This window comes from Parvibaculum sp. (assembly GCF_045863935.1).
Lineage (GTDB): Bacteria > Pseudomonadota > Alphaproteobacteria > Parvibaculales > Parvibaculaceae > Parvibaculum.
In genome coordinates, this window is sequence record NZ_BTVP01000006.1 from 53756 (window position 1) to 108592 (window position 54837).

Sequence of the window (54837 nt, forward strand, 5' to 3'; positions counted from 1 at the left end):
TCGTCGGCGCCGAAGGAGATGGACGCATCGATGCCGATTTCAACTTCCGAACCGACGCCTCCGGGACCGCCTGCCTTGTTGTTCGCCTTATCATTCTTCGCGAATGCCGCACCGGCAGGCACGACGAGCGCCAGCGAGACAACCGTGGCGATGAAATACCGGCGCATTCCTTCCTCCCTTGGACGTGAGCACTGGCCAAGAGAGCACCACCTATATGGCAGCAATGGGGCCCTTCAACCGGCGCCAACGACATTGGCAAACTCCGCATTTTCCCCCTATCGCCCAAAATAAGTGGCAGAAATCCGCCATTTCCGCTCGAAAAGACTTATATTGCAGTGCAAAATACCCTTGCGTCCGCGGCGTCAAATGCCAATGATCCGCGCCGGACGGGCAGTCTCCGGAGAACGGCGAGCGAGGTGAGTTATGACGCATACGGACAAAAAGGATCTCTATGAGGTCGGCGAGATCCCGCCGCTGGGTCATGTACCGAAAAACATGTATGCCTGGACGATCCGCCGCGATCGCGAGGGACCGCCGCGGCAGGCGATGCAGGTCGAGGTCGTGCCCACATGGGAGATCGACTCGAATGAGGTGCTCGTCCTCGTGATGGCGGCGGGCGTCAACTACAACGGCGTGTGGGCCGGCCTCGGCACGCCGGTCTCCGTCTTCGACGTTCACAAGCTGCCCTATCACATCGCAGGATCGGACGCGTCCGGCATCGTCTACGCCGTCGGCTCCAAGGTAAAGCGCTGGAAAGCCGGCGACGAAGTCGTCATTCACTGCAACCAGGATGACGGCGACGACGAGGAATGCAATGGCGGCGATCCGATGTTCTCGCCGAGCCAGCGCATCTGGGGCTACGAAACGCCGGACGGTTCCTTCGCGCAGTTCTGCCGCGTGCAATCGCAGCAGTTGATGCCGCGCCCGAAGCATCTGACATGGGAAGAGAGTGCCTGCTACACACTCACTCTCGCGACGGCATACCGCATGCTGTTCGGCCATCGGCCGCACATCCTTTCGCCCGGACAGAACGTGCTGGTGTGGGGCGCGAGCGGAGGCCTCGGCTCCTTCGCCGTTCAGCTCTGCGCAACGGCGGGCGCCCACGCCATCGGCGTTATTTCCGACGACAGCAAACATGATTTCGTCATGTCGATGGGTGCGAAGGGCGTCATCAACAGAAAGAGTTTCAACTGCTGGGGGCAGTTGCCGAAGGTGAATTCGGAAGAGTTCAACGACTTCATGAAAGAGGCGCGGAAGTTCGGCAAGGCGATCTGGGACATCACCGGCAAGGGCATCGATCCCGACATCGTCTTCGAGCATCCCGGCGAAGCGACCTTTCCCGTTTCCTGCATGGTCGCCAAGCGCGGTGGCATGGTTGTCTTCTGCGCCGGCACGTCAGGCTTCAACCTCACCTTCGACGCACGCTTCGTGTGGATGCGCCAGAAGCGCATCCAGGGCTCGCATTTCGCGCATCTGAAACAGGCCTCGGCCGCGAACCAGCTCGTCATCGAACGCCGCATCGACCCCGGCATGTCGGAAGTTCTTCCGTGGACGGACATTCCGCTGGCGCATGACAAGATGTGGAAAAACGAACATCTGCCGGGCAACATGGCGGTGCTCGTTTCGGCCGCGCGGCCGGGCCTCCGCACCATCGAGGACGCCATCGAAGCGGGGACAAAACCCGCGTAAAACGGCCGCCTGTCATCGAACTGTCATCGAAACGTCACAAACCGCAAATGCGGGGATAAAATGAACGAGGGCCGGGGATAACCCGGCCCTTTTCCATGTCCGCCGTCATGCCTGCCGGGACGGCTTGAAAAACTTGTCCCCGGTTTCGCCCTCGCAGGCGCGGTAGGGTGGATGAAAAATAACAATCCCCGCTTTTCCGCACCCCTCAGGCGGCGGTCTTTTCCGGCTCGGCCGATTCGGCGGCAGGCTCGGGCGCGGGCACCTCGCAGGCAACCGCCGCCTCCTCCGCCGCCGGCCCGGCTGCCGGCTCTTCGGCCGCCACTTCCACTTGCGATTCGAAGGGCGGCTCGGCAGGCGCTTCGGCGGTCCCGGAAGCAGGCTCGGGGTCTCCGGCGGGTTCGGACGGCGCGGCCGCAGCCGACGCTTCGGCGGCAGGTGCCACTCCGTCCGTGGACGGCACATCGTCCACAGCAGCCACTGCCGCAACCGTCGCCGGTGCGCGCCGCATGAAGAGACGGTCGAGCGCGAAACGGTCGTCGCCGAGGAAGAGGAGCGGCATCAAAACGGAAACGGCAAGCACCGCGAGAAGAAGGAAAGTGCCCGGACCGCCCGCCACGAGATCGAGCGGCGCGGCGGGAAAGGGCCATGCCGAAACGGCGGCAGCAAAAAAACCGAGGACGAGCAACGGATAGGCGGCGAGGCGGAAGAACCCCGTCAGCGCCAGAAGGGCGAGAAGAACGCCAAGCCCGCCGAGAAGCCGGACGGAGAGCGCATCGGGCTGCATTTCGGGAAGCCAGACAACGAAGAGCGGAATACCGCCCTCGGGCGACACGATCCGCGCCGCCGCCCAGACGGCAACGAGAAGCGAAAAACCAGAACGCAGCAGCAGAAGACCGAGCGCCTTCATCCGTACTCTCCCTATTCCGAGACGGGACGCAGTTTGGCGGCAAGGACGCCTCCGCGCCAAGCATAATTTTATGACGATGCCGCAAGAGCGGGTGGCAATAGACGCGCGGTCAGTTCGGGAGGTTCAGCGCCTTGCCTTGCGATAGACGTCCTTCCTGTCGCCGATCCGCAGGACGAGGACACGCAGCACACTGTCCTCGATGTCGCAGATCACGCGCCAATCGCCGACGTGGTATCGCCAGAGCCCGCCCAAGCGGGCCCGCAAGCGGCTTGCCGTATGAGCGCGGATCGGAAGCGGGCGCGATCCGCTCGTCCATGTAATCGAGAAGGCGCCGAGCCGCCTGCCTGTCCATCTTGCGAAGCTGGGTGCGGGCTGTATCCGAATATTCAATCGTCCAGGCCAAGTTCTTTTCTCACCTTGGCCGCCGAGTGAGTCTTTTCCTGTCCCTTGCGAACGCGCTCCAGCACGCCCGCCGCAAGGTAATAGTCCTCCATCTCGGCAATACCGCGTTCGATGATCTCGCGCAGGTAATAGGCCTTGGTGCGCCCCGTCTTCTTCGCGAGAAGGTCGAGACGTTTTTCGAGTTTTGCGTCGAGGCGGACGGATGTGGGCATGAGGCGCTCCGCACTTTGACTACTTGTATTCAAGATATTTTTTGTATTCAAATCGCGCAAGAAGAAAGCTCCTACGCGTCCCGTGCCGGCCGGACGCCGCCAGGCGCCTCACCGCTCCCAGTAGTCCTTCGAGAACATGACGAGGATGGTCAGCAGTTCGAGGCGGCCGAGCAGCATGGCGAAGGAGAGGATGAGTTTCGGGCCGTCGGGGAGCGAGGCGAAATTGCCGGCGGGACCGACGATAGGGCCGAGGCCGGGGCCGACATTGGCGAAGGCCTGCGCCGAGGAGGAAATCGCGGTGACGAAATCGACGCCGAAAGCCGCGATCGCCAGCGCGGCGACGAGGATCGACCCCATGAAGACGAAAACGAAGAGCGCGACGGAAAAGACGATCTCGCGGTTCACCGTACGGTCGGCATAGCGCATGGTCTGCGCGACATGCGGATAGAGCGTCTGGCGCACCTGGCTCTTGAAGAGAAGGGCAAGGATCTGCAGGCGGAACATCTTGAGGCCGCCCGAGGTCGACCCCGTGCAGCCGCCGAGAAAGGTGAGGATGAAGAAGGCCATGATCGCGAAGGGCCCCCAGAGCGTGTAATCCGTGCTGGCGAAGCCCGTGGTGGTGACGACCGAGGTGACGTTGAAGGTTGTGAGCGTCAGCGCTTCGAAGAAACCGTAGTCGCCGCGGGCGGCAAGCCAGAGCGCCATCACCACCGAGACGCCTACCAGCATCGCGATGAAGCCCTTCACCTGCTGGTCGTTCCAGAGCGTCTCGCCCGTGCCCCTGAGCGTCTGCACGTAGAGCGCGAGCGGCAAAGCGCCGGAAATCATGAAGATGATGGATGCCCAGTGGATGAAGGGATTGGAGAAATAGCCGAAGGACGCATCATGGGTGGAATAGCCGCCTGTCGAGATCGTGCTCATGGCGTGGTTGAGCGCATCGAAAGCGGTCATGCCGCCGAGAATATAGGCAAGCGCGCAGAGCAGCGTGAGCAGCAGGTAGACCTCGCCGATGGCGACCGCGATCTGCCCCGGACGCGGCAGCACCTTTTCCGAGCGATCCGAACTCTCGGTACGGAAAAGCTGCATGCCGCCGACGCGCAGGAAGGGCAGAATGGCCACCGCCGTCAGAATGATGCCGACACCGCCGATCCACTGGATGAGCGAACGCCAGAGCAGGATGCCGGGCGGCGTCCGGTCGAGCCCCGTCATCACCGTGGAACCGGTGGTGGTGATGCCGGACATGGCCTCGAAAAAGGCGTCGGTATAGTTCATGTCCACTTCGGAGAAGGCGAAGGGCAGCGCCGAAAAGGCGCTGACCGAGAGCCAGCCGAGCGAAGTGACGATGAAGGTGGCGCGGTGGGTGAGGTCGCGCTCTTCCGTCTGGTTCGCCAGCATCAGCGCGCCGCCGACGAAGCCGGTCACGACGGCGGACGACAGGAAGGCCTGCCAGTCGTTGCTGCGCGCGACGATTTCGGCGAGCACCGGCACCAGCATGACGACCGAAAGGGCGACCAGCAGCGCGCCGATCACCAGACCGACCACCTTGGTGCTGTCGGTTGCTATCCTTGCCCCGGCGCTGTCCATGAAATGCCCCTGTCAGATCCGTCTTGCCCGCATCCACCGAATCGCGGCCCCCGCTGGCCGGAGCCGGAGGTTCGAGATATATAGACATTGAAGGGTCCATGCCATTCCCTCAGGGGCCCCGCCGAACATCCGGCTTCCCGATCCGAGGCCCGGTTCCGGCGCCTTTTCCGTCACGCCTGCCACGAGCGAGTCCCGTCCATGAGCCAGTCTCCCGCCGCCAACTCTTCGAACGCTTCGGAGAGCAAAGTCCTTCTCGACGACCTCCTGCCCCTGACGGCGGGCGCCGTGGACGCGGCGGATGCCCTTTTTGTCAAGGCGAAGGCCTCGGTTTTCGCGAAGGTCGCGAAGGACGGAAAGGTTTCCGCGGCGGCGATCGAGCGCGAGCAGTTCGCGGTGCATGGCCTTGCCTGGCTCGCGACCTATGTGGAGGCGCTGCGCCAGCTTGCCGCCTATGCCGCGCGGATGAAGGAGGAAGGCCGGTTCGGCGAATTCGAGGCGCTGATCGTTCAGGCCGCCTTCGGCGAATATCTCTCGCAGATGGCGGGCGGCATTCCGATGAGCCAGGGCGAGACGGTGCGCATGCGCGATCTGGGCGTGACGCATGAGGAAACGCAGGTGCTCTTCAACGATGCCGTGCGCAAGCTGGTGACGGGCGGCAATACCGCCCCCGTCCGCGCGCGGCTCGCCGAACTCATTGCCGCGAATGCCGGCGCGGCGACCTTCGGCGATACCGGGCTCGAGGAAACCTATGACGCGATCCGCGACCAGATGCGCAAATTCGCCGATGCCGAAGTCGTGCCTCACGCGCATGACTGGCATCTGAAGGACGACTACATTCCGATGGAGGTCGTCGCGCAGATGTCGGAACTCGGCGTCTTCGGGCTGACGATCCCGGAAGAATTCGGCGGGCTCGGCCTCGGCAAGGAATCGATGTGCGTCGTCTCCGAGGAACTGAGCCGCGGCTATATCGGCGTCGGCTCGCTCGGCACACGCTCCGAAATCGCGGCCGAACTCATTCTCGGCGGCGGCACGGACGAGCAGAAGAACAAGTGGCTGCCGAAGATCGCGAGCGGCGAAACGCTGCCCACCGCCGTGTTCACGGAACCCAATACCGGCTCCGACCTTGCAAGCCTGCGCACGCGGGGGCGGCGCGACGGCGACGTCTACAAGGTGAACGGCAACAAGACATGGATCACGCATGCGGCACGCGCGGACGTGATGACGCTGCTCTGCCGCACCAATGACGAGCCGGGCTACAAGGGCCTTTCGATGCTGCTCGCCGAAAAGCCCCGTGGCGGCGACAACGAACCCTTCCCGGCAAAGGGCATGTCGGGCGGCGAGATCGAGGTGCTCGGTTATCGCGGCATGAAGGAATTCGAGATCGGTTTCGACGATTTCGAGGTGAAGGCGGAAAACCTGCTCGGCGGCGAGGAAGGCCAGGGCTTCAAGCAGCTCATGCAGACCTTCGAGAGCGCGCGCATCCAGACGGCGGCGCGCGCCGTCGGCGTCGCGCAATGCGCGCTGGAACTGGGCCTGCGTTACGCACAGGAGCGCGTGCAGTTCGGCAAGCCGATCTACACATTCCCGCGCGTCTTCGGAAAGCTCGTCATGATGGCGGTCGAGATCATGGTGGCGCGCCAGATCACTTATTTCGCCGCGCGCGAAAAGGATGGCGGCCGGCGCTGCGACCTCGAGGCAGGCATGGCGAAGCTGCTGGCCGCGCGCGTCGCCTGGGCAGCGGCGGACAACGCGCTGCAGATCCATGGCGGCAACGGCTTCGCGCTCGAATATCCGGTGAGCCGCGTGCTCTGCGATGCGCGCATCCTCAATATTTTCGAAGGCGCGGCGGAAATCCAGGCGCAGGTGATCGCCCGCCGCCTGCTCGAAGGCGGCAATTGATGAAAATGCACCTGCTCGAAGGAGGGAACTGAGAGATGACGGAATTTTTCGCCTGGGCCGGCCCCCTCGCGATGGTGGCGGTCCTGATCGTCCTGATGCTCGGCCTGTGGAACATGATGCGGGGCGGTTCTGCGAGCCGTTCGCAAACCTTGATGCGCTGGCGCGTGGCGCTCCAGTTCGTCGCCATTGCCGTCATCATGACGGGGCTCTATCTGAGCACCATGTGAACCCGATCCGGACCCGGGCGTTCACCAACGGAACTGTTATCGCAAAATTGAGAAACCCTCTGTAAAGTATGGACAACATCTGGAAAGATTTCGAGCAAGGGGGATCCATCGTGTTTCTGAAGCGTTTTGCACTCACCACTCTCGCGGCGGCACCGTTTTTTTGTACCTCGATGCCGGCCAGTGCCGAGGGGATGCTGACCGAGCTGCGCATCGGCGTGCTCGACCATGACAGCGACCTTCTTCGCGAGCGTCATGAGACGAGCGACCCGGACATCAATCTGGAAGCCCGCTTCGCATCGCCGGACTTCCTGTCCTGGGCCTACTCGCCGAACCCGCTGATCGGCGCCAACATCAACACCGGCGACGGCACAAGCCTCGCCTATGCGGGCCTTGGCTGGACGTTCTTCCTGACCGACGGGATTTTCACCGATTTCACCTTTGGCGGCGCGATCCATGACGGCGAGACGAACGGGCCCAGCGCCGACAGCCGCCAGTATGGCTGCCGCCTCGCTTTCCATGAAAGCTTCTCGCTCGGCTACAGCTTCGACGGCCACAACGCCATCATGCTGGGCATCGACCATATGTCCAATGCCTCGCTTTGCGACAAGAATGACGGGTTGACGAATCTCGGCATCCGCTACGCCTACAGGTTCTGAAATCCCGGAAATCCGGGCCTTGAGAAGCGGGCGCCGCAACCATGCGGCGCCCGTTTTTGTTGTTCTTGCGGGAAGGGCGGGCCTTATGATGCCACCTGCCCTATATCCCCGCGCATGGGCCCTCGAACAGGGCCGGCGCCGACAGGAGGCCGCCCATGACCGGACAGGAAATTTCCGCCGCCGAACTCCCGAAGGACCATGTCACCATTTCGGGCCGCGGCATGACCTTCAGCGAGATGGGCGAGGGCGATCCGATCGTCTTCCTGCATGGCAACCCGACCTCCTCCTATCTCTGGCGGAACGTCATGCCTCATCTGAAAGACCAGGGGCGCTGCATCGCGCCGGACCTGATCGGCATGGGCGACAGCGACAAGCTCGAGCCTTCGGGACCGGCGCGCTACACCTTCCGCGAACACCGCCGTTTTCTCGATGCCTTTCTGGAAGCGGTCGGCGCGACGAAGAACGTGACGCTCGTCATCCATGACTGGGGTTCGGCACTCGGCTTCGACTGGGCGAACCGGAACCGGCAGTCGGTGGAAGGCATCGCCTATATGGAGGGGATCGTGCGCCCCCTCGAATGGGACGAGTGGAACGAGGATGCGCGCGGCATCTTCGAAGGGCTGCGCTCCGAGGCGGGCGAGGAGATGATCCTCGAGAAGAACCTTTTCATCGAGGCGATATTGCCGGGCTCGATCCTCAGGAAGCTCACCGAGGAGGAGATGGCGGTCTATCGCCGCCCCTTCATCGACGAGGGCGAGGACCGGCGGCCGACCCTGACCTGGCCGCGCCAGATCCCGCTCGGCGGCGAGCCGGAAGACGTGGTGGACATCGTCCGGTCCTATGCGGACTGGATGGCCGCGAACGATCTGCCGAAGCTCTTCGTCAATGCCGACCCTGGCGCCATCCTGACGGGCGCGCAGCGCGAATTCTGCCGGAGCTGGAAGAACCAGACGGAGGTGACGGTGAAGGGCAGCCACTTCATCCAGGAGGACAGCCCCCACGAGATCGGCGAGGCGATCGCCAAATGGCGCCGGTCCTGGAGGAAATAGCGCTTCCTCTCGTGTCATCTCACCGTAATGTTGTCCTGACAGCGTGATCCGCCCAACTTGATTCACACAGCGCGACGGGCGACTCTCGCACGATGCACACCCACAGAGAGACCAGCACATGAAAGAGACCGCTTCCGTCAATTCGGGCTTCGGCACGCGGCTGAAGACCCTGCACTGGGCCATTACCGTGCTCGTGCTCATCATGCTTTACGGCGGCTTCACATTGAGCCGCGAGACGGCAACGCTGCATTTCGGCACCGGCCTCGTGGTCCTCGTGCTCATGGTGATCTGGCTTGCCGTGCGGCGCGGAAGCGCCCGGCCCGCCTACACGCCGATGCCGCGCTGGCAGGAAATTGCCGCGAAGGCGACGCATCATGGTCTCTATGCGACGGTGACGTTGCAGCCGATATTCGGCCTGCTGCTGGTCACGACGTCGAAGAACGAACCCGTGGCCTATGGCGTGATCCCGCTCAAGATCGCGCGCAACGACATGCTGCACGAGATCGGCGAGTGGCTGCACGCCGTCAACGCCTACGCGATTGTCGCGCTCGTCTCGCTTCATATTCTTGCCGTTCTCTATCATCAGATTATTCTGAAGGATAATCTTGTGAAGCGGATGCTGCCTTTCGCGAAGGTCTGACGGAGTCCCGATGGTCACCCTCAACAAGATCTACACAAAGAGCGGCGACAAGGGCACGACGGCGCTTGCGACCGGCGAGCGCGTGGCGAAACACGCGCTCCGCATCGAAAGCTACGGCACGGTGGACGAGACCAATTCCGTCATCGGCATCGTGCGGCTCCATACGGGGAGCATGCTGAAACTCGACGCCATGCTTGCCCGCATCCAGAACGAGCTTTTCGACCTCGGCGCCGATCTCGCGACGCCCGAAAAGGACGAAAAGCTCGACTGGGAGCCGCTCCGCATCCTCGAGGCGCAGGTGACCCGCCTCGAGAGCGAGATCGACGAGATGAATGCGGCGCTCGAGCCGCTCCGCTCCTTCGTGCTGCCGGGCGGAACCCCGTCCGCGGCCTATCTGCACCTTGCCCGCACCGTCTGCCGCCGTGCCGAGCGGCAGGTGACGGCGCTCATGGAGGGGCCGCATGAGCGGGTGAACGAGGCGGCGCTGCGTTATCTGAACCGCCTCTCCGACTTCCTTTTCGTTGCCGCCCGCTACGCCAATCTGGGCGAGGACGGGAACGGCCCCGGCGACGTGATGTGGGTGCCGGGCGCGACGCGCTAGGCCCCTCCCCTATTCGTTGACAGGGGCGGACGGGGCCTCTAGGTTCCCGCACCGCAACAGCAGCTTTGTGGCACCGGGCGCGTTTGGCCTCGTTTTGCGCGAGAAACAGCCGTTTTCAAGGCAACCAGCCGCCCAGACCTACACCAAGACCGGCGCCGAGGTTTCCGAGAGGCCGGGGGCAGTTTCACCCCGTTTCTCGCCGCCAAGGCAAGCGCTCAGGAGTCCGCCTCGATGAAAGTCCTCGTACCGATCAAGCGAGTGGTCGACTACAACGTGAAAATCCGAGTGAAGTCGGATGGCAGCGGCGTCGATCTCGCCAACGTCAAGATGTCCATGAACCCCTTCGACGAAATCGCCGTCGAAGAAGCGGTTCGCCTGAAGGAAGCGGGTACGGCGACCGAAGTCGTCGTCGTCTCCATCGGCGTCCAGCAGACCAGCGAAACGATCCGCACCGCGCTCGCCATGGGCGCCGACCGCGGCATTCTCGTGAAGACCGATGAGACGGTCGAACCGCTCAACGTCGCCAAGATCCTGAAGGGCGTGGCGGAAGCCGAGAAGCCCGACCTCATCATCCTCGGCAAGCAGGCGATCGACGACGATTGCAACCAGACGGGCCAGATGCTTTCGGCGCTGCTCGGCTGGTCGCAGGGCACCTTCGCCTCGAAGGTCGAGATCGCCGGCGACACGCTGAACCTGAAGCGCGAGGTCGATGGCGGCCTGCAGACGCTGAAGCTGAAGATGCCGGCCGTGATCACGACCGACCTCCGCCTCAACGAGCCGCGCTACGCCTCGCTCCCGAACATCATGAAGGCGAAGAAGAAGCCGATCGACGAAAAGACGCCGGGCGATTTCGGCGTCGACGTCAAGGCCCGCCTCGAAGTCGTGAAGGTGACCGAGCCGCCGCAGCGCTCCGCCGGTATCAAGGTTGAATCGGCTGCCGAACTCGTGTCGAAGCTCAAGGAAGCGGGAGTGATCGGATGACCACGCTTGTTATTGCAGACCATAACAACAAGGCGCTGAACGACGCGACCGCGAAGACGGTAACCGCCGCTGCGAAGCTCGGCGGCGATGTCCACGTTCTCGTGATCGGCCAGGGCTGCGACGCAGTGGCCGAAGCCGCCGCGAAGCTCGACGGCGTGAAGAAGGTTCTGGTGGCCGACGATGCGCTCTACGCGCATCCGGTTGCCGAGCCGCTCTCCGCGCTCGTCGTGAGCCTGGCGGGCAGCTATGACGCGATCGTGACGGCCGCGACCACCGTGGGCAAGAACTTCATGCCGCGCGTCGCCGCCCTTCTCGACGTGGCGCAGGTTTCGGAAATCACCGCCGTTCACGGCGCCGACACGTTCGAGCGTCCGATCTATGCCGGCAACGCCATCCAGACCGTGAAGTCGACCGACGCGAAGAAGGTCATCACGGTCCGCACCACCGCCTTCCCGGCGGCAGGTCAGGGCGGTTCGGCCACGATCGAGAAGATCGGTGCGGCCGAAAACCCCGGTCTCTCCGAATTCGTCAGCGAAGAGCTGACGAAGTCCGACCGTCCGGAACTCGCCTCCGCCAAGATCATCATCTCCGGTGGCCGCGGCATGCAGAACGGCGAGAACTTCGCCATGCTCGAAAAGATCGCCGACAAGCTCGGCGCCGGCGTCGGCGCCTCGCGCGCCGCGGTCGATGCGGGCTTCGTGCCGAACGACTACCAGGTCGGCCAGACCGGCAAGGTGGTCGCGCCCGAGCTTTACATCGCGGTCGGCATTTCCGGCGCGATCCAGCATCTGGCGGGCATGAAGGACAGCAAGGTCATCGTCGCGATCAACAAGGACGAAGAGGCGCCGATCTTCCAGGTCGCCGACTACGGCCTCGTGGCCGACCTCTTCAAGGCGGTGCCGGAGCTCGAAGAAGAGCTCGGCAAGGCCGGTCTCTGATCGAAGCCGCCACAATGGCCGAAAATCGAAGCGCTGCCGGGCAACCGGCGGCGCTTTTTCTTTACGCTGCAAGCCTTCCGCGCCATTCTTGGCACCATTCAGCAACCGCCTGTTTCGCGGGCGAAGGGGTTCCCCACGGGAGCCGGAAAGCCACGGGTTTCGAGTTATGAAGTTTCGCAAGGTAGGCGTGATCGGCGCTGGCCAGATGGGCAACGGTATCGCGCATGTCTGCGCGCTGGCAGGCTACGAGGTCGCGCTTTACGACGTTTCGCACGACCGCATCGAAGCCGGGCTCGCGACCATCGACGGCAACATGTCCCGGCAGGTCTCGAGCGAACGCATCACCGTCGAGCAGCGCGATGCGGCACTCGAACGGCTCAATGGCGCGCAAAGCATGGAAAGCTTCGACGACGCCGACATCGTGATCGAGTCGGCGACCGAGAACGAAGAAGTGAAGCGCAAGATCTTCGCCGAACTTTGCCCTCACCTGCGCGAGGACGCGCTGATCGCGACCAACACCTCCTCGATCTCGATTACGCGGCTTGCCGCCTCGACCGACCGGCCCGAACGCTTCATGGGCATGCACTTCATGAATCCGGTACCGGTGATGGAACTCGTCGAGCTGGTGCGCGGCATCGCGACCGACGACACGACCTTCAACCTGATCCAGGGCTTCGCCGGATCGCTGGGCAAGAAGGTGGCGAATGCCGAAGACTTCCCGGCCTTCATCGTGAACCGCATCCTGCTGCCGATGATCAACGAAGCGGTCTATACGCTTTACGAGGGCGTGGGCTCGGTCGAAAGCATCGACAAGGCGATGAAGCTCGGCGCGAACCATCCGATGGGGCCGCTGCAGCTTGCCGACTTCATCGGCCTCGATACCTGTCTGTCGATCATGCAGGTGCTCTATGACGGGCTCGCGGATTCCAAATACCGGCCCTGCCCGCTGCTCGTGAAATATGTCGAGGCGGGCTGGCTCGGCCGCAAGACGCAGCGCGGCTTCTACGACTATCGCGGCGAGAAGCCCGTTCCCACCCGCTAGGGCCCACGCGCCAAGCCCCGGCGGCAGACCGGAAGCGTTTCGCCCCAGAAACGAGTTGCTGGCGAAACATTAACCCCGGCCATGCAAGATGCCTTTCAAATGCACCTTGAAGTGCATGCGAAGGGACGGAAATGGGCAACAGTTTCGAGCGCGGCGAACGCGCACGGAAGATCACCAACGAACCGGAATTCATCGACGCGCCCGATCACCCCTCGGTGCGCGAACTCGCGGCCTATTTCGAGCGCAAGCGCGGCAGCCGCGAATTGATGGACCGCGCGGATATCGACCCGGTCGAGATCGCGCGCTTCATGCCGAACATGATCATTACCGAGGCTGTCGACGGCGGCAGGGATTTCCGCACGCGGCTCTTCGGCACGGCGCTTGTCGAGCTTCTGGGCGAGGAACGGACGGGCAAGCTTCTCTCGGAATTCGCGGAGGAGAGCGCCGCCTATTCCAGCCGCAACCCGGGTTCGGTGCAGCAGCGCTGGACCTACATCACGCAGAAAGCGTTTTTCGGCCGCAAGCCCGTCTTCGTGAAAGTGCCCTTCGCGGCCTCGGAGCGCCTGTATCTCATCGGGCACTGCCTCTCGGTCCCGATGACGGCGGGCGGCAGCGAACCCGTCCAGGTCATCGGCGCCATGTTCGTGGCAAGGGCGGATCAGTCCGGCGGATAATTGACGGGCGTCCCGAGAGGCGTATCCTGCCCGGCTTCGCGACAAGCGAAGCGCCTGGGGAGGAGCTTCGCCATGTCCGCAACACCATCGAACGATCCCATTACCGCAAATCTCGCACGCTGGGAGGAGCAGGTCGGCATTCATGTCGGCTCGGACTTCTACCGCGTGAAGGAATTCCTTGCGGGCGAGACGAGCCTCGATCCGCTGATCCTCGACGAACTGGGCGACGTGGCGGGGAAGCGGCTGCTTCACCTGCAATGCCATTTCGGCCTCGACACGCTGTCGCTCGCACGCAAGGGGGCGGCCGTGACAGGGCTCGATTTTTCACCGAAGGCCATTGCGGCGGCGGAGGCGCTCGCGGCACAAGCGAAGCTGCCGGCGCGCTTCATCTGCGCGAGGGTGGACGAAGCGGCGCAGAGAGCCGGCACCGGCTACGACATGGTCTTTGCGAGCTGGGGCGTTCTCATGTGGCTGCCGGACTTGCGCATCTGGGCGAAAAACATCGCCGACTGCCTCAAACCCGGCGGCACCTTCTATCTCGCGGAAGGCCATCCGATGCTTTGGATTTTCGACGACGAGGCGGAGACGGCGGACGGCAACTACCATGCGGTGCGCCCCTATTTTCTCGAGGGGCCACAGCGATGGGAGAACGCGCATGATTATGCCGAGCCGTCGGTTTCACTCACACATCTCGAAAGCCACGAATGGCAGCACACGCTGGGCGAGGTGGTGACGGCGCTGGCCGAGGCCGGGCTTCGGATCGACTTTCTCCACGAACATGACCGGCTCGTCTGGCAGGGGCTTCCCTGCCTCGTGAGAGAGGGCCGTTATTTTGTGGCCCCGGAAGGAGGCCCGCGCCTGCCGCTCAGCTATTCGGTGCGGGCGCGTAAAGCCTGAGGGCCTCCTCGATGAAGGCCTTGGCATCCTCGCTCGCCCAGGGCGCGGGGCCGACCATGCGGCCGATTTCCTCGCCCTGCGGAGAGATGAGGAGCGTCGTGGGCAGCCCGAAGGCGCCGAGCGTGAAATTGGCCCTGGCCGCCGGGTCGATATAGAAGCCGAGGCTCTTTGCCCCGACTTTTTCGAGGAAATCGCGGGCGAGAGCCTGCCCCTCCCGGTCTACGCTGATCGCGACGACCTCGAAACGGTCGCTGCCGAGCTCTGCCTGAAGCCGGTCGAGCTCGGGCATTTCCTCGCGGCAGGGGCCGCACCAGGTGGCCCAAAGGTTGAGAAGGACGAGCTTCCCCCGGAAATGGCCGAGGTCGAGCTTCTCACCGGAAGCGCCCTCGAAGGCGAAATCCGGCACCGGCACGGGCGTGGGTCTGGGCTTGAAATTGGCGACCTCGCCGCGCGCCGCGGCATCGAGGGCGGCCGAGGCCGCGCTGGCAGGCGCCCCGTCCGGGTTGCCGCCCCCCTGTCCGATCAAGTATACCGCCCCGGCGATCAAAAACGCCAAGGCGGCCAGAACGGCAATTGTCTTCGGCTTCAGCACATCCATTCGATACTCTTCTACCGTTTCAGTTTCGGGCCGGACGCCGCACCGGAAGATGGCCCCGGAGAACAACATGAGCAACAAGATGTGGGGCGGCCGCTTCGGCGAGGGCCCCGACCGGATCATGGAGGAGATCAACGCCTCCATCGGCTTCGACCAGCGCTTCTTCGCCCAGGACATCGAGGGCTCGAAGGCGCATGCGGCCATGTTGGCGGAAACGGGAATTATCTCAAAGGCGGATGCCGATCAAATTATCGCGGGTCTCGACGCGGTGCTGGCCGAAATCGAGGGGGACAAGTTCGAATTCCGCCGCGACCTCGAAGACATCCACATGAATGTGGAAGCGCGGCTTGCCGACCTCATCGGCGCGGCGGCGGGAAGGCTCCACACCGCCCGCTCGCGCAACGACCAGGTGGCGACCGACTTCAAGCTCTATATCCGCGATACGATCGATCATCTCGACGGCCAGCTCCGCGACTTGCAGGAAGCGCTGCTGACGCGCGCCGAAGAGCACGCCGCCACCATCATGCCGGGTTTCACCCATCTCCAGACGGCGCAGCCCGTGACCTTCGGGCATCATTGCCTGGCTTACGTCGAGATGGCGGCGCGGGACCGGGGACGGCTTGCCGATGCGAGGAAGCGCCTCAACGAATGTCCGCTGGGCGCGGCAGCGCTCGCCGGCACCTCGTTTCCCATCGACCGCAAGAAGACGGCGAAGGCGCTGCGCTTCGACGCGCCCACGCGCAATTCGCTCGACAGCGTATCCGACCGCGACTTCGTGCTCGAAACGCTCGCCGCCGCCTCGATCGCGGCAACGCATCTGACACGGCTCGCCGAGGAGATCGTGATCTGGTCGACGCCGGGCTTCGACTTCGTGCGCCTGCCGGACAGCTTCACCACCGGCTCCTCGATCATGCCGCAGAAACGCAACCCCGACGCCGCCGAACTCGTGCGTGCGAAGGCGGGCCGCGTGATCGGCGCACTGACCTCGCTCCTCATCGTGATGAAGGGCCTGCCGCTCGCCTATTCGAAGGACATGCAGGAAGACAAGGAGGCGGCTTTCGATGCGCTCGACGCGCTGTCGCTGTCGCTTGCCGCGATGACCGGCATGGTGAGGACGCTCACCGTCAACGAAAAGGCGATGCGGGCGGCGGCATCGCGCGGCTTCTCGACGGCGACGGATCTGGCCGACTGGCTGGTGCGGACCTTGAACCTCCCCTTCCGGCAGGCCCATCACGTGACGGGCGCGCTGGTGGCAAAGGCCGAGAAGAAGGGCGTCGACCTCGACGGGCTTTCGCTCGACGACATGCACGAGGTGGAGCCGGGCATCACGGATGAGGTATATTCCGTGCTCGGCGTCGACAATTCGGTGGCGAGCCGGACGAGCTTCGGCGGCACATCGCCGGAGAATGTGCGCGCCGCAGCCAAATGGTGGCGCGAGGAACTCGGTCGCGAAAGCAGCCGGCAAGCGGGGAAAAGCGAATGAACCAACGCACGATCATGACGGCGCTGCTCGGCCTCGCGCTTGCCGCGACGCTGTCGGCCTGCGGGCGCAAGGGCGACCTCGAGCTGCCCGAAGGCGCCAAACCGCAGCCGCAGGCCGCAAGCCGCGGGCCCTCGCTCGAGGAAGTGCTGGGCAACAACCCGCCTGTCGACGCCGAACCGCTCGACGAGGAAATGGACGATATCGCACCGCGCCGCCGCGCCTCCGACTACTGACGCGAGCCTCGCAAAGCGCGCGCACCGGAAACCGACATGCACCACTTCGATTATCGCGGCGGCGTTCTCCACGCCGAGGACGTCGCGATCCCCGACATTGCCGCGGCGATCGGCACGCCCTTCTATTGCTATTCGAGCGCGACGCTGGAGCGGCATTACCGCGTTTTCGCGGATGCCTTCACGGGCCAGCCCGCACGCGTCTGCTATTCGGTGAAGGCAAATTCGAACCTCGCCGTCGTGGCGACGCTGGCGCGGCAGGGCGCGGGCGCGGACGTCGTTTCGGAAGGCGAACTCCGCCGCGCGCTCGCGGCCGGCATTCCCGCGGCGAAGATCGTCTTTTCGGGTGTCGGCAAGACGGAAAGCGAAATGAGCTTCGCGCTCGAAACGGGGATCGACCAGTTCAACGTCGAATCCGAACCCGAACTCGAACTCCTCTCGCAGCTTGCATCGGCCCGCGGCCTGACCGCGCGCGTCGCGATCCGCGTGAACCCCGATGTCGACGCAAAGACGCATGAAAAGATCGCGACCGGCAAGGCCGAGAACAAGTTCGGCATCTCCTGGCAGCGCGCACCATCCGTCTATGATCGTGCACGGGAGCTGCCCGGCATCGAGGCGAGCGGCATCGACGTTCATATCGGCAGCCAGTTGACCGACCTCGCACCTTTCGGAGCAGCCTTCAGCCGCGTCGCGGCAATGGTCGAGGAACTGCGCGCGCGCGGCCACGACATCCGTCACATCGATCTCGGCGGCGGCCTCGGCATTCCCTATCGCGGCGACAACGACGTGCCGCCGCACCCGGACGAATACGCCGCCATGGTGAAGCGGACGATGGGCCATCTCGGCTGCTCGCTCACCTTCGAGCCGGGCCGCCTCATCGCGGGCAATGCGGGCATTCTCGTCTCGCGCGTGATCTATGAAAAGCGCGGCGACGGCCGCAACTTCCTCATCCTCGACGCGGCGATGAACGATCTCATTCGCCCGACGCTCTACGACGCCTGGCACGAGATCAAGGCGGTCGCCGAGCCCCGCGACGGCGCCGAGACCACGCTCTACGACGTGGTGGGACCGGTCTGCGAAACGGGCGATTTCTTCGCCAAGGGCCGAGAGCTTCCGCGGCTGAAGAGCGGCGACCTCGTTGCCATCATGTCGGCCGGCGCCTATGGCGCCGTGCAGGCCTCGACCTACAACACGAGGCCCCTCGTCCCCGAAGTCATGGTGCGGGGCGATGTTTTCGCCGAAGTCCGCGCGCGCCCCAGTTATGACGCAATGCTGAAACAGGATATCATCCCGTCCTGGCTTGATTAGGCACGGCCCCAGAGCCCGGAGCAGCGTGCAGCAATTGAGGGCAGAAGGCTTGACCGGCCCGGGAGACGATACACCGGCAGGAAGACGGGAGAACCCGCGCGGCACGAAACTGCCGCCGCGCGTCGAACGGCGCGTGCGCATCTCGCGCGCGCTTCTCTTCTGGGAAGAACTCCTGCCCGCGATCTGGCCTGCCGCCGCCATTGCCGGGCTCTTCGCGGCGCTCGCTCTTTTCGGCCTCTTTGCGAACCTGCCGCTGCCGCTCCACTGGGCGCTGCTTGCGGGCACGGGCGCGCTCATCGTCTGGCTGCTGTGGCAGGGCTTTCGCGGCTTCAGCTGGCCGGGCCGCGACGAGGCGCTGCGCCATCTCGAAAGATCCTCCGGCCTCGCCCATGCGCCGCTGTCGGCCTATGAGGATGTGGCAGCCGAGAACACCGGCGATCCGGCGCTCTGGGCGGCGCATCGCCGCTGGGTATCGGAACGGATGGCGAGGCTGCGGATCGGCCTGCCCCTGTCCGTCCTTGCGCTGCGCGATCCCTATGCGTTGCGGGCGGCCGTGGCGCTCCTTCTGGTCGTCGGCATCGCGGGAACGGGCGCGGGCCGCCTCGACCGGCTGAGCGATGCGCTGCTTCCGGGCGCGGCAGGTGCGCGCATGGCCAACATCGAAGCCTGGATCACGCCGCCCGGCTATACCGGAAAGCCGCCGCTCTATCTCGAGCGCAAGACCGAGGGAACGGCCGAACACGCGAATGTCGAAGCGCCTGAAGGAAGCAGGCTGTCGATCCGCGTCCACGGTTTGAAGAACCCGCCCGTTCTCGAGAGCCATGGAGGCGGGCGCAAGCCGCCGCAACCGCTCGAAACCGTGAGCGCCGACAATTATTCGATCGATGCAACGCTCGAAGAGACGGCGGAGATGGCACTGACGGAAGGCGGGCGCATGATCCGCGCCTGGACCATCGGCGTGACGCCGGACGAGAACCCCGAGATCGCATTGACGAAGCCGATTTCGCGCGCCGCCTCCGGTGCGCTCCGTTTCAACTACCGCGTGAAGGACGATTACGGTGTTGCCGGCGCCGAAGCGCTGATCGCGCTCGACCGGACGGGCCTGCCGGCGCAGGACCCTGCCATCGATGTGCCGCAGCCCCGCGTGACGGCACCCGATGTGCGCCTCAGCCTTCCGGGCAGCCGACCCCGCGATGGCGAGGGAGAAACCTTCGCCGAACTCACCGCGCATCCATGGGCGGGGCTTGCCGTGACGATCACGCTGGTTGCGGCCGACGACCTGAAGCAGCAGGGGGAAGCCGAACCCGTCTCGATGATCCTGCCCGCGCGCGAGTTCACAGACCCGCTCGCCCGCGCCATCGTCGAACAGCGCCGCCGCCTCGCGCTCGATCCGCGTTCGGGGGCAAGCGTTGCGCGCTTCATCGACAATTTCACCCAGGACGCCGACCGCTATATCGAGGACAAGGTGGTCTATCTCTCGCTCCGCGCGGCCTATTGGCGCTTGACGGAGGCGACACGCGACACCGACCTCACGGGCATTTTCGATCTGCTCTGGTCCGTTGCGCTGCGCATCGAGGACGGCGACCTCTCGCTTGCCGAGGGCGATCTGCGCGACGCGCGCAAGGCGCTCGCCGACGCCTTGGCCAAGGGCGCCGGCAATGAAGAAATCGACCGGCTGATGGAGGCGCTGAAGGACGCCTTCAGCCGCTACATGGAAGCGGTCGCCAAGTTGCAGCCCGCCGAGGATACGCTGCTGCTGAGCGAGTTTCCCGACAGCGAAGCGCAGACCATCGAACGCGGCGAACTCGAAGCCATGATGGAGGCGATCGGCGAACTTGCGCAGAGCGGCGCGCGCGAACAGGCGCAGGCGATGCTCGACCGGCTCCAGTCGATCCTGGAGAACCTGCAGATGCCGGGCGAACACGGCCCGACGCCCCCCGGCGACAAGGCAATGGCGCAGGCCATCGACGATCTCGGCCAGATGATCGGCAAGCAGCGCGACCTGATGGACCGCACCTTCCGCGAACTTGAACTTCTGCGTCTCGACCCGGAGGCCGGCAAGAAGCTCGGCCTCGACACCGGCGAAGACCCGCTTGAAGAGCTTTCCGAAGAACAGGAGAAGCTCAAGGAGGAGTTCGACAAGATCCTCAGCCTGCTGAAGGAAAAAGGAGCCGAACCGCCCGAGGCGCTTCTCGAAGCCGGCCAGGCAATGGAGGATGCGAAGGACCGGCTCCTTGCCGGCCGCGCGGATCGCGCCACCGGTTCGCAGGGGCAAGCGATCCAGAGCATGCAGAAGGGTGCACAGGCGCTCGCCGACAAGCTGATGCAGAACGGCACCGCAAAGGGCTCGGCGCAAAGCTCGTCGGGAAAGGATCCCTTCGGACGGCCCACGCGTGGAAGCCCGTCAGACAGGAACAGCACAGCCGTTCCCGACCAGATCGACACGCAGCGCGCGCAGCGGATTTTGAAGGAGTTGCGGGAGCGTGCGATGGAACTCGGCCGCCCGCAGATCGAGCTCGACTATCTCGACCGGCTGCTGAAACGGTTTTAGGAACCTGTCTGCAGGCCCTTGAGTCCCGAACCGTTATGGCCTGCTTTATGCGGGTCATGACGGCCTTTTAGATACCTCGACGGAAAATCTACTCATCGAAAAAATACTTCATGCACCTTCGAGCACGGCCTGAATGCGCGTGACGAGTTCGTCGAGCGTGAAAGGCTTGAGCAGAATATCGTGGATGATGGCGTCGAGCCCATGCGCGCGTTCGCGCTGGTCGGAGTAACCCGTCATCAGCATGATCCGGAGCGAGGGCGCATCGCGCGCGGCAAGAAGCGCGAGAGATACACCGTCCATCACCGGCATCAGAATATCCGTCAGCAGAAGATCGTGCGGCCGCCCCGCCTGCCGCGCTTGCGCCAGCGCTTCGAGCGCCTCGCTGCCATCGCCCACGCTTCCGACCTCGTGGCCGGCGCCCTGAAGGGCCCGCGTTATGAAGCTGCGAACGGAGGGTTCGTCTTCGGCGACGAGAATGCGTGCCATGCCATCACCGCTCGATATAGCCGACGAAAGGAAGCTGCCTGTAGGCATGGGCGACATCCATGCCATAGCCGACGACGAAACGGTCCGGGCATTCGAAGCCCACGAAATCCGCCTTCGCATCGACGGCAAGCTTGCCCGGCTTGTCGAGGAGCACGCAGGTCATGACCCGCTGCGCGCCGCGCGCGGCCATGAGGTCTTTCGCGAAGGCGAGCGTGCGCCCCGATTCGAGAATGTCGTCGACGATGAGGACGTCGCGGCCGGCAATCGCGGCTTCCGTGTCGCGCACGATGGTGACTTCGCCGAGCGAGCGCGTGCCCTTGCCGTAGCTCGACAGCGTGATGAAATCCATATCGGGTTCCGCGCCCGCCTCGTGCAGCGCGCGCAGAAGATCGGCGGCGAAAATGAAACTGCCCTTGAGGATCGGCACGATGAGCGGCTCTGGCCCGATGGCGCGCACGATATCGGCGGCGAGTGCGCGGACGCGCACCTCGATCTCTTTTGCCGAGTAGAGCACCGAAATCTGGGCGCCCCTCGGCGCGAGCCTGCTCATTTCTATTCCGCAGCCGCAGCGGGCGGCGCATCCGGCAGGTCGACCGGCACGTCGCCGGACGGGGTATCGGGCAAAGGTTCTGCCTCCTCTTCCGGCGCGTCCACAGGCTCGGCGGAAGCGAGATCGGCCCCTTGCGCGAAACGGATTTCGATGTCGCGCGCCTCGGGCGGCGGGCTCGACAGCCGCGTGACGAAGGAAGCCGCCTCATCCGGCGGCAGGACACGTTCGGAAAGCGCGAAGGTCCAGTGATAGAGTTCCTTCTGCGTCTCATCGAGAAGACCAACGCGAAGCCGCGGCAGCGCAACGCTCTTGCCCGCGACATTCACCACCTCGCCTTTCACGGCGAGCACAGGCAGACCGCCTTCGGTCTGCCGTTCATAGGCGACGTTGCGGAATTCGAGACCGCGCAGATTGATCTCCTCGCCCGCCGCCGCGTAGAGCTTCGTCGTTGCCGGCCAGTAGGCCGCAACCTCGTTTCGATAGATCCAGCCGCCGGCAAGCGTCCCGGCAAGGAAAAGACAGAGAACCGCCCATCCCGCCGCACTCAGCATCCGGCCACGGCGCATGTTCGCCGCGCGGCGAACCTCCGCCCGGAAGCGGTTGCCGATATCGGCAACCTTCCCCGTCTTCGCCGCTGGAGCGGCGGGCGCCGGCGTTTCGGCATCGGCGAAGACGACATCGTCCTCTTCGGCGGGCGTGGCGGCGGGTTTTGCCGGTTCCGCCGGAGCGGACGGCTTTTCGCCGAAGATCTTCTTGCGGATGGGCGTGATCGTCGCGGCGGCGGGCTCTTCCCCGGAAGGCGGCGGCATGTCGCCCGCGCTCTCGGAGGGCGGCGACTGATGCCAGCTATGACCGCATTTCGCGCAGCGGACCTTGCGGCCCGACGGCGCGAAGGACGCGGCATCGACCGGGTAGCGCGCGGAGCAGGACGGACAGTGAATGATCATCCGGGGCAAAAGTCTCAAACGGGACGCGAAAAAAGCTCCTCTCCCGAGGCCCCTGGAAAGGGGTGCGCGGGCGAAGCTCCGACTGAGCCTATTGAAAGATCGCGCATGGTTAAAGGCGCGTTAAGATATCGCGGTCATCCGCCCTTTTTTCGCGGAAAAGTGCGGGTTCCGCAAGGCAGCGCCTGCATCGGACGGGGCGTTCCATGATACCGTCGAGCCATGATTCGCTTTGAGAATGTGGGCATGCGCTACGGCATGGGACCGGAGGTGCTGCGCGATGTGAGTTTCCACCTCGCGCCGGCCTCCTTCCACTTTCTGACGGGCCCTTCGGGCGCGGGCAAAACCTCGCTGCTGAAGCTCATGTTTCTCGCGACAAGACCCTCGCGCGGCCTCATCACCATGTTCGGCCAGGACATCGCAACTCTGCCGCGCGCGGAGCTGCCGCCGCTCAGGCGGCGGATCGGCGTCGTCTTCCAGGAATTCCGCCTGCTCGACCACCTGACGACCTATGAGAACGTGGCGCTGCCGCTGAAAATTCAGGGAAAGCGCGAAAAGGACTACCGCGCCGATGTGGAAGAGCTTCTCGCCTGGGTGGGGCTCGGCGACCGCATGAATGCGACGCCGCCGACGCTTTCGGGCGGCGAGAAGCAGCGCGCCGCGATCGCGCGCGCCGTGGTCGCGCAGCCCGAAGTGCTGCTCGCCGACGAGCCGACCGGCAATGTGGACCCCGAGATGGGCCAGCGCCTGCTCCGGCTTTTCGTGGAACTGAACCGGCTCGGCACCAGCGTGCTGATCGCGACGCATGACCGCGCGCTGGTCGAGAGCGCGGGGGCGCCCGAACTCGTGCTCAGGGACGGGAGGCTCACCATCCGTGGCTGATCCGCTCAGAAGCGCCGACAAGGCGCCCACCTTTCACGACGAGGAGCGCGGGCCCGCAGGCGCGCTCGCGGCCATGCTCGTCGAGACGCGCAGCGTGATGCCGGCAGCGGGCGCGACCGGCATGTCGCTCATGCTCGCCATCGCCGCCATGTGCTTCCTTGCGAGCCTCGCGCTCGGCGCCGCGCTTTCGGTCGGCGGCAAGGCGCGCGAATGGACGAACGATCTCTCGGGCTCGCTCACCGTGGAAATCAAACCTTCGCGCGAGATGGAGCCGGAGGAACAGGTGGACGCCGTGATGACCGTGCTGGCCAGGACACCCGGCATCGCGACGGCAACGCCGCTCACCTTTGACGATACGGCCGCCCTGCTCGAACCCTGGCTCGGCGGCGAAGTGCTGGCGGGCGACCTGCCGCTGCCACGGCTGATCGACATCACCGTCGACCGCGCATCGCCGCCCGACATGGCGGCGCTCGCCATCGACATCGCCGCGGCTGCACCCGGCGCCGCACTCGACACGCACCGGCAGTGGCGAAGCGAGATCGTCAACGCCGCCCGCTCCGCCGAATGGCTTTCCTATGGCGTGCTTGCACTGGTCGCGGCGACGACCATCGCCATCGTCGTCTTCGCCACACGCGCCGGTCTTTCCGCCAACCGCGATGTCGTGGAAGTGCTGCATTTGATCGGCGCGCGCGACGGCTTCATCGCCTCGGAAGTGCAGCGCCACTTCCTGCATCTGGGCTTTCGCGGCGGGCTGATCGGCGCGGGCGCGGGCGCCGCCGCCTTTCTCGCTCTCGGCCTCGCGGGCGCGGCGGGAAATCTCTATCTCGTCTCCGCATCGGGCATCGGGCCGGAATACCTCCCCGCCCTCATCCTCATTCCCTTCGCAGCCGCACTCGTTGCCGTCGCGACGGCGCGGATAACCGTCTTCCAGACACTCGAACGCATGCTCTGAGGCCGATTGCCGCGCTTTACCTGGACCCTTCGAACCATATCATGTGCGCCCGCTCCGCATGTTAGGATGCGGGCAGACGATTTCGCGCGGCGGAGACCGGCTCCGCCCGAACCCGGAGACGGACATGGCGGCTGGCGGCACGCGGGGGCAGAGAACGGGATGGCGCCTCCTGCGCGTCGCCGTGGGCCTCGCCGCGCTCATCGCCGCCGCCTATGTCGGAGGCTTCTTCCTTTTCACCGCCGAACTCGACCGCACGCCGCCCACCGACATGCAGGCCGCGGATGGCATCGTCGCGCTAACGGGTGGACCCGACCGCATCACTGCCGCCTATCGGCTCCTCGAAGAGGGCAAGGGCGCGCGGCTTCTCATTACCGGCGTTCACCCCGATGTCGATGCAAGGTCGCTGAAGGGAATCGTGCCCGGCGAGGCCTCGAAGTTCGACTGCTGCGTCGATGTCGGTCACAGGGCGGAAAACACGATCGGCAATGCCGACGAGGCGGCGGAATGGGTGCGGCAGAGGGACTACCGCTCGATCATTCTGGTGACGAGCACCTATCACCTGCCGCGCGCGACGCTCGAACTCGGCCGCGCCATGCCCGATGTCGAGATCAGGCCTTACCCCGTCTTCCAGGACACGCTTCATCTCGACGGCTGGTGGGCCTATCCCGGCACGACCCGCCTGCTCATCTCCGAATACACGAAATATCTGCTGACGCTGAGCTTCGGCGGTCAGTCGTCGATGTCGTCCTGACCGGCGCAGGAAGGAAACACCGCCTTGCTCTTTCTCCGCTCCACCGCCTTCAACCTGACCTTCTATGCCCTCTCCGTGGTGATCGTCATTGCCGCGACGCCCTGCTTCCTGCTGCCGCGCCGCTGCACGCTCGCCGCGATGACGGGCTGGTCGCACATGACGCTCTGGCTGCTGCGCGTCCTTGCGGGCACGACCTATGAAGTGCGGGGCAAGCTGCCGCAAGGCGGCGTGCTCGTCGCCTCGAAACACCAGTCCATGTGGGACACGATCGTGATGACCGCGATCCTGAAGGACCCGGCCATGGTGCTGAAGCGCGAGCTGCTCTGGATCCCCTTCTATGGCTGGTACGCGATGAAAACGCGGATGATCGCCATCGACCGCGGCTCGGGCTCCAAGGCGATCCGCCGCCTCGTCTCGCAGGGCAAGACCGCCATCGCCGGCGGCCGTCCCATCGTGATCTTTCCGGAAGGCACGCGCGCGGCGCCGGGCTCGAAACTCGACTACAAGCCGGGCGTGGCCGCGCTCTACCGCCAGCTCGGCGTCGACTGCGTGCCCGCGGCCGTCAATTCGGGCGTTTTCTGGGGCCGGCGCGGCTTCACGCGGAAACCCGGCACCATCGTGATCGAGTTCCTGGAGCCCATTCCCGCCGGCCTCGACCGCAAGAGCTTCATGGAAACGCTCGAAACGCGGATCGAATCCGCCGCCTCCCGCCTCGTCGCAGAGGCGCGCGGCGCCTGAGCCCTGTGGAAAACACCGGCGCCTGCCCCTGTGAAAAGCGGGGAAATCTGGAATCTTTTAATCAAAACAACCATATAGTTTGGGCCAGACAGGGAACTCTTTGTAGACAAAACATGAACTTGCTTGTCGCCCGAACCCCGCTAGGCTCCACCTCATGAAAGCCATCGCCGAACAGATCTGGGATATGAAATACCGCCTCCACGGGGAGGACGGGACGCCGCTCGACCTGACGGTGGAGGACACCTGGGACCGGGTAGCTAAGGCGCTGGCCGAGGCCGAGACGCCCGAAACGCGCGAGGCATGGGAAGCGCGCTTCCGCGAGGCGATGGAAGGCTACCGCTTCCTCCCCGCCGGCCGCATTCTCGCGGGCGCGGGCACGGGCCGCGACGTGACGCTCTTCAACTGCTTCGTGATGGGCAATGTTCCCGACACGATGGAAGGCATTTTCGAGAACCTGAAGGAAGCCGCGCTGACCATGCAGCAGGGCGGCGGCATCGGCTACGACTTCTCGACGCTGCGCCCGAAAGGCGCGCCGGTGATGGGCGTGGGCGCGGATGCCTCCGGTCCGCTCTCCTTCATGGATGTGTGGGACGCGATGTGCCGCACCATCATGTCGGCGGGCTCGCGGCGCGGCGCCATGATGGCGACGATGCGCTGCGACCACCCCGACATCGAGGCCTTTATCGAGGCGAAGCAGGAGCCCGGCCGCCTCACCATGTTCAACCTCTCGGTGCTCGCGACCGATCCCTTCATGGAAGCGGTGAAGCGCGACGGCGACTGGGAACTGACCTTCGGCGGCAGAGTCTACAAGACGCTCAAGGCACGCGCGCTCTGGGACCGCATCATCGCGGCGACCTATGCCTATGCGGAGCCGGGCGTCATCTTCATCGACCGCATCAACAAGCGGAACAATCTCTATTACGCCGAAGAAATCCACGCGACGAACCCCTGCGGCGAGCAGCCGCTGCCGCCTTACGGCGCCTGCCTTCTCGGTTCGATCAATCTCGCCGCGCTGGTGAAGGAGCCTTTCACGGGCGATGCGCATGTCGACGAGAAGGAACTCGCCGAGCTCGTCCGTGTGGCCGTGCGGGCGATGGACAATGTGATCGATGTGTCGCGCTTTCCGCTTGCCGAACAGCGCCACGAGGCACAGGCGAAACGGCGCATCGGCCTCGGCGTGACGGGGCTCGCCGACGCGCTCATCATGTGCCGCGCGCGCTATGGTTCCGACGCCTCGATCAAACTGATCCGCACATGGATGAAGGCGCTGTCGCGGGCGGCCTATCTCGCTTCCGTCGATATCGCGAAGGAGAAGGGCCCCTTCCCGCTTTTCGTGGCCGACGCCTATCTCGCGGGCGAAACGGTGGCCGGGCTCGACAGGGACGTTCGCGAGGCGATCGCCGAACACGGCATCCGCAACGCGCTCGTCACCTCCATCGCACCGACCGGCACGATCTCGCTCTTTGCGGGCAATGTCTCGTCGGGCATCGAGCCTGTCTTCGCCTATGCCTATACGCGGAAGGTCCTGATGCCGGATGGCACGCGGCGCGAGGAGAAAGTGCGCGACTTCGCGGTCGAGCGCTACCGCGAGACATTCGGCACGGAAGCGGCGCTGCCCGACTATTTCGTCAACGCGCAGGAACTGACGCCGTCTGAGCACATCGCCGTGCAGGCGGCGGTGCAGGACTTCATCGACAGCTCGATCTCGAAGACGATCAACGTGCCCGCCGAAATTTCCTTCGAGGATTTCAAGAGCGTCTACATGGACGCCTATGAAAAGGGCCTCAAGGGCTGCACGACCTACCGCCCGAGCGAGGTGCGCGGTTCCGTTCTCTCGCTGGAGGAAGCGCCGGTCGTGGCGCAACCGGCGGAACAGCCCGCGCTGCCGCTTGCCGCGCCGGAAGCGCATCACGAGCGCTTCGAGAGGGACGGCGTCGTCTACATGTCGAAGCCGCTGGAGCGCGAAACCGTGCTACCGGGCTTCACCTACAAGCTGCAATGGCCCGAAAGCGATCACGCGATCTACATCACCATCAACGACATCGTTCAAGACGGGCGGCGGCGGCCCTTCGAGATCTTCATCAACTCGAAGAACATGGAGCACTACGCCTGGACCGTGGCGCTGACGCGGATGATCTCCGCCGTCTTCCGGCGCGGCGGCGACGTGACCTTCGTGGTGGAAGAACTGAAGGCCGTGTTCGATCCGCGCGGCGGCTCCTGGATGAAGGGCCGCTACGTGCCGAGCCTCCTTGCCGCCATCGGCGAGGTGATCGAGCAGCACATGATCGACACCGGCTTCATCGCGGGCAAGAACGAGAAGCCACTGACGGAAGCGCTGCGCGCGGTCGCGGGCGATCCTCCCTCGCAGGGAAACCCCGCCGTGACCTCGCTCAAGGGCTGCCCGCGCTGCGGCGAGCGCGGCATGGTCAAGCAGGAGGGCTGCGAAACCTGCGCCTCCTGCGGCTATTCGAAGTGCAGTTGAGTTCGGCCCGATCATGCGCGGCTTCATCCATCATATCGACCTGACGGTGACGGACCCCTGGGCATCGGCGCCCTTCTACGATGCGGTGCTCGGCCATATGGGCTATCGCCGCTGGTCGGAAGACGCGCACGGCATAGACTGGGAGCATGCCTCTTCGAAGGACCGCCTACCGAGCATCGGCATCTTCAAGGCGCGAGGGCCGAACGCAGGCCGCGGCCATGACCGCTATTCGCCGGGGCTCCACCACATCGCCTGGATCGCGGAAAGTCGCGAGGATGTCGACCGGCTGCACGCGCTCCTGATCGAAATCGGTGCGGCGGTCCTCGATCCGCCCGCCGACTATCCTGAATATGGCGAGGGCTACTACGCCGTCATGTTCGCCGATCCGGACGGACTGAAACTCGAATTCGTCTACGAACCGCGAAAATGACGTCCGCCCCCGGCGAGCGGAGAGGCGGCGACTCGTCTATTCTCCTCTTATGAAGAAATTCGAAATCCGCAACGCCGAGGCGCGCCGCCTTTTCCTCGACAGCCATGCGTTGAGCCTCGACAGGACAGAGGCACATGGCGAAAGCGAAACGCTCGGCCTCGTGCGGAAACTCGGCTTCGTCCAGCTCGATTCGATCAACACGGTCGAGCGCGCCCACCACATGATCCTTTTCTCCCGCGCGCCGGGCTACCGGCGCGAGCATCTGGGCGCACTCCATCACGATCACGGGGCGCTTTTCGAGCACTGGACGCATGACGCGTCTCTCATCCCGATCGAATTCTATCCGCATTGGCGTCACCGCTTTCGTGCCGCGAAGGCGAGGATCGCGGCAAACCCGCGCTGGCAGGAACGCATCGGCGGAGAGGGCGAAAAGGTGCTGCGCAATGTGCGGGCGCGGCTGCGGCGCGAGGGAGCGCTGATGGCGCGCGACTTCGAGGACAAGGGGGCCGGCGGCTGGTGGGGATGGGGACCGTCGAAGACCGCACTCGAAACGCTGTGGCGGACAGGCGAAGTCGCCATCGCCAGACGCGAAGGCTTCGAGAAGGTCTACGACCTCGCATCGCGCGTGATCCCCGATGAGATGCGCAATGCGCGTCCGAGCGAGGCGGCATCGACCGACTGGGCTTGCCGCGAAGCCCTCGACCGGCTGGGGATCGCGACGCCGCAGGAGATCGCGGGGTTCTGGGGCCTCGTCTCCATCGCGCAAGCGAAGGCCTGGGCCCTGCGCGCGCTGAAGCGAAAGGAAATCGTCGAGGTGACGGTGGAAGGCGTGGACGGCGACTGGCGCCCCGCCCTCGCGCCCGCCGATATCGAGGAGCGCCTTTCCGCTGCCGCACCGGCGCCCGGCGAAATGCGTTTCCTCTCGCCTTTCGACCCCGCGATCCGCGACCGCAAGCGCGCCATGCGCCTTTTCGGTTTCGACTATCGCATCGAGGTCTTCGTGCCGGAGAAGAAGAGGCAATACGGCTATTACGTTCTGCCGCTGATCGCGGGCGACCGCTTCGTGGGCCGCGCCGATGTGAAGGCGCATCGCGCCGAGGGCCGTATCGAAATGAAGGGGCTCTGGCTCGAACCCGGCGTGAAGCAGACGAAAGCCCGGGAGAAGGACATCCGCACGGCGCTCGAAGAACTCGGCCGCTTCACCGGGACGCCCGCTATCGACGCAGACGCTGCTCTACAGCGCGCCAGAGCCGGGTGAGTCCTTCGTCGGAAAGCCCCGCCTCGTCGAGATGACGCACCGTGCTCTCGAGATAGTCCGGATTCTTTCCCGAACGCCCCTCCCCTTCTGCGATAAGGCGCACCTGGGTTTCGAAATCGATGCGGCCCGCATATTGCTCATGCGCACGGTCGACGACGAAGCAGAGCGCCTCGACGCGGGAACCGTCATCGACGAGCTCCACCGGTTTCATAATATCGCGATAGACGAGCGTGACCTGCTCGCGCGCCTGCAGATAGCGCCGCACGTCCTCGGCGCGGCGGGCCTCGACACGGAAGGCGACGCCACGGCAGGCGCCGCCCGCATCGAGCCCGAAAACAAGGCCCGGTTTTTCCGGTGTGCCACGATGGACATGGCTGTAGACGCAGAAGGCGCGGTGATAGCCGCGCAGGCGCGCGGGGCGCCGCTCCTCATACTCGAAACCCGGCCGCCACATGAGCGACCCATATCCAAAAACCCACAAATCCTGCATGCTGACAACTCCGCTCGCGCGGGCAACTATAGGCACGCGTCGCGCGGACGCAAAAGCGGCAGCACGACGGCACGGAAATCGAGGCAATGAACGAAGCGGCGGCGACGGGAAGAACAGGCATACGCTGGGGTATCGTGGGACCCTCGCTCGCCCTTGCGGGCGTCGTCGCGCTCTACACGGTCTACTGGATCGGCGTATCCGGCGAAGTGAGGAAGGCCGTCGAGAATTTCGCGGCAAGCGAAACGAGAATAGCAACCTCGTGGAACGATTTTTCCGTCGGCGGCTATCCCTTCCGTATCGAAGCAAACTTCACCTCCCCCGCCGCCGGCGCGCCCGAAGCACCGGAGGAATGGCAATGGCAAGGCAAAGGGGCGTCGCTATCGCTGCTGCCCTACAATCTTCGCCATGCCATCCTGACGCTTGAGGGCGAGCAGCGCCTCAGTTACCGCGACCTTCGGACGAGGGAGCGGGCGCGGAACGAAGCGCGCTTCACGGCCGGTTCGGCAAGGGCAAGCTATGTCGCCCTCGCCGCGCGTCCTTTCGGCCGCCTCGCCATCGACATCGAAGCGCTCGATGGCGAACACCGGCTGGGTGCGAGCGGCGAGATCAAGCACATGACCGCGACACGCCTGCAGCTTCATGCACGGCCAGCGGAAACGCCGGAAGGCGGCGAGGTGCCGGACAGTTACGACCTCGCGCTGCAGGCCGAAGACATCGATATCGGCGGCGCGGAGACGATCCCCGCGCTTGGACAGAACATGACGCTCTTCCTTGCGCAGACACGCCTGCGCGGTGTCCCGCCGACGAGCCATGCGAGCCTCGTCGAACTGATGCAGGAGTGGCAGGCGGCGGGCGGCACGCTCGCCATTTCATATCTCGTCGTGAAATGGGGTCCGCTCGATCTCTATGCGAGCGGCGAACTCGGCCTCGACGCAGCGCATCGTCCCGAGGGACAGCTCGACGCGCGCATCACCGATTTCGAAGGGCTGCTCGATGCGATGGTGGAGGATGGGCTCGTGGAAGAACGCGAGGCGCGCGTGGCGCTTGCGGGCCTCGTCCTCGTCTCGCAATTCCAGGGCCAGAAATCGAACGAGGTGCGGGTGCCCGTCATCATGCGCGAAGGACGGCTCTATCTCGGCCCCCTCGCCGTCGCAAAGCTCGAACCTCTCTACTGATCGTCCTTGCCGCCGGGCTTCGGATGCGTCGGATTGCGCCCGAAATTCGGCGCCGCGATGTCCTGTCCCGCATCGACGATGGAGCGGCGGATCGCACGGGTGCGCGTGAAGAGGTCGAAAAGCTTGTCGCCATCGCCCCAACGGATCGCGCGCTGAAGCGCCGTCAGATCCTCCGAGAAACGCGCCAGCATCTCGAGGATCGGTTCCTTGTTGTTGAGGCAGACGTCGCGCCACATCGTTGGGTCGGATGCGGCAAGGCGCGTGAAGTCGCGGAAGCCCGAGGCGGAATATTTGATGACTTCCGATTGCGTCACCGTTTCGAGATCGCTCGCCGTGCCGACGATATTGTAGGCGATGATGTGCGGCAGATGGCTCACGATGGCGAGAACGAGATCGTGATGCTTCGGCTCCATCACATCGACCTTCGACCCGCAGGCGCTCCAGAAGGCGCTGAGCTTCTCGACCGCCTCGTGGTCGGTGCCGGGCACCGGCGTGAGAATGCACCAGCGATTGTCGAAGAGCTCCGGAAAACCTGAATCGGGGCCGGACTCTTCGGTACCGGCGATCGGATGGCCGGGGATGAAGTGAACGCCCTCGGGCACATGGGGTCCCATGTCGCGGATGACGGCGAGCTTCACCGACCCGACATCGGTGAGGATCGCGCCTTTCTTGAGATGAGGCTCGATCTCGGCGGCAATGGCGCCGAGCGCGCCGACCGGCGTGCAGAGGATGACGAGGTCGGCATCCTTTACCGCATCGGCCGCGCTGCCATGAACACTGTCGACGAAACCAATTTCGAGCGCGCGCTTTCGCGTCTCTTCGGAGCGCGCATGTCCCGCGATATGTTTCGCAAGCCCGGCGCGTTTCATCGCATGGCCGAGCGACGAGCCGATGAGGCCGAGGCCGATCAGCGCGACCCTGTCGAAATGGGGGGCGCTCACGACGCGCCTGCCTTCCGGCCCACGAAATCGGCAAGGGCCTTCACGACGAGCCTGTTCGCCTCTTCCGAACCCACAGTGAGCCGCAGGCAATCCGGCAGTCCGTAGCTCCCGACAGCGCGCAGGATAAGCCCGCGCTTCATCAGAAACTCGTCCGCGTCCTTCGCCGTCCGCCCCTGCTCATGCGGAAAACGGATCAGCAGGAAATTCGCAACGCTCGGCTCGACGGTGAGGCCAAGACCGGCGATTTCTTCCGTGAGCCATTTGAGCCATTGCTCATTATGGCGGCGGGCGGCATCGACATGATCCGTGTCGCGGATCGCGGCAACACCTGCCTTGAGCGCGGGGACCGACACGTTGAAGGGTCCGCGAATGCGGTTCACCACGTCGCAGACATGCGCAGGCGCATACATCCAGCCGAGGCGGAGCGCGGCAAGCCCGTAAATCTTCGAGAAGGTTCGCGTCATCACGACATTTTCCGACGTCGCGACGAGCTCGATCCCCGCCTCGTAATCGTTGCGGTTCACATATTCGCTATAGGCGGCGTCGAGCACGACGAGAATATCGGAGCGAAGTCCCGCGTGAAGGCGGCGCACTTCGTCGGCCGGAATATAGCTCCCGGTCGGATTGTTCGGATTGGCGATGAAGATCATCTTCGTCTTCGGCGTGACGGCGGCGAGGATCGCATCGACATCGGTGCGAAGCTCCTTCTCCTTCACGATGATGGACGTCGCGCCCGCCGCCTTCGTGACGATCGGATAGACGAGAAATCCATGCTCGGTCGAAATCGCCTCGTCGCCCTCGCCGAGATAGGCCTGGGCAAGAAGATGCAGCAACTCGTCCGAACCCGCGCCGCAAACGATCCGGTCCTGCGCGAGACCGTACCGCGCGGCAATCGCCTCGCGCAGTTCGCTCGCGCCGCCATCGGGATAGAGCTCAAGGCCTTCCGCCGCCGCCGCAAAGGCTTGCCTCGCGCGCGGGCTCGGCCCCAGCGGCGTTTCGTTCGCCGAGAGCTTGTAGACTTTGCCGGCGCCTTCCGCATGGGCACGGCCGCCGACATAGGCTTCGATTTCCAGAATGCCCTTCTGGGGCTCGGGACGTTTCATCTTGCCCTCACTCACCGTCGCTCTCGCGCAGCAGCGGGTTGGCATAGCCGCCGAGCAGCCGGACCTCAACGATGGGTTCCACGGCAAGCGCGGTGAAACGTTCGTCGTCTTCGGCCAGATGATGGGGAACGGAGACAAGATAGACGTGTTTTGCGACGCCATTGTCGATCCGGGCGCTTGCGATCCGCCTGCCGTCGATGCCGGCATCCTTCACCAGCGCCACAACGCGCGCATCGCTCAGGCTTTCGGCCGTGGAAAGGGCGAGGAGGCTCGTGTCGTCTCCCGTGCTCTCGAAGGTGCTGTGGGCGAGAACGAGCGCCCGCGCACCGTCATTGTCCCCGGCGACATCGACGAAAGGCAGCCGCGCCACGATGCGCATTTCGCTCGTGCCGCCGGTTGCAAAGCCGACCCACCAGTCATCATCGGCTGCAACGCCAGGCTGCGGCAGGAGACCGATGGCCGAGCGGTCATGGCCCACACGGCGCAACACGTCGCGCGCATTGCTGTGCAGTTCCATCGGCGTCGTGGAACCGTAATAGTTGCGCGCAAGGTCCCAGAAGCCGAGCACATCGCCCTGCGGACCGAAGACATCGACCCGGAAGGGCCCTTGAATCCGCGTCATCGAAGCCATGATCTCGCGCCAGAGCCGGACCAGAACGCGAAGCGGCAGCCGGCCCTTGTGGCGTCCAGCGACACGCCGGAGCACCTCGGCCTCGCGGGCCGGACGGAAAGCGACAAAGCTGCCCTTGCCGGCGGCGCTCGCTGCCCGGGCCTTGGCCTCGGCGACCTCGACCACGAGCTCGGTGCGCTTCAGCAGGAGGTCCTGGATGGCGTCGTCGATCGCATCGATCTCCTTGCGGACATCGGCGAGGGCCTTTTCGGGCGTTGCTGTCTCGGTCGTCATTCGGCGGCATCCGGCGGGGGATTTCGGCTCGCGGGCAGGCCCCCTACCCGGCCCGCAAGAGCGGTATTCATACGGGGACAACCTGCTAAAATCAAAGAAAACATTGACATTTTGGGGGGTGCATCCCTAGCTATGCACCCTGTTTGGCGGGGGTCCCGAAAGCCCGCCGCGGAGCCATTCAAGCCGGAAAAAGGCGGCGCAGAGGCGCTATGAACACCATCGAAAAGGCCGCGGACCCCTCGGGCGCCGCAGGTCCGGACAGCGCGGAATTCGAGGAAGGCGGGATCAGGGTGCACCGTGCATCCATGACCTTCGGCCCCGAGCAGCCGCTTGCCCTCGATTCCGGCGTCAATCTGAGCCCGTTTACCATCGCCTACGAGACCTATGGCACGCTGAACGCGGACAAGTCGAACGCGGTCCTGATCTGCCATGCGCTGACAGGCGACCAGTATGCCGCAAGTTCGCACCCGCTGACCGGCAAGCCCGGCTGGTGGCCGCACATGGTGGGGCCGGGGCGGCCCATCGACACGAACCGCTTCTTTGTCGTCTGCCAGAACGTGATCGGCGGCTGCCAGGGGACGACCGGCCCGAAGGACATCGACCCGGCAACCGGGCGGCCCTATGGGCTGAGCTTCCCCGTCATCACCATCGGCGACATGGTCCGCGCGCAAGCCATGCTGCTCGACCGTCTCGGCATCGGCGACCTTTTCTGCGTCATCGGCGGCTCGATGGGCGGCATGCAGGCGCTGCAATGGGCGGCGGCCTATCCCGAGCGTGTCTTCTCGGCAATCCCGATTGCGACCGCCGCACGCCATTCCGCGCAGAACATCGCCTTCCACGAGGTCGGCCGCCAGGCCATCATGGCCGACCCCGAATGGAAGCAAGGCGCCTATCTCTCGCACGGCACGACCCCCGGCAAGGGGCTCGCGGTCGCGCGCATGGCCGCGCATATCACCTATCTGTCGGAAGCGGCGCTTCATCGCAAGTTCGGCCGTAACCTGCAGGACCGCGACAGCATCACCTACGGCTTCGATGCCGACTTCCAGATCGAAAGCTATCTGCGCCATCAGGGCTCGACCTTCGTCGACCGCTTCGACGCGAATTCCTATCTCTACATCACGCGCGCGATGGACTATTTCGATCTCGCCGACGATTACGGCGGCGTGCTCGCCAACGCGTTCCGGGGTACGACGTCACGCTTCTGCGTGGTTTCCTTCACCAGCGACTGGCTCTTTCCGACGTCGGACAATCGCCAGATCGTGCATGCGCTGAACGCAGTTGCGGCCAAGGTGAGTTTCGTCGAGATCAAGACAGACAAGGGTCACGACGCCTTCCTGCTGGAGGAGCCGGAAATGTTCGCGACGCTGCGCGGCTTCATCGACAGCGCAGCGCGCACGCGGGGCATCGCCGGATGAGCAACGGACATGGCCCCAGTGCGGGCCGCGTAGACCTCGATCTCATCGCCCAGATGATCGCGCCGGAGAGCCGCGTGCTCGATGTCGGCTGCGGCGACGGCGACTTGCTGGCCCTGTTGCGCTCGCAGAAGAACATCGACGGACGCGGCGTGGAATTGAGCCAGGAAGGCGTGAACGCAAGCGTGGCGCGCGGCCTTGCCGTGGTGCAGGGCGACGCCGACACCGACCTCTCGGACTATCCGGACGACGCCTTCGATTATGTGATCCTCAGCCAGACGATCCAGGCGACGCGGAACCCGAAGGCGGTTTTGCGCCAGATGAAGCGCATCGGGCGGCGGGTCATTGTCTCGTTTCCGAATTTCGGCAATTGGCGCGTGCGCCTGCAGCTGCTTTTCAACGGCCGCATGCCGGAAACACGCTCGCTCGGCTATTCCTGGTACGACACGCCCAACATCCATCTTTGCACGGTGCGGGACTTCGCCTTGCTCTGCCAAGACCTCGGACTGGGGATAGAGGATGCGCTCATCCTGACGGGCGAGAAGGCGTGGCGCATTTCCGATCCCGGCATGCTGGCAAATCTGTTCGCGGTCGACGCCGTCTTCCTTCTCTCGCGCCGCGACTGAACCCTATTCATCGTCCATCGGCATGACAGCACGTGCCGGCGTGGGTGCGGGCAACGGCGCAATCGCCCGCACGCGGGACGCAACCTTGCGCGCGGCGGGAAGAGCCGTCGCGGCATAGATCTGCTTCGTCGCTTCAACCACGATGACGCCGGAAAAACGCGGCCAGAGCATATGGCCCGCGCGCTCCCATGCGGGAGCTGAACGCAACAGCGGACGCCAGTCGAAGGGGGGGACGAAAAGCGCGGCCTCCCAGCACGACGGAGAGAACATGGATTCGCGCAGGAGCTGCGTGATCTGGCTGCGCGAGAAGGGTTGCCCATGGCCGAAAGGCGTCGCCTCGCGCCGCGCCCACAATCCCCGCCGGTTCGGCACGACGATCATGACGCGCCCGCCCGGCGCCAGTACGCGCCATATCTGCCGGAGCAGCACGCGCATGGACTCGCTCGCTTCGAGCCCATGCACAAGCAGCACGCGGTCCATGCTCTCGTCGGGCAAGGGCAGTTCGCGCTCGTCGACAAGGCCGGTGAGGCAGCGCGCGTCCGCCGGCCATTGCATGACACCCTGCCGCGCGGGCATGAGGCCGATGACGCGCTGCGCCGTTCCCAGGAAAGGCGCGAGATAGGGCGTCGCAAAACCGAGGCCGAGCATGTTGAGCCCGCGCACATCCGGCCATATCTCCTCGATGCGCCCCGCAATATGGTGCTGCGCAACACGCCCCAGGGGACGGCCGTAGAAGTCGCGCAGATCGATCACATCCATATGCATGGAGTTCACTCTAGCAAATCCGGCGAGGCCGGGTTCACGCGGGCGCCCGGGATCACTACCTTAGGGGCGAAGCCTATACCGGATGAGACTAACGGAGGGCAAACGGCCCCGAAAAGCCGGTATTCCCGGAGGAGACGAGATGGCAAAGCTTGAAATTCACCAGTTTCCCTGTCTGAACGACAATTACGGCTATCTCGTCCACGAGCCCTCATCCGGCGCGACGGCGGCAGTCGACACACCGGAGGTGACGCCGATCCTCGCCGCCCTCAAGGAAAAGGGATGGACGCTCACCCACATCCTGAACACGCATCACCATTTCGACCATGCGGGCGGGAACGCCGAGCTCAAGGAGAAGACGGGTTGCGTGGTGATCGGGCCCAAAGGCGAGAAGGACCTTATTCCCGGCATCGACCGCGCGGTCGGCGAAGGCGACATCGTGGAACTTGGCGCCGCCCGTGCCCGCGTCATCGACGTGCCGGGTCACACGCGTGGCCACATCGCCTACAGCTTCGACGAGGAGCACATCGCCTTCGTGGGCGACACGCTGTTCGCGCTGGGCTGCGGGCGTCTCTTCGAGGGCACGGCACAGCAGATGTGGACCTCGCTCGGCAAGCTGATGGAGCTGCCGGACGATACCGTCGTCTACTGCGCGCACGAATACACGCAGTCGAATGCCCGCTTCGCCCTTTCCGTCGAGCCGGACAATGCCGCACTCGCGGCCCGCGCAAAGGAAATCGACGAAAAGCGCGCGCGCGGCGAATGGACCGTGCCGACGACGATCGGCCTCGAGAAGAGAACCAATCCGTTCCTGCGGGCGGCGAGCCCGGATCTACGCCGCACCATCGGCCTCGAAGCGGCCGCGGATGTCGATGTTTTCGCCGAGACACGCAAGAGAAAGGACAATTTCTGACATGGCTTCATTCGATGCCGGCATGGACGCCGACGCCATCATCGAACTCCTCGGCATGGAGCCGCACCCCGAAGGCGGCTACTTCGCGGAGACGTTCCGCGATCCGGCAGGGGACCGCGCCCATTCGACCGCCATCTATTACCTGCTGAAGGAAGGCGAGCGTTCGCACTGGCACCGCGTCGATGCAGCCGAAATCTGGCACTGGTATGCGGGCGGACCGCTCGCGCTGTCGCGCTACGAGGAAGGCCGGGCGCCGGAAACGTTGTTGCTCGGCCAGAACCTCGATGCCGGAGAGCGCCCGCAGCTCGTCATTCCGGCAAGAGTTTGGCAGGCGGCAGAACCGCTTGGCCTCTGGACGCTGGTCGGCTGCACGGTGGCGCCCGGATTCGAGTTCGCCGGCTTTGAAATGGCCGAGCCCGGCTGGCATCCGGCGGGTTAACTTTCGTCGCTTTTCGGTGGCTCTGTTGCCACCTTGCGCTGGCCGGACGCCGCAACCCCGCTAGACTGCGCATTCGTGACGATTGCCGGTCCGTGGGGGGCTAAAGGTGAAATCCGTTTTTGCTGCATTGGGCATTCTTGCCGCGCTTTTCTGCGCGAGCCTGCCTGCGCGCGCGCAAACGGCCTGCCCGACCAAAACATCCGTGGTTGCGGTTCCGACGAAAGGCGGCCCTGCCTATGGCGGCATGCAATATGCCCGCTCAGCCGGGCTCGGACCGAAGGAGGTCGCGCTCACCTTCGACGACGGCCCGAACCCCGAAACGACACCCGTCATTCTCGACATTCTGGACCGGCACTGCGTGAAGGCGACCTTCTTCATGGTCGGCATCTATGCGCAGAAGTATCCCGACATCGTGCGCGAGGTGGCGGCGCGCGGCCACACCATCGGCACGCACACCTGGTCGCATCCGAACAATCTCCGCCATTTCTCGCTCGAAGGCGCCCGGCGCCAGATCCGGCAAGGCTTCGCCGCCGTTGAAATGGCCCTCGCCGCTGCACCGGAGGAAGACCGCGAAAGGCTCGCGCCTTTTTTTCGCTTTCCCGGCCTCAATGACAGCAAACCCCTGATCGGCTGGCTCGGAGAGCGCAACATCGCGACCCTTTCCTGCGAGTTCGGCGCCGACGACTGGAAATCGATCAGCGCCGCGCAGGTGCGCGCCCGGGCCATTCGGAATATCGACTATGTTGGCCGCGGCATCCTGATCCTACACGACACCAAACCGCGCACGGCGGAGATGCTTTCCTCGCTGATCGTCGCGCTCCGGGCGGAGGGATACAGTTTCGTTCAGCTTGTGCCAGAGGAAGGGGCGCATGAACTGGCCGCCGCCTCGCGCGATCCGCTGATCGGTGCCGTCCGCCGCGTGGACATACAGGACGACGAACCGGAAACCGCCGTCTTGAAGCCGTCTCTTGAGCCCGCAACCGCCCTTCAGTAGTCTCTTGCCATGACAGTAACATCCGCATCGGGACGATTTTTGCCGACACGCCGCAAGGCGCTGGCGCTCGGTCTCGGCGCTGCCGGCCTCCTCGCGGCGCCCGCGATTGTCCGCGCGGAAGCTCCCTACAAGCGGGCGCTACGTCTCCAGAGCCTCAATTCCGGCGAGAAACTCACCGTCACCTATTGGACGGACGAGGGCTACGCGGACGACGCGCTGAAGCGCGTTTCCTGGTTCATGCGCGACCTGCGCACCAATGGAGTTCACGACGTCCATCCGGGTCTTCTCGATCTGCTCTGGGAGATCGACGCGAACACGCGCTCGAAGAACCCGATCTACGCCATGTCGGGCTATCGTTCACCCGAGACGAACGACTGGCTCTTCCGGCGCGGCAATGGCGTCGATCCCGGCAGCTTCCACATGCGCGGCATGGCCATGGACATCACGCAGGATTTCCTCGATCCCGAAGAGGTCTACCGCGTGGCGAAAAAACTCGGCAAGGGCGGTGCGGGCTTCTATCCGACGAAGACGCCTTATGCCCATGTCGATATCGGACCGCCTGACAGCTGGCGCTATCCCGGTATGCCGCGCCCGGGCCGCGACGAGGAATACGACCGCGAGCAGGCGCAAGCAGAGAAAGAGGCGGGCTGAACGAAAACGCCCCGGACAAGGTCCGGGGCGTCTCTGCATTCGCCTGCGGCTTGCTTATCCCGCGATATACTGAGCGCCATTCGCCGTGATCGTTGCGCCCGTAACGAAGCTCGCCTTCTCGTCGGCGAGGAAAACGACGCAATGCGCGATCTCTTCCGCCTTGCCGAGGCGGCCGACCGGGATCGTCGCGATAATTCCCTCAAGCACCTTCTCCGGCACCGCCGACACCATATCGGTGTCGATATAGCCCGGCGCGATGCAGTTCACCGTGACGCCTTTTCGTGCCACTTCCTGCGCCAGTGCCTTGGTGAAGCCGATGACGCCGGCCTTCGCCGCGGAATAATTCGTCTGCCCCATCTGGCCCTTCTGGCCGTTGATCGAGGAGATGTTGACGATGCGCCCGAAACCGCGCTCGCGCATGCCGTTGATGAGCGGCTGGCACATGTTGAACATGGAATCGAGATCGACCGCCATGACTTCGCGCCACTGCGCCGGCGTCATCTTGTGCAGCATGCCATCGCGCGTAATGCCCGCATTGTTCACAAGCACGTCGACGGGACCGAGTTCCGCTTCGACGGCGGCGATACCCTTCACACAGGAATCGTAGTCGCCCACATTCCACTTGTAGACGTTGACGCCGTGCTCCTTCGAAAAGGCGGCGGCCGCCTCGTCATTGCCGGCATAATTCGCGGCCACCTTGTAACCCGCCGCCTTGAGCGCCACCGAAATCGCGACGCCGATGCCGCGTGTGCCGCCCGTTACGAGCGCAACTTTAGTCATTGGATATCCTCGTCCTGAAACGTCTTAACCTGCGGAAACCTTCAGCGTTCGACACAGAGCGCGATGCCCATGCCGCCGCCGATGCAAAGTGTGGCCAGTCCCTTCTTCGCATCGCGCTTCTCCATCTCGTGAAGCAGCGTCACGAAGACGCGTGCGCCAGACGCACCGATCGGATGGCCGATGGAAATGGCGCCGCCATTCACGTTGACGATTTCCGGGTTCCAGCCGAGGTCCTTGTTGACCGCCAGTGCCTGCGCCGCAAAGGCTTCGTTCGCCTCGACGAGATCGAGATCGTCGACGGTCCAGCCCGCTTTCTTGAGCGCCGCCCGCGAAGCCGGGATGGGCCCCGTCCCCATGACGGCGGGATCGACGCCCGCCTGCGCCCAGGAGACGATCCGGCCAAGCACCTTGCGGCCTTCCTTCGCCGCGCGGTCCGCGCTCATCAGCACGACCGCCGCCGCACCGTCATTGATGCCGGAGGCGTTCGCCGCCGTGACCGTGCCGCCGTCCCTCTGGAAGGCGGGCTTCAGACCCTGGATGCCCTCAAGCGTCACGCCGTGCTTGATGAACTCGTCATTGTCGACAGTCGTTTCGCCCTTGCGCGACTTGATGGTGACAGACGCGATCTCGTCCTTGAAGCGTCCCGCCTTCTGCGCGGCCTCGGCCTTGTTCTGCGAGGCAACGGCGAAGGCATCCTGCTCGTCACGCGTGATCTGCCAGCGCGCGGCGACGTTTTCCGCCGTCTGGCCCATATGATAGCCGTTGAAGGCATCCCAGAGGCCGTCCCTGATCATCGTGTCGACGAACTCGACCGATCCCATCTTGTTGCCGGCGCGCAGATAGGCGGCGTGCTGCGCCTGGCTCATGCTTTCCTGACCGCCCGCGACCACGACCTCGCTATCGCCATTGACGATCGCCTGATGGCCGAGCGCAACCGCGCGAAGCCCGGACCCGCAGAGCTGGTTCACGCCCCAGGCCGGCACTTCGACAGGAATACCGGCATTGACGGAGGCCTGCCGGGCCGGGTTCTGGCCCTGGCCCGCCTGAAGGACCTGACCGAGGATGACTTCCGAGACATCGGCCATTCCGATGCCTGCCCGCCCGATGGCGGCGGAAATCGCGATCCGGCCGAGTTCATGCGCTGGCAAGCTCGACAGAGCGCCGTTGAAAGAGCCAACGGGCGTGCGCGCCGCGCCGACAATGACCACCTCGGTACCGGATTTGCTCATGGCTTGCTCCCTGGAACCGGCCTGGACAGGCCGGAGAACTGTATGACCCCGCTCTACGCGAAAGCCCGGCCAGCGCAGCACGGGCCGGTAACGCTGTTTTCGGTGCATCGCAATGCGGGACTTGCGCACCGCAACAATACCGCGTCACAATGCCGAATGACAGGGGGCAAGGGACCGTTGCGGCAAGTTGCCGTAACCGGGCGCAATAGCGAACCGGCCCGATAACATTGCAAGACAACATTGCAAAACGAGAAGTGGGATAGCCGTGGCAAAAAAGACCTCATCCACGGACGATGATGTCATCGTTATCAAGAAATACGCGAACCGGCGGCTCTACAACACCGCGACGTCGAGCTATGTGACGCTCGACCATCTGTGCGAAATGGTGAAGCAGAGCAAGGAGTTCGTGGTTCGGGATGCAAAGACCGGCGATGATATTACCCGCTCGGTGCTCACCCAGATCATTTTCGAGGAAGAAGGCAAGGGACAGAACCTCCTGCCGATCAACTTCCTCCGGCAGCTCATCCGTTTTTACGGCGACAGCCTGCAGAGCTTTGTCCCCTCCTACCTCGAAATGAGCATGAACAGCTTCTCCAAGGAGCAGGAGAAACTCCGGACCCGCGTTACGAACGTGCTCGGCGGCCGGGAGCGGCTGAGCCAGTTCGAAGACCAGATCCGTCACAATCTTGAAATGTTCGACAATGCCATGCGCATGTTCTCACCCTTCAGAGGGCCGGGCGGCGCGACCGAACGTACGGCGAAGGATCGGCAGGCGTCGGAACAGCCGGAAGCATCCGAGGGCGGCGAAGAACGCGAGGATGAGCTCGACGAGCTCAAGAAGCAGATTTCGCAGATGCAGGCCCAGCTCGAGGCCCTGTCGAAAAAGAAGTGACGCTCAGGCGACGGTGCGGCGGCCCGCAAGGCTGTGCACCGAGCCCGGCAGCGACAGGGCCGGCTCGCCGAGATAGAAGCCCTGCAGATACTCGACGCCGAACTGCCTCAGCATTTCGACTTCCTCGGCATTGCTGACCCATTCGGCCACCGTCGGCAGATTGAAGTTCTGCGCGAGATTGACCAGCGTGCGGACGAAAAACTGGTTGTCCGGATTGGTCGCAAGATCGACCACGAACGAACCGTCTATCTTCACCAGGTCGACATCGAGCATCTTGAGGTTGCGGAAGGACGTATAGCCCGCACCGAAATCGTCGATCGCGATCTGGCAGCCGAGATCCCGGAACGTCGCGACGAACTCTGTGAGTTCCGACACTTCCTGGATCGCCACCGTTTCCGTGATTTCGATGACGAGCCGCTCGGCAAGGCTGCGATCCGAGGCCAGAGAACCGGCAAGCGTTTCCCGCCAGAGCCGGTCGCTTGTCGTGCGGCCGGAGACGTTGAGCGAGAGCCGGACGTCCGGACGCGCCCGAAGCGTCGCAAGCGCAAGCTCCATCACGCGGTAATCGAGGAGGCCGATCAGGCCGAGCTTCTCGGCAACCGGCACAAAATGTCCCGCGGCCATGATGCTGCCATCGGGTTGCTCCATGCGGACAAGACACTCATAGATGAAGGGTTTGCCGGTCGTTGCATCGACGATCGGCTGATAGGCAATGCGGATACGTTTGTCGTTGAGAGCGGTGATAAGTTCATCGGCGACGTTGATATTGCGAAGGCGGGTTTTCTCGCGTTCGCGCGAAGGCCTGTAGACGACATGACTGTCGCGAAGCCGCTGCTTTGCCGAAACGAGAGCCTCTTCCGCGCGGGCGAGCGCCTGGTCGACGCTTGATGCATGCCCCGGAAGGGCGATCGAACCCGCCGAAACGGTAACGGAGACAGGCCCACGCGCCGTCATCACCACCTTGTCGCGCACTTCGGCAAGCAGACGTTCGCAGATGCCATCCAGCCGCTCTTCGTTGCAATTGCGCAGGATGAGGCCAAACTTGTTGCCCGCATAGCGGCCGAGCGCATCGCCCCGGCGTGCGAGTGTCGCGAGCCGCTTGCCGACGCTCACGATCACCTCGTCGGCCACATCGAAACCGAAGGCATCGTTGATGAGCGCGAGATTGTCGACCGCGATAAGCAGGAAGGCGGAATTCTGGCGTCCACGCTGCGATGCGATCATCGCATCCGTCAGCGCCTCCTTGAGACGCACGCGATTGAGAAGACCGGTGAGCTCGTCATAGGTCGACAGCCGAACGAGTTGTTCGTCGCGTTTGTGCCGTTCGTCGATCGCACGCAACACACCAACCGCACGCTGAGGCGCCCCGTCGGGGCCGCCATACCAACGGCCACGATCCTCGACCCAGCGCATGCCGCCGAAATCGTCGCGGATCTGATATTCGAATTCGTAAGCGACGCCGTTGCCGGTATCGCTTTCCCGCGACCGGCAGATGAGCTCATAGCGGCTCGGCCCGTCGCTTGCGACGCGCGCGGCAAAATCGCGATGTGTGGATATGGTTGAGACGTCGGAAATACCGAGAAGCTGCGCCGCTCCCGGACCCCAGTTCAGCGTATTGTCGTCGATCAGCCACATGTAGGCGGCATCGCCAACGGCGATAACGGCGCTCTCCAGCAAATCGTCGTGCGCCTTCATCGATTCGATGCCAATCGCCACGCCGACTCTGCGCGCATCCTGCGTCTTCGAGTCCACAACACCGCTCCTGCCGTGTTTACCGAATTGGGCCCATCGCCCTTCTTTGGACGCTTTCTGCATCCATGACGGTCATAGTCGGGCAGCAGCCGTTAAAAATTCGAGAAGCGCCTTGGCGACTAAAGGCTTAAAAATGCTGGTTAATTCACACATCTGTTCCGTTGCGGCACAACGGGACGCTTGAAAATCCTTCGGCAGCACCTCCGGACGTGGCAGGATTCTTGCGACGACGAAGCAAGGCGATCCGCATTGCAACCCGGTGCTCGACCGCGACGGCTTCAACAAGGTGAGACGGCAAGTGACATGACGGGAATAGAGCGCATAGACCGGACGCGCCGCGCCCTTCCCGCTCCGAGGCGAGCGGAGGAGGCGCCGCGCGCGAAACGCAGCGAGCCTGCGCCGCTCCCCCGGGATTTGCCCGCCAGCACCGCCGCGCTCGGCAGGCCCGATCTCGTCGCCACGCGCCCCGTTGCGGCTTTTCTCGCGCAGTATATCGATCAACACTGGTCCTGGCCGCGCTCGCCCGCGCGCAAGGAAGAAGCCCGCCGCCAGGCGACCCACGCCTATATCGGCGCCGACATGCTGCCGGACCTCCTTGCCGAAACGCTCCGCAACGGACGGCACCAGCGCAAACTCTGATCACCCGCCGCCCGACAAGCCTGCCGGTTTCGTGGGTCAGTTATTTCGTGTGGCGAGGATGAGCGACTGGAGATCTGCCACCGCTCTTTCGATACGGGCAAGGCGCGCGTCCATTGCATCGAGCTTCATCATGAGGGCGGCATCGCTGCTTGCCTGCGTCGGCGCGGCGGGAACGGGCGTCGATATCCCTGCCTTGTTCGCCACCTCGGCGGACGAAGCGGCGAGAAGCCCGGCGAGAACGCTCACCTCACGAGAGGCAAGTTCGCGCTGGTCCTTCCATATCTCGTCGACTTCGGCGCGTGAAAGGCCGAGAGCCGACGCGACATCGTCGCGCGTCCGCCCCGCTTCTCTCAGCTTCGCGTCGAACCATTCCTGATCGAAGAAGAGCGCCATTCCACCTAGCGTCCCTTGAACTCGGGCGCGCGCTTTTCAAGGAAACTGCGCACGCCTTCGCGATAATCTTCCGTCTGAAAGAGCTTACCCAGCGTTCCGCTCACCCAGCTACCGATTTCGCGCAGGTCTCCATATGAGGTTCGGCGCAGCCCCTCCTTCATGAAGCGCAACGCAAGCGGCGCATTGACGGCGATCCGGCCCGCAAGCGCCATCGCGTGCTCCATCAGTTCCTCATGCGGTACGACGTCGCTGACAAGGCCGATGCGCAGGGCTTCCGCGGCGTCGATGACATCGCCGGTGAAAAGGAGCTCCGCCGCCTTGGCAGGTCCGACAATCGCAGGAAGCCGCCAGAGCCCGCCGACATCGGTGATGAGGCCGCGCTTGATGAAAATTTCGCCGAACTGCGCCTTTTCCGACGCAATGCGGATATCGGCGAAGAGCGTGAGTTCCATGCCCCAGCCAACCGCTGCGCCGTTGACGGCCGCAATCACAGGCCGGTCGCATTCGAGTGCGGCGACGGCGGCAGGCGTCGGCTCGGGCCGAACGCTGGTGAGCCGCGCAACGCTCTGTTCGTGCTGCTCGCCCGTCATCATCTCCTTCACATCCTCGCCGGAGCAGAAGGCGGGATCGGCCCCGGTCACGATCACGCAGCGCACCTCGGGGTCGGCAGAGGCGGCGCGGAACGCCGCTTCGACCTCGTCATAAGCGCGCCGGTTCAGCGCGTTGCGCCGGTCGGGCCGGTTGAGGGTGAGGATCGCCACGTGGTCGCGCACCTCATAGAGAATGCAGGTGAACGCCGACGGCTGAATGCGCGGTGTCATGGTTCCTCCCGGTGGATATCTTTCTTTCGAGACTACCCGCATGTCGGGTGCGGGCAAGACGTCAGACGAAGAATTCGACCGATACCAGCACGAGGCCGGCAATCCAGAGTGTTTCGGCGAGCATGAGCCCGACCGGACGCCATCCCGCCGAGGCGAGATCGCGGAACGACGTCTTAATGCCGAGCGCGGCAATTGCCGTCACCAGGCACCAGCGTGACACATCCGTCGCGGCGCCGACGACCAGTGGCGGCAGAAATCCGAGGCTGTTGACGACGACGAGAGCCGCGAACCCGACGAGAAACAGCGGAAAGAACTTCGCGCCGCCCGAGGCCGCATCCTTGCTTGCGCGGCTCAGCACAAGCGCAATGCAGAAGACGACCGGCAGCAGCATCGCCACCCGCAGAAGCTTCACATAGGTCGCGACGTCGCCCGTCTCCACCGAGACCATGTAGCCGGCGCCCACAACCTGCGCGACATCGTGGATCGTGCCGCCGAGAAATATCCCCGCGCGCATATCGTCGAGACCGATGGCGCCGACGAAAACCGGATAGAGAACCATGACGAGCGTCGAAAGTGCGGTGACGCTGACGACGGTCAGGATCGTGTCACGCTCGCCCTCCGGCCTGTTCGGCAGGACGGAGGCGATGGCCAGCGCCGCCGACGCCCCGCAGATGGCGACCGCGCCGCCCGACAGGACGCCGAAAAGACGATTGAGGCCGAGAAGACGCGAAAGCAGCGTGCCGACAAGGATGGTCGTTGCAACGCCTGCAATGACGGTGAGAACCGGCACGACGCCGAGACTTGCGATCTCGCCCGCCGTGATCCGGACGCCGAGCAGCGCCACGCCGATCCTCAGGATCGTGCGGGACGAGAACTCGATGCCCGCCACGCAGCGGCCTTCCTCGTGAAGAAAATGGAAGGCCATGCCGAAAAGCAGCGCGAACAGCATGACCGGCGCGCCGTAATGCTGCGAGAGCCAGGAGGAGGCGAGCGCAATCGTGACCGCGACGAGAACGCCGGGATAGACCGCATGAACGAGCGCGCCCTTCGGCAGCCGGTACAACAGCGATCCGGAGGGTGGAACGCTGGGTTCGGCCCGAACGATCCCCTCCATGCTCTCGAGCGATTCGAGTTGCCTGAGGGAGTGCGGCGAGCCGCGCTCCGGGGCGGTCATTCAGGCGAACTCGCCAAGCGCATCGGCGCCCGCGTCGCCGAGCTTCGAGCCGCCATCGCAATCGACGATCGTGCCGGTGATGTATTTTGCATTGTCCGTCGACAGGAAAAGCGCGGTATCGGCGATGTCCGTCTTGGTGCCGTAGTCGCGCATGGCGATACGGGACTTTATCGCTTTTTCCATCTCCGGCGTCGGCGCAAGCCGCGCCATGCCTTCGGTATCGGCAATCGGTCCCGGGGATATCGCATTGACGCGCACACCCGCCGGTCCCCATTCCATGGCGAGGCATTTGGTCAGCATGTTGATGCCCGCCTTCGCCGCACAGACATGCGCCTGGAAGACGCTGGGGTTCACGGCCTGCGGCGCCGTGATCGAGATAAGCGAAGCGCCAGGCCGGTTCAGATACTGGAACGAGGCGCGCAATACGTTGAACGTGCCGATGAGGTCGATATCGACCACCGTCTTGAAACCGTTGGACGACATGCCAAGCGCGGGCGCAACGAAATTGCCGGCCGCGCCGGAAAGCACGATGTCGAACTTGCCGAACCGTTCATGCGCCTTGGCCATTGCCTGATCGACTGAGTTGAAATCGCGAACGTCGGCAGCCTTCCCGATCGCCTCGTGACCTTCGTCCGTGATGGTCCTTGCCGCCGCAACGATCTTCTCGTGACTGCGGCTGATAAGCGCGACCTTCGCGCCTGCGCGCGCAAAATGCTGCGCAATGCCGAGATTGATGCCGCTCGATGCACCGGCGACGAAAGCCGTCTTTCCGGCAAGAACCTGATCCTTGAAAGCGTTCGCCATTTCGATCTCCCCGTGCGAGCTCCGTGTGCAAACGAGATCGCCCATGAGACCTTCGGCCTGCGGGAAACGATCCCCTTTTTCCCGCATCAAGCCTGCATTTCAGGCCCCCTGCAACCCCGGCAGGGACATTTGTAGGTACGCCGCCAAGGCACTAGACTGCGCCCCCCGACACCTTCCGCAAGGGAAGCGCGGAACCGAGGTAGAAAAGGTTGAAAAGCATCATGGCGATTGCGAAGGGAGCCGCAATTCTCGGACTCGCACTCCTCCTCATCATGTTCATGAGCTTCTGGGCGGCAGGACGCGCCCGCGCGCCGCTCGATGCCGTTGCACGCACGGCGCTCGAAAGGCAGGGCAACGCCTACAGGTTCATCGAGCTTCCTTCCGGCACCGTTCACTACCGGCTCGAAGGACCGGAGGCCGGGCCAGTTGTCGTGCTGGTTCACGGGTTTTCCACACCCTCCTTCGTCTGGGACGGCCACTTCGCGCCGCTGACCGAGGCGGGCTATCGCGTGCTTGCCTACGACAATTTCGGGCGCGGCCTCTCCGACAGGCCCAACGCCATCTACAATGCCGATCTCTTCGACCGGCAGCTCGATGAACTGATCGAGGCCCTGAAGATCAACCGCCGCGTCGATCTCGTCGGCTATTCGATGGGCGGCGCAATCGCGACGATCTTCACCGCCCGGCACCCCGAGCGCGTGCGCTCGCTGACGCTCATCGCACCGGCGGGCCTCGGCGTCGCCTTGAACGGGAACGCCGATCTGCTGAAGCGCCCCCTTATCGGAGACTGGATCGTCCGCCTGTTCGGCACCCGCCTCTTCTACAGCGCGGCCGCGAAGGAAGCCACGAGCGCGCCGAACCCGGGCGCTTTCCTCGCGGGCTTCAATCGGCAGCTTGAATATCGCGGCTATGGCGATGCGCTGCTGTCGACCATGCGGCACTATCCGCTGACCGGCGCCGATGCCTTCTTTGCGGATGTCGGTGCATCGGAACTGCCGGTCCTTGCCATCTGGGGCGAGGCCGACGAAACCGTGCCTTACGAAAACGCGACGAAACTGATGGAACTCATGCCGCAGGCGCAGCTTCGGTCCTATCCGCGTGCCGGGCATAACATCACCTTTGCCGACCCCGAGCTTGTGAGCGGCCTCATTACGGACTTTCTTCGGGTTCAGGATGCAAGGATCACGTCCGCAGGCGCGGGCGGAAAACCGCGTGGGCCGCTGACGCGCCTTGAATCGCGGCAATGCGGAAGCTGCAGCCACGATACGGCGCAGGACGGCGACGCCTTCGAGGCCGGCCCGCCCGCAACCGAGCAGTGACGCCTGGTAGCGCAAGAGAGTAGCCGGTGATGAAGCCGCTCGTCGAAGAGCTGGAATGGATCGCGCCGCATGAGTTTTTCCATGCGCTGGCGGCGGAGCCCTTCGCGCTTTTCCTCGACAGCGCCACGGCCGGCCCTGCACGCGACCCCGCGCTGCATGGACGCTGGAGCTTCATCGCGGCCCATCCCTTCCGGCACCTTTGCTGGCGCCACGGCGAAGCGGGAAAACCCTTCGACCTGCTGAAATCCGCGCTCGCAGACCTCTCGCCGGTGGAAGGCAGCGAGGGCACGCCGCCCTTCCCCGGCGGTGCGGCAGGCTTCTTCGGCTATGGCCTCGGGCGGACACTGGAACGTCTGCCACCGGAAGAGCGGCCCTTCGCCATCGACGACCAGCATCTGCCCGACATGGCGCTCGGCTTTTACGACACGGTGCTCGCCTTCGACATGCTGGCACGCCGCGCCTTCATCGTTTCGACGGGACTGCCCGAACGCGACCCCGATGCACGCCGGAAGCGCGCGGCGTTGCGCGCGGCCGAAATGCGCGAACGGCTGGCCTCGCCGCAGAGAGCGATGGCTCCCGCGCCCGTCGCAACACCCGGCATCTTCTCGAACTTCACACGCGAGGGATATGAAGGAGCGGTCGCGCGGGTCATCGACTACATCCATGCCGGGGATATCTTCCAGGCGAACCTTTCGCAACGCTTCGAAGCGACGCTCGCCGAAAGCGACACGCCTTATGCGCTCTATTCAAGACTGCGCTCCGCGAGCCCCGCGCCCTTCGCCTCCTTCTTCAATTTCGGCGAGGGCGCGATCGTCTCCTCATCGCCGGAACGCTTCCTTCTCTGCCGCGACGGGGAAGTCGAAACGAAGCCGATCAAGGGTACGCGCGGGCGTGGGCCGACGCCCGAGGAAGACGGACGCCTGGCCGCCGAACTTCTTGCTTCGGAGAAAGACCGCGCGGAAAACGTGATGATCGTCGACCTGCTGCGGAACGACATTTCGCGTGTTTGCGAGGATGGCTCCGTCACCGTGGATAAACTCTGCGAACTCGAGAGTTTCGCGAATGTGCATCACCTCGTGTCGACGGTGCGGGGAAAACTGCGGAAAGGCGAAACCGCTACCGATCTCCTTGCTGCCTGTTTCCCCGGCGGTTCCGTGACGGGCGCGCCGAAGCGCCGGGCCATGGAAATCATCGCGGAACTCGAACCGACCGCACGCGGCCCCTATTGCGGCGCCATCGGCTATCTCGGCGCCGACGGCAATATGGACAGCGCCATCGCGATTCGTACCATGACCGTGAAGGACAGGCGCGTGACCTTCCAGGCCGGCGGCGGGATCGTGGCCGACTCCGATCCGGAAGCCGAATATGAGGAAACGCTTGCGAAGGCGCGCGACATGCGGCGCTCGCTGATGGCCGAAGACGCATCCCCCGGCGCGCCGCTCCTTGCGGGAGAGCACGCATGATCATCGTCATCGACAATTTCGACAGCTTCGTTCACAACCTTGCGCGCTATGTCGGCGAGCTCGGATTCGCACGCCGCACGATCAGGACCGACGAGATATCGGTGGAGGATGCGCTGGCGCTTGCGCCCGATGCGATCATCCTCTCGCCCGGCCCCTGCGGGCCCGACAAGGCGGGAATTTCCGTACCTCTCGTGACGGCGGCTGCAGCGCGCGGCATTCCGCTGCTCGGCGTCTGCCTTGGACATCAGGCAATTGCCGCTGCCTTCGGCGGGCGCATCCTGCGCGCGCCAAAACCCGTGCATGGCAAACCATCGCGCATCAGTCACGAAGGCAGGGATATCTTTGAGGGCCTTCCCGATCCCTTTACGGCGGGCCGCTACCATTCGCTCGTCGCCGAACTTCCCGCGGGCGGGCCGCTCCGCGCCACCGCGCATGCGGAAGACGGGGTACTGATGGCGCTTTGCCACGAGGAACTGCCGGTCTATGGCGTGCAGTTCCACCCGGAATCCGTTCTCACTGAACACGGGCACGCGTTGCTTGCGAATTTCCTGCGGCTCGCAAACGCGGCCCCGGCGAGGCTCAGCGCATGAAAGTCTGGCTCAACGGTTCGATCATGGATGCACGGGACGCGCGGATCGACCCCGCCGACCGCGGCTTCCTGCTGGGCGACGGCCTCTTCGAAACCATGCTCGCGCTGCATGGACATCTCGTCTTTGCCGACGCGCACATGCTGCGGCTGAAGGCCGGCGCTGAACTGATCGGCCTGCCGCTTCCCTACGCGCCCGATTTCATCGAGGCCGCCTGCATCGAAATTCTGGAAGCAAACGGCCTCGATGCCGCGCCGCGCGCCTCGCTTCGCGTAACCGTGACGCGGGGACCGGGCCCGCGGGGCCTGGCGCTGCCGCCGGATCCGAGACCGACCGTGCTCGTGAGCTGCGCCGCTGCGGGAGCGCCGCCCGCACGTCTTTCGCTGGCAACGGCAATGCCGAGGCGCAACCCCTGGTCGCCCTCAGCGCGGCTCAAGGCCCTGCCTTATCTCGACAATCTGCTCGCAAAGGAAGAAGCGCGGGAAAAAGGCGCGGACGACGCGCTGGTGCTCTCCACGAACGGCACCATCGCCTGCACGAGCGCCGCCAATATTTTTCTCTGGGAAGACGGCAACCTTGTCACCCCCTCGGAGAACTGCGGCATCCTGCCGGGTATCACACGCGCGGCGCTGCTCGAACTCGCGCCGGAAATCGGAATTGAAATCGCCGAAGAGGAAATATTGCCCGCAAGGCTCGCACACATATCGGGAGCCTTCGTGACCAACAGCCTGATGGGGCTCGTACCCGTCAACCGGATCGACGGGCGGGATATCCCCGCCCATCCGATGACGGCCCGCCTCGCCGCGGCTTACGAGCTCCTGCTCGATGCCGCGGACGAAGAGGACTGAGACTACTCGCCGACCGTGAAGTCGCGGCGCGCCGCCGTGATGGTGACGGTGAAACCGGCGATCACGTCGAAAAGCGCAAGCAGGACGAGTGCGAAGAAGGTGGAGGTGCCGAACGGCGGCAGCACGATGAACTGGACCAGCGCAATCAGAAGAACGAGCATCGACAGCCCGTGATTGACGATGGTCGAGGCGCCGGTCTTCGTCGAGTTGATCAGTTCGAGGAAGAGCAGCATCAGCGCGGCGAAGACGATGAGATCGCCGACCGTGACGGTCCAGACGGCGCCCGAGATGAGTGTGATGGTCGTGATCTGCGATTCCATCGACAGACCGGTCAGATAGACGATGACGTTGTAAAGGATGATGACGATCGCCATCAGCGGCAGCGTGCCAAGCATATCGGAACCCTCTTTTGCCCCCAGGAAACTGGCCTCTGATGTGCCAGACTAGCACAACTATGACACCATAACCCAATCCGGCGACAGGTTTCCGACATGGCGGGCAGCGAGAGGAAGAACCTTAAGTGAATGCGGCAGCGCAAAATTTTTCGAAAACCTATCGGGAAGCACGCGACCGCTTCCTCCAGGCAGCGCGGGCGGCGGGCGGCCGCGTTAACCATCACGAACATCCGCTGAGAGGGCCCGAGGGCGAAGTACTCGCGACGGATGTAGCGCGGATCGGACCGGAGGATGCGCCCTTTATCCTCGCGCTTGGCTCGGGCACGCATGGCGTCGAGGGCTATTGCGGCTCCGGCGTGCAGACGGCACTGCTGGCGGAAGGTTTCGCGGACGGATTGCCCGATGACACGGGCCTGGTGCTCATCCACGGCATCAACCCCTACGGCTTCGCATGGAACAGGCGCGTCAATGAGGACAATGTCGACCTCAACCGCAACTTCGTCGACCACGCGAAGCCGCACCCCGAAAATCCGGGCTACGAGGAACTGGCGGAGGCGATCAACCCGCGCGACCTCTCACCCGAAACCATGGCCGAGAGCCGCGCGCACATGCGGGCCTATGCGGAACGTCACGGTCACCGCGCGATGCAGCACGCGCTCTCCGCAGGGCAATACACGCATCCGAACGGCGTGCAGTTCGGCGGGCTCGAGCCCGTCTGGTCGAACCGCACGCTCCGCATGATCCTGCGCGAGGAAATGGCCAAGGCGCGCCGCGTCGTCTTCATCGACATCCATTCGGGCCTTGGCGCATGCGGCGAAGGCGAGATCATCTGCACCGAGCCCGAGACGAGCGAGACCTACAAACGCATGCGCCGCTGGTGGGGTGCGAGAGTGCGCTCGACGGTGAGCGGGGATTCAATCTCCTCCAACGTGCCGGGTTCGATCACGGTCTGCCTCGCCGAAGAACTGCAAGGCCGCGAAGTAACGCCCATGGGCCTCGAATTCGGCACCGTGCCGATTGCGGAAGTGACGATGGCGCTGCAGGCCGACAACTGGCTTCACCAGAACGGCGGGCCTGACAATCCGAAGGCGAAGGAGATCGCGAAGACGATCCGCGATGCCTTCTACATCGATGCCGACGACTGGAAGGAAAAGGTGACGGCGCAAACGCGCGACGTCTGCCGCGCGGCGCTGAAGGGCCTTCACGAATAGGCAGGGCCCCGGCAAACGAAAACGCCGCCCCGAGGGACGGCGTTCAAAACTCATGGAAGCGCGGGAGGCTTATTCGCCCTTC

The 54837-nt window shown here is 64.4% G+C and carries 60 protein-coding genes (2 of these 60 only partly in view); 37 read left to right on the plus strand and 23 right to left on the minus strand.

Annotated elements, in window-relative coordinates:
- Positions 1-167: the beginning of an anti-virulence regulator CigR family protein gene (locus tag ACKUUH_RS04120; RefSeq protein ID WP_407948592.1), read on the minus strand. Its footprint begins 250 nt before the window's first position; only the first 167 of its 417 coding nucleotides appear in the window; its start codon is at positions 165-167; its stop codon lies beyond the left edge, outside the window.
- A gap of 256 nt (positions 168-423) precedes the next feature.
- Here ACKUUH_RS04120 and ccrA point away from each other — a divergent pair, with 256 nt between their 5' ends.
- The gene (ccrA, locus tag ACKUUH_RS04125) at positions 424-1689 is read left to right on the plus strand and encodes a crotonyl-CoA carboxylase/reductase (protein WP_407948593.1); all 1266 of its coding nucleotides are present in this window, start codon (positions 424-426) and stop codon (positions 1687-1689) included.
- A 205-nt stretch (positions 1690-1894) separates the two neighbouring features.
- Here ccrA and ACKUUH_RS04130 read toward each other — a convergent pair whose 3' ends face one another.
- The 4 genes from ACKUUH_RS04130 to ACKUUH_RS04145 all read right to left on the minus strand — a co-directional run bounded on the left by ACKUUH_RS04130 (position 1895) and on the right by ACKUUH_RS04145 (position 4794).
- Positions 1895-2596 carry a hypothetical protein gene (locus ACKUUH_RS04130; RefSeq protein ID WP_407948594.1) on the minus strand — a complete coding sequence of 234 codons (702 nt, stop codon included), beginning with the start codon at positions 2594-2596 and terminating at the stop codon, positions 1895-1897.
- Positions 2597-2719: 123 nt separating this feature from the next.
- Entirely contained in the window at positions 2720-2860 is a 141-nt protein-coding gene (locus tag ACKUUH_RS04135; protein ID WP_407948595.1) for a type II toxin-antitoxin system RelE family toxin, read from the minus strand.
- 122 nt (positions 2861-2982) lie between these two features.
- Positions 2983-3210, minus strand: a complete 228-nt coding sequence (locus ACKUUH_RS04140) for a ribbon-helix-helix protein, CopG family (RefSeq protein WP_407948596.1) — start codon at positions 3208-3210, stop codon at positions 2983-2985.
- 108 nt (positions 3211-3318) lie between these two features.
- On the minus strand, positions 3319-4794 hold the full coding sequence (locus ACKUUH_RS04145; protein WP_407948597.1) for a TrkH family potassium uptake protein: 1476 nt from the start codon (positions 4792-4794) through the stop codon (positions 3319-3321).
- 198 nt (positions 4795-4992) lie between these two features.
- Between ACKUUH_RS04145 and ACKUUH_RS04150 the strand changes: the two genes are divergently transcribed.
- The 11 genes from ACKUUH_RS04150 (at position 4993) to ACKUUH_RS04200 (ending at position 14398) form a co-directional block, all read left to right on the plus strand.
- Entirely contained in the window at positions 4993-6693 is a 1701-nt protein-coding gene (locus ACKUUH_RS04150) for an acyl-CoA dehydrogenase family protein (RefSeq protein WP_407948598.1), read from the plus strand.
- Positions 6694-6728: 35 nt separating this feature from the next.
- Positions 6729-6920 carry a twin transmembrane helix small protein gene (locus tag ACKUUH_RS04155; RefSeq protein WP_407948599.1) on the plus strand — a complete coding sequence of 64 codons (192 nt, stop codon included), beginning with the start codon at positions 6729-6731 and terminating at the stop codon, positions 6918-6920.
- A 110-nt stretch (positions 6921-7030) separates the two neighbouring features.
- Positions 7031-7576: an acyloxyacyl hydrolase gene (locus ACKUUH_RS04160; protein ID WP_407948600.1), complete on the plus strand. Its 546-nt coding sequence runs from the start codon at positions 7031-7033 to the stop codon at positions 7574-7576.
- A gap of 155 nt (positions 7577-7731) precedes the next feature.
- A complete protein-coding gene (locus ACKUUH_RS04165) occupies positions 7732-8625 on the plus strand; it encodes a haloalkane dehalogenase (protein ID WP_407948601.1) in 894 nt (297 codons plus the stop codon).
- Between the two features lie 118 nt (positions 8626-8743).
- Positions 8744-9265, plus strand: coding sequence for a cytochrome b (locus ACKUUH_RS04170; RefSeq protein WP_407948602.1), 522 nt, complete (start codon positions 8744-8746; stop codon positions 9263-9265).
- A gap of 10 nt (positions 9266-9275) precedes the next feature.
- Positions 9276-9866 carry a cob(I)yrinic acid a,c-diamide adenosyltransferase gene (locus tag ACKUUH_RS04175; protein WP_407948603.1) on the plus strand — a complete coding sequence of 197 codons (591 nt, stop codon included), beginning with the start codon at positions 9276-9278 and terminating at the stop codon, positions 9864-9866.
- Positions 9867-10097: 231 nt separating this feature from the next.
- Positions 10098-10847, plus strand: a complete 750-nt coding sequence (locus ACKUUH_RS04180) for an electron transfer flavoprotein subunit beta/FixA family protein (RefSeq protein WP_407948604.1) — start codon at positions 10098-10100, stop codon at positions 10845-10847.
- Positions 10844-11785: an electron transfer flavoprotein subunit alpha/FixB family protein gene (locus tag ACKUUH_RS04185; RefSeq protein ID WP_407948605.1), complete on the plus strand. Its 942-nt coding sequence runs from the start codon at positions 10844-10846 to the stop codon at positions 11783-11785. Before ACKUUH_RS04180 ends, ACKUUH_RS04185 begins: the two co-directional genes overlap by 4 nt.
- A 166-nt stretch (positions 11786-11951) precedes the next feature.
- Positions 11952-12827, plus strand: a complete 876-nt coding sequence (locus tag ACKUUH_RS04190) for a 3-hydroxybutyryl-CoA dehydrogenase (RefSeq protein ID WP_407948606.1) — start codon at positions 11952-11954, stop codon at positions 12825-12827.
- 131 nt (positions 12828-12958) lie between these two features.
- Entirely contained in the window at positions 12959-13501 is a 543-nt protein-coding gene (locus ACKUUH_RS04195; protein ID WP_407948607.1) for a PAS domain-containing protein, read from the plus strand.
- Between the two features lie 72 nt (positions 13502-13573).
- Positions 13574-14398 (plus strand): class I SAM-dependent methyltransferase, encoded by an 825-nt coding sequence (locus ACKUUH_RS04200; RefSeq protein WP_407948608.1) that lies wholly within the window; start codon positions 13574-13576, stop codon positions 14396-14398.
- Here ACKUUH_RS04200 and ACKUUH_RS04205 read toward each other — a convergent pair.
- The gene (locus ACKUUH_RS04205; RefSeq protein ID WP_407948609.1) at positions 14367-14924 is read right to left on the minus strand and encodes a TlpA family protein disulfide reductase; all 558 of its coding nucleotides are present in this window, start codon (positions 14922-14924) and stop codon (positions 14367-14369) included. The genes ACKUUH_RS04200 and ACKUUH_RS04205 overlap by 32 nt on opposite strands.
- A 139-nt stretch (positions 14925-15063) precedes the next feature.
- Between ACKUUH_RS04205 and argH the strand changes: the two genes are divergently transcribed.
- Genes argH through ACKUUH_RS04225 form a run of 4 tightly spaced genes read left to right on the plus strand, consistent with a single transcriptional unit; the run spans position 15064 to position 20565 of the window.
- Positions 15064-16476 (plus strand): argininosuccinate lyase, encoded by a 1413-nt coding sequence (argH, locus tag ACKUUH_RS04210; protein WP_407948610.1) that lies wholly within the window; start codon positions 15064-15066, stop codon positions 16474-16476.
- Positions 16473-16709 (plus strand): LPS translocon maturation chaperone LptM, encoded by a 237-nt coding sequence (lptM, locus tag ACKUUH_RS04215; protein ID WP_407948611.1) that lies wholly within the window; start codon positions 16473-16475, stop codon positions 16707-16709. Before argH ends, lptM begins: the two co-directional genes overlap by 4 nt.
- Positions 16710-16745: 36 nt before the next feature.
- A complete protein-coding gene (lysA, locus tag ACKUUH_RS04220; RefSeq protein WP_407948612.1) occupies positions 16746-18014 on the plus strand; it encodes a diaminopimelate decarboxylase in 1269 nt (422 codons plus the stop codon).
- Positions 18015-18063: 49 nt separating this feature from the next.
- Entirely contained in the window at positions 18064-20565 is a 2502-nt protein-coding gene (locus ACKUUH_RS04225) for a TIGR02302 family protein (protein ID WP_407948613.1), read from the plus strand.
- A 108-nt stretch (positions 20566-20673) separates the two neighbouring features.
- Here the strand turns inward: ACKUUH_RS04225 and ACKUUH_RS04230 are convergent, their stop codons facing one another.
- The 3 genes from ACKUUH_RS04230 to ACKUUH_RS04240 are packed head-to-tail and all read right to left on the minus strand — an operon-like array spanning position 20674 to position 22548.
- Positions 20674-21051 carry a response regulator gene (locus ACKUUH_RS04230; RefSeq protein ID WP_407948614.1) on the minus strand — a complete coding sequence of 126 codons (378 nt, stop codon included), beginning with the start codon at positions 21049-21051 and terminating at the stop codon, positions 20674-20676.
- A 4-nt stretch (positions 21052-21055) separates the two neighbouring features.
- Complete coding sequence (hpt, locus tag ACKUUH_RS04235; protein WP_407948615.1) at positions 21056-21601, minus strand: hypoxanthine phosphoribosyltransferase; 546 nt, start codon at positions 21599-21601, stop codon at positions 21056-21058.
- A gap of 2 nt (positions 21602-21603) precedes the next feature.
- Entirely contained in the window at positions 21604-22548 is a 945-nt protein-coding gene (locus tag ACKUUH_RS04240; protein ID WP_407948616.1) for a DUF3426 domain-containing protein, read from the minus strand.
- Positions 22549-22767: 219 nt separating this feature from the next.
- On the opposite strand from ACKUUH_RS04240, the gene ftsE reads away from it, so the two are divergent.
- The 7 genes from ftsE to ACKUUH_RS04275 all read left to right on the plus strand — a co-directional run bounded on the left by ftsE (position 22768) and on the right by ACKUUH_RS04275 (position 30038).
- A complete protein-coding gene (gene ftsE / locus ACKUUH_RS04245) occupies positions 22768-23427 on the plus strand; it encodes a cell division ATP-binding protein FtsE (protein ID WP_407948617.1) in 660 nt (219 codons plus the stop codon).
- Positions 23420-24379, plus strand: a complete 960-nt coding sequence (locus tag ACKUUH_RS04250; RefSeq protein WP_407948618.1) for a cell division protein FtsX — start codon at positions 23420-23422, stop codon at positions 24377-24379. Before ftsE ends, ACKUUH_RS04250 begins: the two co-directional genes overlap by 8 nt.
- A 124-nt stretch (positions 24380-24503) precedes the next feature.
- Complete coding sequence (locus ACKUUH_RS04255) at positions 24504-25130, plus strand: YdcF family protein (RefSeq protein WP_407948619.1); 627 nt, start codon at positions 24504-24506, stop codon at positions 25128-25130.
- A gap of 24 nt (positions 25131-25154) precedes the next feature.
- Positions 25155-25868 (plus strand): lysophospholipid acyltransferase family protein, encoded by a 714-nt coding sequence (locus ACKUUH_RS04260; protein ID WP_407948620.1) that lies wholly within the window; start codon positions 25155-25157, stop codon positions 25866-25868.
- 154 nt (positions 25869-26022) lie between these two features.
- Positions 26023-28350 carry an adenosylcobalamin-dependent ribonucleoside-diphosphate reductase gene (locus ACKUUH_RS04265; RefSeq protein ID WP_407948621.1) on the plus strand — a complete coding sequence of 776 codons (2328 nt, stop codon included), beginning with the start codon at positions 26023-26025 and terminating at the stop codon, positions 28348-28350.
- Positions 28351-28363: 13 nt separating this feature from the next.
- Positions 28364-28780, plus strand: coding sequence for a VOC family protein (locus ACKUUH_RS04270; RefSeq protein ID WP_407948622.1), 417 nt, complete (start codon positions 28364-28366; stop codon positions 28778-28780).
- Between the two features lie 49 nt (positions 28781-28829).
- Entirely contained in the window at positions 28830-30038 is a 1209-nt protein-coding gene (locus ACKUUH_RS04275) for a winged helix-turn-helix domain-containing protein (RefSeq protein ID WP_407948623.1), read from the plus strand.
- Here the strand turns inward: ACKUUH_RS04275 and ACKUUH_RS04280 are convergent.
- Entirely contained in the window at positions 29995-30528 is a 534-nt protein-coding gene (locus ACKUUH_RS04280) for a gamma-glutamylcyclotransferase (protein WP_407948624.1), read from the minus strand. The genes ACKUUH_RS04275 and ACKUUH_RS04280 overlap by 44 nt on opposite strands.
- 86 nt (positions 30529-30614) lie before the next feature.
- Between ACKUUH_RS04280 and ACKUUH_RS04285 the strand changes: the two genes are divergently transcribed.
- Entirely contained in the window at positions 30615-31703 is a 1089-nt protein-coding gene (locus tag ACKUUH_RS04285; RefSeq protein WP_407948625.1) for a DUF2125 domain-containing protein, read from the plus strand.
- Here the strand turns inward: ACKUUH_RS04285 and ACKUUH_RS04290 are convergent.
- From ACKUUH_RS04290 to ACKUUH_RS04300, 3 genes are read right to left on the minus strand one after another with little or no spacing between them, the layout of a single operon-like run.
- Positions 31697-32644: a prephenate/arogenate dehydrogenase family protein gene (locus ACKUUH_RS04290; RefSeq protein WP_407948626.1), complete on the minus strand. Its 948-nt coding sequence runs from the start codon at positions 32642-32644 to the stop codon at positions 31697-31699. The genes ACKUUH_RS04285 and ACKUUH_RS04290 overlap by 7 nt on opposite strands.
- The gene (gene hisC / locus ACKUUH_RS04295) at positions 32641-33747 is read right to left on the minus strand and encodes a histidinol-phosphate transaminase (protein WP_407948627.1); all 1107 of its coding nucleotides are present in this window, start codon (positions 33745-33747) and stop codon (positions 32641-32643) included. The genes ACKUUH_RS04290 and hisC overlap by 4 nt, the downstream gene beginning before the upstream one ends.
- 7 nt (positions 33748-33754) lie before the next feature.
- Positions 33755-34651 (minus strand): chorismate mutase, encoded by an 897-nt coding sequence (locus ACKUUH_RS04300; RefSeq protein WP_407948628.1) that lies wholly within the window; start codon positions 34649-34651, stop codon positions 33755-33757.
- 305 nt (positions 34652-34956) lie between these two features.
- Here ACKUUH_RS04300 and ACKUUH_RS04305 point away from each other — a divergent pair, with 305 nt between their 5' ends.
- Together ACKUUH_RS04305 and metW are read left to right on the plus strand one after the other, a co-directional pair.
- Positions 34957-36066 carry a homoserine O-acetyltransferase gene (locus tag ACKUUH_RS04305; RefSeq protein ID WP_407948656.1) on the plus strand — a complete coding sequence of 370 codons (1110 nt, stop codon included), beginning with the start codon at positions 34957-34959 and terminating at the stop codon, positions 36064-36066.
- A complete protein-coding gene (gene metW, locus ACKUUH_RS04310; RefSeq protein ID WP_407948629.1) occupies positions 36063-36689 on the plus strand; it encodes a methionine biosynthesis protein MetW in 627 nt (208 codons plus the stop codon). Before ACKUUH_RS04305 ends, metW begins: the two co-directional genes overlap by 4 nt.
- Positions 36690-36692: 3 nt before the next feature.
- Here the strand turns inward: metW and ACKUUH_RS04315 are convergent, their stop codons facing one another.
- Positions 36693-37454 carry a class I SAM-dependent methyltransferase gene (locus tag ACKUUH_RS04315; protein ID WP_407948657.1) on the minus strand — a complete coding sequence of 254 codons (762 nt, stop codon included), beginning with the start codon at positions 37452-37454 and terminating at the stop codon, positions 36693-36695.
- 139 nt (positions 37455-37593) lie between these two features.
- On the opposite strand from ACKUUH_RS04315, the gene gloB reads away from it, so the two are divergent.
- The 4 genes from gloB to ACKUUH_RS04335 all read left to right on the plus strand — a co-directional run bounded on the left by gloB (position 37594) and on the right by ACKUUH_RS04335 (position 40448).
- Entirely contained in the window at positions 37594-38364 is a 771-nt protein-coding gene (gloB, locus tag ACKUUH_RS04320; protein ID WP_407948630.1) for a hydroxyacylglutathione hydrolase, read from the plus strand.
- A gap of 22 nt (positions 38365-38386) precedes the next feature.
- Positions 38387-38803, plus strand: a complete 417-nt coding sequence (locus ACKUUH_RS04325) for a cupin domain-containing protein (RefSeq protein WP_407948658.1) — start codon at positions 38387-38389, stop codon at positions 38801-38803.
- Positions 38804-38909: 106 nt separating this feature from the next.
- On the plus strand, positions 38910-39797 hold the full coding sequence (locus ACKUUH_RS04330) for a polysaccharide deacetylase family protein (RefSeq protein WP_407948631.1): 888 nt from the start codon (positions 38910-38912) through the stop codon (positions 39795-39797).
- A gap of 9 nt (positions 39798-39806) precedes the next feature.
- Positions 39807-40448 carry a YcbK family protein gene (locus tag ACKUUH_RS04335; RefSeq protein ID WP_407948632.1) on the plus strand — a complete coding sequence of 214 codons (642 nt, stop codon included), beginning with the start codon at positions 39807-39809 and terminating at the stop codon, positions 40446-40448.
- A gap of 54 nt (positions 40449-40502) precedes the next feature.
- Here ACKUUH_RS04335 and phbB read toward each other — a convergent pair whose 3' ends face one another.
- Together phbB and ACKUUH_RS04345 are read right to left on the minus strand one after the other, a co-directional pair.
- Positions 40503-41228: an acetoacetyl-CoA reductase gene (gene phbB / locus ACKUUH_RS04340; RefSeq protein WP_407948633.1), complete on the minus strand. Its 726-nt coding sequence runs from the start codon at positions 41226-41228 to the stop codon at positions 40503-40505.
- 41 nt (positions 41229-41269) lie between these two features.
- Positions 41270-42457, minus strand: a complete 1188-nt coding sequence (locus ACKUUH_RS04345; protein WP_407948634.1) for an acetyl-CoA C-acetyltransferase — start codon at positions 42455-42457, stop codon at positions 41270-41272.
- 265 nt (positions 42458-42722) lie between these two features.
- Here ACKUUH_RS04345 and phaR point away from each other — a divergent pair, with 265 nt between their 5' ends.
- Positions 42723-43349 (plus strand): polyhydroxyalkanoate synthesis repressor PhaR, encoded by a 627-nt coding sequence (gene phaR, locus ACKUUH_RS04350; protein WP_407948635.1) that lies wholly within the window; start codon positions 42723-42725, stop codon positions 43347-43349.
- A 3-nt stretch (positions 43350-43352) separates the two neighbouring features.
- On the opposite strand, the gene ACKUUH_RS04355 is transcribed toward phaR, so the two are convergent.
- Positions 43353-45101: a putative bifunctional diguanylate cyclase/phosphodiesterase gene (locus tag ACKUUH_RS04355; protein WP_407948636.1), complete on the minus strand. Its 1749-nt coding sequence runs from the start codon at positions 45099-45101 to the stop codon at positions 43353-43355.
- 303 nt (positions 45102-45404) lie between these two features.
- On the opposite strand from ACKUUH_RS04355, the gene ACKUUH_RS04360 reads away from it, so the two are divergent.
- Positions 45405-45740, plus strand: coding sequence for a hypothetical protein (locus ACKUUH_RS04360; RefSeq protein ID WP_407948637.1), 336 nt, complete (start codon positions 45405-45407; stop codon positions 45738-45740).
- A 36-nt stretch (positions 45741-45776) separates the two neighbouring features.
- On the opposite strand, the gene ACKUUH_RS04365 is transcribed toward ACKUUH_RS04360, so the two are convergent.
- From ACKUUH_RS04365 to ACKUUH_RS04380, 4 genes are all read right to left on the minus strand, one after another.
- On the minus strand, positions 45777-46133 hold the full coding sequence (locus ACKUUH_RS04365) for a hypothetical protein (RefSeq protein WP_407948638.1): 357 nt from the start codon (positions 46131-46133) through the stop codon (positions 45777-45779).
- 5 nt (positions 46134-46138) lie between these two features.
- Positions 46139-46954, minus strand: coding sequence for an enoyl-CoA hydratase/isomerase family protein (locus ACKUUH_RS04370; protein ID WP_407948639.1), 816 nt, complete (start codon positions 46952-46954; stop codon positions 46139-46141).
- Positions 46955-47015: 61 nt separating this feature from the next.
- Positions 47016-48128, minus strand: coding sequence for a YeiH family protein (locus ACKUUH_RS04375; protein ID WP_407948640.1), 1113 nt, complete (start codon positions 48126-48128; stop codon positions 47016-47018).
- Positions 48129-48932 (minus strand): SDR family oxidoreductase, encoded by an 804-nt coding sequence (locus tag ACKUUH_RS04380; RefSeq protein ID WP_407948641.1) that lies wholly within the window; start codon positions 48930-48932, stop codon positions 48129-48131.
- Positions 48933-49153: 221 nt separating this feature from the next.
- On the opposite strand from ACKUUH_RS04380, the gene ACKUUH_RS04385 reads away from it, so the two are divergent.
- The 4 genes from ACKUUH_RS04385 to ACKUUH_RS04400 are packed head-to-tail and all read left to right on the plus strand — an operon-like array spanning position 49154 to position 53149.
- The gene (locus ACKUUH_RS04385; protein WP_407948642.1) at positions 49154-50251 is read left to right on the plus strand and encodes an alpha/beta fold hydrolase; all 1098 of its coding nucleotides are present in this window, start codon (positions 49154-49156) and stop codon (positions 50249-50251) included.
- Between the two features lie 29 nt (positions 50252-50280).
- Entirely contained in the window at positions 50281-51714 is a 1434-nt protein-coding gene (gene pabB / locus ACKUUH_RS04390) for an aminodeoxychorismate synthase component I (protein ID WP_407948643.1), read from the plus strand.
- Positions 51711-52304: an anthranilate synthase component II gene (locus ACKUUH_RS04395; protein WP_407948644.1), complete on the plus strand. Its 594-nt coding sequence runs from the start codon at positions 51711-51713 to the stop codon at positions 52302-52304. The genes pabB and ACKUUH_RS04395 overlap by 4 nt, the downstream gene beginning before the upstream one ends.
- The gene (locus ACKUUH_RS04400; protein WP_407948645.1) at positions 52301-53149 is read left to right on the plus strand and encodes an aminotransferase class IV; all 849 of its coding nucleotides are present in this window, start codon (positions 52301-52303) and stop codon (positions 53147-53149) included. Before ACKUUH_RS04395 ends, ACKUUH_RS04400 begins: the two co-directional genes overlap by 4 nt.
- A gap of 2 nt (positions 53150-53151) precedes the next feature.
- Here the strand turns inward: ACKUUH_RS04400 and ACKUUH_RS04405 are convergent, their stop codons facing one another.
- On the minus strand, positions 53152-53544 hold the full coding sequence (locus ACKUUH_RS04405; protein ID WP_407948646.1) for a hypothetical protein: 393 nt from the start codon (positions 53542-53544) through the stop codon (positions 53152-53154).
- A 125-nt stretch (positions 53545-53669) separates the two neighbouring features.
- On the opposite strand from ACKUUH_RS04405, the gene ACKUUH_RS04410 reads away from it, so the two are divergent.
- A complete protein-coding gene (locus tag ACKUUH_RS04410; RefSeq protein ID WP_407948647.1) occupies positions 53670-54755 on the plus strand; it encodes a M14 family metallopeptidase in 1086 nt (361 codons plus the stop codon).
- Between the two features lie 69 nt (positions 54756-54824).
- On the opposite strand, the gene rpmF is transcribed toward ACKUUH_RS04410, so the two are convergent.
- Positions 54825-54837, minus strand: partial view of a 50S ribosomal protein L32 gene (gene rpmF, locus ACKUUH_RS04415; RefSeq protein ID WP_012110466.1) — the final stretch only. 170 nt of this gene lie beyond the right edge of the window; the window shows 13 of its 183 coding nt (coding positions 171-183); its start codon lies beyond the right edge, outside the window; the stop codon is at positions 54825-54827.

Excerpts from the sequence above, each read along its gene's own strand:
- ACKUUH_RS04405 (WP_407948646.1), bottom strand. The coding sequence starts at position 53,544 with ATGCTTGGCACGCTGCCGCTGATGGCGATCGTCATCATCCTTTACAAC.
- hpt (WP_407948615.1), bottom strand. The coding sequence starts at position 21,601 with ATGAGCAGGCTCGCGCCGAGGGGCGCCCAGATTTCGGTGCTCTACTCG.
- ACKUUH_RS04305 (WP_407948656.1), top strand. The coding sequence starts at position 34,957 with ATGACCTTCGGCCCCGAGCAGCCGCTTGCCCTCGATTCCGGCGTCAAT.
- ACKUUH_RS04270 (WP_407948622.1), top strand. The coding sequence starts at position 28,364 with ATGCGCGGCTTCATCCATCATATCGACCTGACGGTGACGGACCCCTGG.
- hisC (WP_407948627.1), bottom strand. The coding sequence starts at position 33,747 with ATGAAACGTCCCGAGCCCCAGAAGGGCATTCTGGAAATCGAAGCCTAT.
- argH (WP_407948610.1), top strand. The coding sequence starts at position 15,064 with ATGAGCAACAAGATGTGGGGCGGCCGCTTCGGCGAGGGCCCCGACCGG.
- ACKUUH_RS04130 (WP_407948594.1), bottom strand. The coding sequence starts at position 2,596 with ATGAAGGCGCTCGGTCTTCTGCTGCTGCGTTCTGGTTTTTCGCTTCTC.
- ACKUUH_RS04175 (WP_407948603.1), top strand. The coding sequence starts at position 9,276 with ATGGTCACCCTCAACAAGATCTACACAAAGAGCGGCGACAAGGGCACG.
- ACKUUH_RS04275 (WP_407948623.1), top strand. The coding sequence starts at position 28,830 with ATGAAGAAATTCGAAATCCGCAACGCCGAGGCGCGCCGCCTTTTCCTC.
- ACKUUH_RS04240 (WP_407948616.1), bottom strand. The coding sequence starts at position 22,548 with ATGATCATTCACTGTCCGTCCTGCTCCGCGCGCTACCCGGTCGATGCC.
- gloB (WP_407948630.1), top strand. The coding sequence starts at position 37,594 with ATGGCAAAGCTTGAAATTCACCAGTTTCCCTGTCTGAACGACAATTAC.
- ACKUUH_RS04255 (WP_407948619.1), top strand. The coding sequence starts at position 24,504 with ATGGCGGCTGGCGGCACGCGGGGGCAGAGAACGGGATGGCGCCTCCTG.
- lysA (WP_407948612.1), top strand. The coding sequence starts at position 16,746 with ATGCACCACTTCGATTATCGCGGCGGCGTTCTCCACGCCGAGGACGTC.
- ACKUUH_RS04385 (WP_407948642.1), top strand. The coding sequence starts at position 49,154 with ATGGCGATTGCGAAGGGAGCCGCAATTCTCGGACTCGCACTCCTCCTC.
- ACKUUH_RS04280 (WP_407948624.1), bottom strand. The coding sequence starts at position 30,528 with ATGCAGGATTTGTGGGTTTTTGGATATGGGTCGCTCATGTGGCGGCCG.
- ACKUUH_RS04395 (WP_407948644.1), top strand. The coding sequence starts at position 51,711 with ATGATCATCGTCATCGACAATTTCGACAGCTTCGTTCACAACCTTGCG.
- ACKUUH_RS04180 (WP_407948604.1), top strand. The coding sequence starts at position 10,098 with ATGAAAGTCCTCGTACCGATCAAGCGAGTGGTCGACTACAACGTGAAA.
- ACKUUH_RS04285 (WP_407948625.1), top strand. The coding sequence starts at position 30,615 with ATGAACGAAGCGGCGGCGACGGGAAGAACAGGCATACGCTGGGGTATC.
- ACKUUH_RS04365 (WP_407948638.1), bottom strand. The coding sequence starts at position 46,133 with ATGGCGCTCTTCTTCGATCAGGAATGGTTCGACGCGAAGCTGAGAGAA.
- ACKUUH_RS04195 (WP_407948607.1), top strand. The coding sequence starts at position 12,959 with ATGGGCAACAGTTTCGAGCGCGGCGAACGCGCACGGAAGATCACCAAC.
- ACKUUH_RS04185 (WP_407948605.1), top strand. The coding sequence starts at position 10,844 with ATGACCACGCTTGTTATTGCAGACCATAACAACAAGGCGCTGAACGAC.
- ACKUUH_RS04170 (WP_407948602.1), top strand. The coding sequence starts at position 8,744 with ATGAAAGAGACCGCTTCCGTCAATTCGGGCTTCGGCACGCGGCTGAAG.
- ACKUUH_RS04325 (WP_407948658.1), top strand. The coding sequence starts at position 38,387 with ATGGACGCCGACGCCATCATCGAACTCCTCGGCATGGAGCCGCACCCC.
- phbB (WP_407948633.1), bottom strand. The coding sequence starts at position 41,228 with ATGACTAAAGTTGCGCTCGTAACGGGCGGCACACGCGGCATCGGCGTC.
- ACKUUH_RS04200 (WP_407948608.1), top strand. The coding sequence starts at position 13,574 with ATGTCCGCAACACCATCGAACGATCCCATTACCGCAAATCTCGCACGC.
- ACKUUH_RS04380 (WP_407948641.1), bottom strand. The coding sequence starts at position 48,932 with ATGGCGAACGCTTTCAAGGATCAGGTTCTTGCCGGAAAGACGGCTTTC.
- ACKUUH_RS04145 (WP_407948597.1), bottom strand. The coding sequence starts at position 4,794 with ATGGACAGCGCCGGGGCAAGGATAGCAACCGACAGCACCAAGGTGGTC.
- ACKUUH_RS04335 (WP_407948632.1), top strand. The coding sequence starts at position 39,807 with ATGACAGTAACATCCGCATCGGGACGATTTTTGCCGACACGCCGCAAG.
- ccrA (WP_407948593.1), top strand. The coding sequence starts at position 424 with ATGACGCATACGGACAAAAAGGATCTCTATGAGGTCGGCGAGATCCCG.
- ACKUUH_RS04150 (WP_407948598.1), top strand. The coding sequence starts at position 4,993 with ATGAGCCAGTCTCCCGCCGCCAACTCTTCGAACGCTTCGGAGAGCAAA.
- ACKUUH_RS04400 (WP_407948645.1), top strand. The coding sequence starts at position 52,301 with ATGAAAGTCTGGCTCAACGGTTCGATCATGGATGCACGGGACGCGCGG.
- ACKUUH_RS04140 (WP_407948596.1), bottom strand. The coding sequence starts at position 3,210 with ATGCCCACATCCGTCCGCCTCGACGCAAAACTCGAAAAACGTCTCGAC.
- ACKUUH_RS04370 (WP_407948639.1), bottom strand. The coding sequence starts at position 46,954 with ATGACACCGCGCATTCAGCCGTCGGCGTTCACCTGCATTCTCTATGAG.
- ACKUUH_RS04155 (WP_407948599.1), top strand. The coding sequence starts at position 6,729 with ATGACGGAATTTTTCGCCTGGGCCGGCCCCCTCGCGATGGTGGCGGTC.
- lptM (WP_407948611.1), top strand. The coding sequence starts at position 16,473 with ATGAACCAACGCACGATCATGACGGCGCTGCTCGGCCTCGCGCTTGCC.
- ACKUUH_RS04165 (WP_407948601.1), top strand. The coding sequence starts at position 7,732 with ATGACCGGACAGGAAATTTCCGCCGCCGAACTCCCGAAGGACCATGTC.
- ACKUUH_RS04375 (WP_407948640.1), bottom strand. The coding sequence starts at position 48,128 with ATGACCGCCCCGGAGCGCGGCTCGCCGCACTCCCTCAGGCAACTCGAA.
- ACKUUH_RS04265 (WP_407948621.1), top strand. The coding sequence starts at position 26,023 with ATGAAAGCCATCGCCGAACAGATCTGGGATATGAAATACCGCCTCCAC.
- ftsE (WP_407948617.1), top strand. The coding sequence starts at position 22,768 with ATGATTCGCTTTGAGAATGTGGGCATGCGCTACGGCATGGGACCGGAG.
- ACKUUH_RS04315 (WP_407948657.1), bottom strand. The coding sequence starts at position 37,454 with ATGCATATGGATGTGATCGATCTGCGCGACTTCTACGGCCGTCCCCTG.
- metW (WP_407948629.1), top strand. The coding sequence starts at position 36,063 with ATGAGCAACGGACATGGCCCCAGTGCGGGCCGCGTAGACCTCGATCTC.
- ACKUUH_RS04230 (WP_407948614.1), bottom strand. The coding sequence starts at position 21,051 with ATGGCACGCATTCTCGTCGCCGAAGACGAACCCTCCGTTCGCAGCTTC.
- ACKUUH_RS04190 (WP_407948606.1), top strand. The coding sequence starts at position 11,952 with ATGAAGTTTCGCAAGGTAGGCGTGATCGGCGCTGGCCAGATGGGCAAC.
- ACKUUH_RS04360 (WP_407948637.1), top strand. The coding sequence starts at position 45,405 with ATGACGGGAATAGAGCGCATAGACCGGACGCGCCGCGCCCTTCCCGCT.
- ACKUUH_RS04345 (WP_407948634.1), bottom strand. The coding sequence starts at position 42,457 with ATGAGCAAATCCGGTACCGAGGTGGTCATTGTCGGCGCGGCGCGCACG.
- ACKUUH_RS04300 (WP_407948628.1), bottom strand. The coding sequence starts at position 34,651 with ATGACGACCGAGACAGCAACGCCCGAAAAGGCCCTCGCCGATGTCCGC.
- pabB (WP_407948643.1), top strand. The coding sequence starts at position 50,281 with ATGAAGCCGCTCGTCGAAGAGCTGGAATGGATCGCGCCGCATGAGTTT.